This window comes from Roseivivax sp. CAU 1761 (assembly GCF_054482755.1).
Genome location: NZ_JBTLRM010000018.1, coordinates 1 through 54,704 on the forward strand (window position 1 = coordinate 1; position 54,704 = coordinate 54,704).

Genomic DNA, 54,704 nt, shown 5'->3' on the forward strand with positions numbered 1-54,704 from the left:
CGAAGGCGGCCAGCGCCGGATGCCCTTCTTTGTCGGCCGGCACCGCCGCGGTGGCGGCGTGCCGGGCGCCGCGGGCGGCCTCGTAGGCGGCGCGCAGGGCGCCGGCATCGGCGCTGGCGCGGAAGCCGAACCCGGCCACCAGCCGCGCCGCCGGGGCGGCCGCGCCGGCGCGCGCTCCCGGGCCGGGGGTATCGCCGCGGCTCACAGCGTGACGCTCCATTGCGTGACCGGGTAGGCGCTCTGCCAGCCGCGGAGGCGGCCCAGCGGCCGGGCCTCGGAGAGCTGCAGCCGCAGCAGGGCGCCGCCGAGCCGGGCCTGCGCCGCCGTCAGCAGCGCCTCGCTTTCCAGCGTCACGGCGTTGGCGACGATCCGGGTGCCCGGCGCCAGCGCCGCCAGCCGGTCGAGCAGCGGCCCGGAAAGGCCGCCGCCGACGAACACCGCCTGCGGCGCCGGCAGGGCGTCGAGCGCCTCCGGCGCCGCGCCCTCCACCACGTCGAGCCGGTCGCAGCCCAGCCGCGCCGCGTTGGCGCGGATGCGGGCCGCGCGGTCGGGGCGGCGCTCGATGCTGGTGGAGGCCAGGCTCGGATCGGCCAGCAGCCACTCGATCGCCACCGAGCCCGAGCCGCCGCCGATGTCCCAGAGCCGCTCGCCCGGGCGCGGCGCCAGCGCCGACAGGGTGAGGGCGCGGACCGGCCGCTTGGTGATCTGCCCGTCGCTGTCGAAGAGCGCGTCGTCGCGGCCCGCGGCGCAGCCCAGCACCGCCCCGCTGCCGGCCACCTCCAGCGCGGCGCAGAGCGGATGCGCGAGACCGCGGGCATCGAACGCCTCGGCCCGGCCGTCGCGGCGCGCCTGCCGCGGCCCGCCCAGCGCCTGCAGCGCGGTGACCCGGCTGGCGCCGAACCCCTCCGCGGTCAGCCAGGCGCAGAGTTCCGCCACCGCGTCGCCGTCGCGCAGCAGCACCAGCGCCCGCCGCCCCGGCGCCAGCACCGGGCGCAGCCGCGCCAAGGGCGCCGCGTGCAGGCCGGCGCAATGGACCTGCTCGAGCCGCCAGCCCATCTCCGCCGCCGCCAGCCCGAAGGTCGAGGGCGCCGGCAGGGCGCGCCATTCGCCGCGGCCGTAGCGGTCGGCCAGCACGGCGCCGGCGCCGAACCAGAACGGATCGCCCGAGGCCAGCACCGCCACCCTGCGGCCGCGCAGCGCGTCGAGCCGCGCGAGGCCCTCGGCGAAAGGCACCGGCCAAGGGACGCGCCGGGCCGCGAGGCCGAGCGGCGCGAGAAGTTCGAGGTGGCGCGGCGGCCCCATGACGATTTCCGCCTGCCGGAGGGCCTCATGGCTTGCGGCGGCCAGTCCCTCGGGGCCATCCTCGCCCAGCCCCACGATGGTCAGCCACGGAGCCTCAGACATGCAGCCCAACCCCCTGATCCTCGGCGGCACTACCGAGGCCACGGCGCTGTGCCGGGCGCTGGCCGAGCGCGGGCTCGGCGGCACCATCTCCTTTGCCGGCCGGGTGGAGCGCCCGGTGCGCCAGCCGCTGCCGCAGCGCGTCGGCGGCTTCGGCGGGGCCGCGGGGCTCGCGGCCTGGCTGCGCGCGCATCGCGCGAGCCACGTCATCGACGCCACCCATCCCTTCGCCGCGCAGATGAGCGCCAACGCGGTCGCCGCCTGCGCCGAGGCCGGGGTGCCGCTGCTGGCGCTGACCCGGCCGCCCTGGCGTCCCGGGCCGGGCGACGACTGGCTCTGCGTGCCCGACATCGCCGGCGCGGTGGCGGCGCTCGACCGGCCGGCCACCGAGGTCATGCTGGCGGTCGGCCGGATGCACCTGGCGGAATTCGCGCCGAACCCGCAGCACCGCTACCTGCTGCGGCTGGTCGACCCGCCGGCAGCGCCGCTGCCGCTGCCGCGCACCGAGGTGGTGGTCGATCGCGGTCCCTTCACCGAGGCCGGCGACCGCGCGCTGATGGAGCGCCACGGCATCCGGCTGGTGGTGTCGAAGAATGCCGGCGGCAGCGGCGCCGTGGCCAAGCTGCAGGCCGCCCGCGCGCTCGGCCTGCCGGTGATCATGATCGACCGCCCGGCGCTGCCCGACCGCGCCGAGGTGCACGCCGTCGCAGAGGCGCTTGCCTGGCTGGGCGTGGCGGAGGCCGCCGAGGACCGCGCGGGCTGAGCGCACCAGACGGGCGATCGCCGCCCCGGCCCGCCCTGGCCGCCCGGTCTCGAGGGCGGCGCCCCCTCGCGGCGGGGCGCCGAGCGCCGCCCCGGGGGGGCGGGTCGGTGCGGCCCGGCCCTGCTTCCGGGCGGGAGGGCGGGGCAGGTGCGCCGGGCCGGGCACAAGGACAGAAGGGTCGCTGCCCGGAGCAACAGGGGCGCAGGGAAGGGTCCAAATCCAGTTCCCGGTAAGGCCGCGCAACCGGGCGGGAAGGCGGGACGGCGCGCTCCCCGCGAGACGGCCCGGCGGACGGGCGGCGCCGCTCGCGCCTGCGCGCTGGCGCGCGTCGGCACCGTGCAATGCCGGGCCGCACGGCGGCAGGGCGCCTGTTGCGCCTGCGCGCGGGCGCGCGTCCGGTGCCACGGCGTCGCGGCGCCTCATGCCGGCACCGAGCGCGGCGTGTAGACCCAGGGGCCGCCGGCGCGCTCGATCACCCGGGTGCGCGAGGAGCCGACCAGCACCATGGTGCGCATGTCGGCCATCTCGGGCCGGGCCTCGGTCAGCGGCACCACCGAGAGCCGCTCTTCCGGGGTCGAGACGGCGCGGGCGAAGATCACCGGGCGGGCATCCATGCAGGCCTCGCGCAGCACCTCGAGCGTCCGGGCGAAGCCCTCGGGGCGGGATTTCGAGCGCGGGTTGTAGAAGGCCATGGCGAAATCCGCCTCCGCGGCGAGCCGCAGCCGGCGCTCGATCAGGTCCCAGGGCTTGAGGTTGTCGCTCAGGTTGATGGCGCAGAAATCGTGGCCCAGAGGCGCCCCGGCGCGGGCCGCGGCGGCCAGCATCGCGGTGATCCCCGGCAGCACGCGGATGTCGAGGTCGCGCCAGGCGGCGGGACCGTCCTCCACCGCCTCGAAGATCGCCGCGGCCATGGCGAAGACCCCGGGATCGCCGGAACTCGCCACCACCACGCGGGCCCCCGAAGCCGCCAGCGCCAGCGCGTGGCGGGCGCGGTCGATCTCGACCCGGTTGTCGGAGGCGTGCTTGGTCAGGCCCGGGCGGTCGGGAATGCGCGCGACATAGGGAATGTAGCCCACCGCGTCGGTGGCCTCGGCCAGCGCGGTCGACACCTCGGGCGTGACCAGCGCCTCGGCGCCGGGGCCGAGCCCGGCAATCGCCAGCCAGCCGCTCATGCCGGCCTCCCGGGAGCCACGCCAGGGCCGCCTGCAGCACCGGAGGCCATGGCCAAGACGGGCCGCCGCGGCCCGCGCGCCGCGGCGCCGCGCCCGCCGACGCCGCGCCGGCTCACGGCCGCCGCCCCTGGCCGTGGACCACGAGGATGGAGAAATAGGGCAGGTCCTCGCCCAGCGCCTCGGCCATCGGGCGCACCCGCTGGTCGGCCATGGCGGCGTATTCCACCAGCCAGGCGCGGTCGGCCTTGCCGGCCTGCTCCAGCGCCCGGGCGACCTTGGCGAAGTTGCGCCCCAGCTTCATCACCACCAGCGCGTCGGCGTCGAGCATGCCGCGCACCAGCTCGGCCTCGGGCAGGGTGCCCATCAGCACCGTCAGCACGTCGTCGCCCCAGGTGATCGGGGCGCCGGTGGCGGTCCAGGCCGCCGACATGCCGGTGATCGCCGGCACCACCTGCACCGGCACGACGCCCTCGAGCCGGGTGTAGAGATGCATGAAGGAGCCGTAGAAGAACGGGTCGCCCTCGCAGAGCACCACCACGTCCTCGCCGGCCTCGGCCAGCGCCGCGAGCCGCGCCCGGCACTCGGCGTAGAAGGCCGAGAGCACCGCGTTGTAGCGCGGATCGTCGAGCGGGATCTCGGTGGTGACCGGGTATTCCATGGCGTGCTCGACGACGTCCGGGGCCAGCATGCCCTCGACGATGCGGCGGGCCTGCCCGGCGCGGCCCTTCTTGCGGAAGAACGCGACGTGGCGGGCGCTGCGGACCAGACGGTCGGCGCGCACGCTCATCAGCTCGGGATCGCCGGGTCCGAGGCCGACGCCGTGCACGGTGCCGACGGCCTGCGCGGTCTCGCGGGCGGGGAGGGTCTCGGGCCGGGTCATTCGGCGCGGCTCGCGATGGCGTTGATCGCCGCGACGGTGATGGCGCTGCCGCCGAGCCGTCCCGCGACGATGCAGCAGGGCGCCGGCTGCGCCGCCCAGAGCGCGGCCTTCGATTCGGCGGCGCCGACGAAGCCCACCGGGCAGCCGATGATCGCCGCCGGCCGCGGGCAGGACGGGTCCTCGAGCATGTTCAGCAGGTGGAAGAGCGCCGTCGGCGCGTTGCCGATCGCCACCAGCGCGCCCTCGAGATGCGGCCGCCAGAGCTCCAGCGCCGCGGCCGAGCGGGTGTTCTCCATCGCCGCCGCCATCTCCGGCACGCGGGGATGCTGGAGCGTGCAGATCACCTCGTTCTGTGCCGGCAGGCGCGGCCGGGTCACGCCCTCGCTGACCATGCGGGCGTCGCAGAGGATCGGCGCGCCGGCCTCGAGCGCAGCGCGGGCCGCGGCGACGAAGCCCGGGGAGAAGCGGATGTCGCGCTCCAGCCCGACCAGGCCGGCGGCGTGGATCATCCGCACCGCGACCTGTTCCTCGTCGCGCGCGAAGCCCGAGAGCGCGGCCTCGGCGCGGATCGTGGCGAAGGATTCGGCGTAGATCGCGGCGCCGTCGGTTTCGTAGTGATAGGGCATCAGAGCGTCATCCGGCTGAGGGCGTCCGGGTCGAGGCCGGTCGCGGCGGGCTCATCCCACGCGCAGCCGTCCCGGACAAGATCGACGAGACCGCCGCGGCCCACCAGGGTGCGCGCGGCGGGGCGGGGCCGGGCGCAGCCCTTGGCGCAGCCCGACACGTGGAGATCGGCACATCCGCGCGCCGCCAGCGCCTCGGCCAGCGGGCGCGTGGCGATTTCGGCGCTGGCGCAGAACGGCGCGCCGGGGCAGGCATCTATTGTGAGCCGCGGATCGCCGGGGCGGACGATCAGGCCGGGGGCGTCGGTGCCGCGGACGCCGTCCAGCCGCAGCATCCGCCAGGGCGAGACGCGGATCTCGCCGTCCCGGCCGTCGAGCGCCGCGCGCAGCTCGCCCGCCGCGACCATGCCGAAGGGCAGGGCGCACCACAGGCCCCCGGGAGCCGGTCCCGGCGCGGGCCGGGGGCGCGGCGCGGCGGGCGGCTCGGCGGTCCAGCCGGGGGGCAGGGCGTGGCGCGCCACCACCCCGCGCATCCGCCGCGCGTCGCCGTCGCGGCGGCGGTCGAACCAGCCGAGCATCTCGGCCAGCGCCGCCGCGACCTCGCTTTCGTCCACCGGCCGGCCGCGCGCCGCGCCCTCGGCGCGCAGGATCAGCCCGCCCGCGGCGCCGCGCTCCAGCCGAAGGTCGGCCGGGTCGTCCGCCAGCACCGGCGCCGGGCCGCAATCCACCGCGATGCCCAGCTTGGCCGGCAGCTCGGGCAGGTCCGGCAGCGCCGCCGCCAGCGCCCGGGCCAGCCGATGGGTAACGTCGCCTGCGCGCCAGTCCGGCGCCAGCATCAGCCCCGGCCGCGCCTCGGCGGCGGCGTCCAGCGGCAGCAGGCCCAGCGCGTCGAGCCCGTCGAGCGCCGCGCCGTGATCCGGCTCGGCCAGCCCGCGCAACTGCAGGTTGCCGCGGTTGGTGGCCTGCACCATGCCGCTGCCCAGCCGCTCCGCCAGATCGCAGAGCCCGCGCGCCTGCGCCGCGGTGAGCCGCGCGAGATCCGGCCGCACCCGCAGGATCAGCCCGTCGCCGGAGCGCATCGGGCGGAAGGCGCCCGGGCACCAGCCGCGCACCCGGCTCTGCGCCGGCCCGCTCATCGCGCTGCCTCCGCACGGATCGGCGCGGGCAGGGCCTGCACCGCCGGCGTGGCCCCGGCCCGCACAGCCAGACCGACGCGCCCCACGGCGCCCGGGCCCCATGCGCGCGCCCCGCTCACCGCGCCAGCTCCGCATGGATGGAGTTGCGCCGGCTCTGCCACAGCCCGGCCTCGAGCAGCGCGGCAAAGCGCGCCCGCATCGCCGCCAGCGCCTCCGGGTTGGCCTCCGCCAGGAAGGCCGCGACCTCCGGGTCGCCCAAAGTGGCGTCGTGGTAGAGGTCGAAGAGGTGCGGCGAGACCGCCCCGGCGAGATGCGCGAAGGCCGCCATGTGCTCCAGCGTGGCGGCGATCTCGGCGGCGCCGCGGAAGCCGTGCCGGCGCATCCCGGCGATCCAGCCGGGATGGGCGGCGCGGGCCTGCACCACCCGGGCGATCTCCTCGTTCAGGGCGCGGGTGCGCGGGCGGCCTGGATCGGTGTTGTCGAGATGCCAGAGCCGCGCCCGCCCGCCGGTGACCTTCTGTGCGGCGGCGAAGCCCGCCTCGTGGGCGGCGTAATCCTCGGCCAGCAGCAGGTCGCTTTCCGGCAGGTCCTGGGCGTGCACGAAGCCCTCGGCCGCCGCCACCCGGGCGCGGATGCCGGCGGCGTCCTCGGCGACATGCTCGCCGTCGAAGGCCCAGGACGAGGCGGCGAGCCAGGCCTCGCCCGCGGCCTGCCGCGCGGCCTCGGTATAGACGTCGAGATGCCCGCCCATGCCGGCGCCGTAGGATCCCGGCGCCGGGCCGTAGACCCGGGCCTCCGCGGCGCCGCCGGCATAGGGGTTCCAGTCCGCCGCCTCGTCGCGCGCCGCCAGCGCCCGCACCGCCTGCTGGTAGAGCGCCGAGAGTTGCGGGAAGACGTCGCGAAAGAGCCCCGAGACCCGCAAGGTGACGTCGAGCCGCGGCCGGTCGAGCTCGGCAATGGGCAGCACCTCGATGCCCGAGACCCGCTCCGAGCCTTCGTCCCAGACCGGCCGCACGCCGAGGAGCGCCAGCGCCATGGCAAAATCCTCGCCGGCGGTGCGCATGGTCGAGGAGCCCCAGAGATCGACCACCAGCCCGCGCGGCCAGTCGCCCTCGTCCTGCAGGTGGCGCCGCACCAGGTCGTCGGCGAGCCGCACGCCCTGCGCCCAGGCCGCCCGGGTCGGCACGGCGCGCGGATCGGTGGTGTAGAGGTTGCGCCCGGTCGGCAGCACGTCGCGCCGCCCGCGCGCCGGCGAGCCCGAGGGCCCGGCCGCCACCCGCCGCCCGGCCAGCGCGTCGAGCAGCGCAGCGCGCTCGGCGGCGCAGGAGGCCGGCTCGGCGGCCTCCCCGGGCGTGCCGCGGCCCCAGACATGCAGCCCGGCGCCGAACTGGCTTTCCTTGACGTCGCAGACGAAGCGGTCGATGCGGGTCAGCGCCTCGCCGGCATCCATGGCGGCGTCGAGGCCGAGGTCGTCCTCCACCCCCTGCGCCCGCGCCTCGGCGCGGATGTCGCCCACCAGCCGGTCGCGGCGCCGCGGGTCGAGCCCGTCGGCATTGGAGAACTCGTCGAGCAGCGCCTCCAGCCGGGCCAGCCGCTCCGGCGTGCCCGAGGCCTTCAGCGGCGGCGGCAGGTGGCCCAGCGTCACCGCGCCGATGCGCCGCTTGGCCTGCGCCGCCTCGCCGGGATCGTTGACGATGAACGGGTAGATCACCGGCAGGGCGCCGGTCAGCGCCTCGGGCCAGCAGGTCTCCGACAGCGCCACCGCCTTGCCTGGCAGCCATTCCAGCGTGCCATGGGCGCCCATATGCACCAGCGCGTCGGCCTGGTCGCGGAGCCAGAGGTAGAAGGCGACATAGCCGTGCCGCGGCACCCGGGAGAGGTCGTGATATTCGTCGCCGCGGCGCGCGGCGTCGCCGCGCTCCGGCTGCAGCGCCACCAGCGCCCTGCCGCGGCGGAGCGCGGCGAAGGCGAAGCCCTCCGGCCCCGCCGCGGGGTCGTCCTCGGGCGCCCCCCAGGCGGCCTCGAGATCGGCCCACAGCCGCTCCGGCAGCCGCGCCAAGGCCGCGCGGTACTCCGCCATCGGCCAATGCAGCCGGTCGACCGCCAGCGCCGCGGCCAGCCCGCGCCCGGGCACCGCGTCGTAGCCCGCCTCGGCCAGGTCGGCCAGCACCGCCTCGGCCGAGGCCGGCGCGTCCATCCCCACCGCATGGGCGGCGTTCCAGTCCCTGCCGGGATAGGTCGAGAGCACCAGCGCCACCCGCCGCGCCGCGGGCGGCAGCGCCGCCAGCCGGTGCCAGCCGGCCACCCGGTCGGCGATCGCCGCCACCCGGTCGGGCGCGGCGCGGTGCACGGTGCGGGCAAATTGCAGGTCCGGGTCGCGCGCCTCGGGAGTCTTGAACGAGGCCACGCCGCCGAGGATCCGCCCGTCGACCTCGGGCAGCACCACGTGCATGGCCAGATCCGCCGGCGACAGCCCGCGCTCGGCCCCGGCCCAGGCCTCCCGCCCGGAGGTCGCCAGCGCCGCCTGGAACACCGGCACGCCGCCGGCATCGAGCGGCGAGGTCCCGTCCGCCCCCTTGCCGGAAAACGCCGTCAGGTTGACCACCGCGGCGGGCTTCAGCGCCCGGATCTGCCGCGCCAGCCAGCCCGCCGCCTCCGGGGCCTTGAGCGACGGCGCGAACAGCCCGACGGCGGCAAAGCCCCGCGCCTCCAGCGCCGCGATCAGCGCCGCCACCGGCTCCAGGTCGGCGGCCGCCAGGTAGGCGCGGTAGAACACCACCGGCACCACCGGCCGCGCCCCGCCCGCGCCGCACGCCGATGCCCCCCCGGGCTTCTTCTGAGCCGAAATATCCTCGGGGGGAGCGGGGCTTCCAGCCCCGCGGGGGGCAGACAGCCCCCCTCCGCCGCCGGCCGCCAGCGCCGCCGGGCAGCACACCCCGTGCCCCGGAACCCAGGCCCCCACCGCCGGCAGGCTCTTCACCCCCCGGACCGGCCCGGCATAGAGCCCCGCCGCCAGCGCCATCTGCTGCAGCGCCGCCTGCGCCGCCACCGGCCCGCCGCTGTCCATCAGCGCGGCCAGACGGTGCAGGGTCGAGCCCGGCAGGGTCGAGACCGCGTCGAGCGCCGGGTCGGGCCGGCCATCCGCCGGCAGCACCGCCAGCGCGATGCCCCGGGCCTGGGCCAGCGCCGCCACCTGCGCGAGCCCGTATTCCCAGTAGGGCCGGCCGCCGATCAGCCGGATCAGGATGCCGCTGGCCCCGGCGAGGGTCTGCTCGACATAGGTGTCGACCGAGAGCGGGTGGGTCAGCTGCGCGAGGTTCGCCAGCCGCAGCGACGGCATCGCGTCGCGCCCGCCGCCGCGGTGCCAGCCCGCCGCGAGCGCGCCGAGGTCGGAATCGGAGAACGACAGCGCCACCAGCTCGGCCGTGTCCTGGCCGAGATCGGTGGGCGTGGCGCTCTCCTCCAGCCCGTGGCTCTCGCGGAAGACGACGTGCACCGGGTTATTCCGCCGGGGTGGTCTCGGGGGCGAGCACGGCGCGGATCGCGGCGGCATCTATGTCGTCGTGCTCGGCGATCACCACCAGCCGGCCGCGGCGCGCCTCGTCCGCGCCCCAGGGCCGGTCGTATTGATGGCGCACCCGCGCCCCCACCGCCTGCACCAGCAGCCGCATCGGCTTGCCGGCCACCGCGGCGTAGCCCTTGACCCGCAGGATGTTGCGCTCGCGCGCCAGCCGCTCGATGCGCGCCACCAGATCGGCCGGCGTGGCCAGGTCCGGCAGCTCGACGACCACCGAATCGAAATCCTCGTGGTCGTGCTCGGGGGCGCCGTCATGGTGCGAGGGGCGGGCGTCGATGTCGTCCTCGGCGGCGGCGCCGAGGCCCAGGATGACCCGCGGATCGACCGCGCCCTCGGCGACCTCGACCACCGGCAGCGGCCGCGGCGCATGGGCGGCGATGGTCTCCTTCGCCCGCGCCACGCCTTCGGGCCCGGCGAGGTCGGGCTTGGTCAGCAGCACGATGTCGGCGCAGGCGATCTGGTCCTCGAAGACCTCCGACAGCGGGGTCTCGTGGTCGAGGCTGTCATCGGCTTCGCGCTGGGCATCGACGCGGGCCACGTCGGGGGCGAAGCGGCCGGCGGCCACCGCCTCGGCATCGGCCAGCGCGATGACGCCGTCGACGGTGATCTTCGAGCGGATATCGGGCCAGTCGAAGGCCTTCAGGAGCGGCTTCGGCAGGGCCAGCCCCGAGGTCTCGATCAGGATGTGGTCGGGGCGCGGCTCGAGCGCCATCAGCGCCTCGATGGTGGGGATGAAATCGTCCGCCACGGTGCAGCAGATGCAGCCATTGGCGAGTTCCATGATGTTTTCCTCCGGGCAGTCCGGGATGGCGCAGCCCTTGAGGATCTCGCCGTCGACGCCGACATCGCCGAACTCGTTGACCACCACGGCGAGCCGGCGGCCGCCCGGGTTCTGCATCAGGTGGCGGATCAGCGTGGTCTTGCCGGCGCCGAGAAAGCCGGTGACGACGGTGACGGGCAGTTTGGCGAGATCAGGCATGGTCGGGCTCCGGGAGCAGCAGGGGAGGAATGCGGGCGATGCAGTTCTTGCGGAAATGGACCGGGCGCTCGCGCCAGGGCACCAGGCCGTCCGGCGTGGCGGCATAGGCGGCAGCACCCTCGCGCAGGATGTCGGCGAGGTCGGGGGCGAGGTTGCCGTAGACATAGGTCCAGCGCGATGGCCCGCCGCGCAGCGCCACCGAGCAGCCGCGGTCGCAGTTCGACAGGCACTCGACGGCGTGCAGGGTGACGCCCTCGGGCAGGGTGCCGTCGAGCGCGTCGTGGAGCAGCGCGCCGGGGCGGCTGCCGTCCTCGGCGACCTCGGAGCCGGCGCGGCACTTGACGCAGACCAAGAGCTCGACCGGCGCCGGCGGGGCGGTGTCGGATTCGCGGTCGGGGCCGGGGCGGGCCGCGGTCGCCGCGTCGCGGTGCGGCGCGGCGTCGATGGCGGCGCCGGGGCCGGCCGGGCCGGCGGGCGCGGGGGAATCGGCGGTGTCTCTCATGCGGCCTCGTCGTCCTCAAGGGGCTGGGCGGAGCGGGCCGGATGGCGGGCGGACGCGGCGCGCGGGTCCTCCCGACACCGGAACACCCCGTCCGGGTCTCACGTCCTGCGCGGGCAGGTCTCCCGGCTTGCGGATGTCGGGGCCCGGGGGCCCCGGCGGGTGGCCGGCCTTCCCAGCCCGGGCGGGGCCAGTGGCGTTCGGCGACCCTCTCCGGTCACGGTCGCGGGGGCGGCTGCGCTTGACCCCGGCTTCGGCCGGAGCTGGCGCATTCCCTTTTCACCCGAGACGCGCGCCCCGGGCACCAGCGCATGCGGTTCTGTGCGGGCTGGCGCGGGTTCTGTCAAGGCCGCGCACTGGCCAGCGGCGCCAGGTCGCGACGGGGCGCCTGTCGCGCGGGCCCGGTGTCCACGAGCGCCGCGCTCCGCTACGCTGCCCCGCGCGGCGGGCCCCGCCGGGCAGCGCCCGACCCGCCTCCTCGGGTCGGGCGCTTCGCTGCCCACCCCGCGGGCCGGACGCCGCCCTCCGCGCACCGGATCGGAGATCGGTTACCTTGAGGCGCGGGCGGTTCCGGCCGTCGTGCGGTGTTTATGAGCGCCGCGCTCCGTTCCGCTGCCCGGCCCGGCGGATACCGCCGGGCAGCGCCCGTCCCGCTCCCACGGGGCGGGCGCTGCCCTCTGCATGCAATTCCGACCACATTCCCCCGAGCGCTCCGCCCGAGCCGCGCCCAGCCCCGCCCGTTGACCCGGCGGGGCGGCGGTGCCAGACCTTCGGCACCCAGACCGGAGCCCGCCGATGAGTGACGACGCCGCCCGCCACGCCGCCAAGATGCAGAAGATCAAGGCCGCCCGCGACCGCATCATGGCCACCAAGACCGAGGAAAAGGGCCTGATCGTCGTCCATACCGGCAAGGGCAAGGGCAAGTCCTCCTCGGGCTTCGGCATGGTGCTGCGCTGCGTCGCCCACGGCATCCCGGTCGCCGTGGTGCAGTTCATCAAGGGCAATTGGCAGACCGGCGAGCGGCAGCTTCTCGAGGAGCGCTTCCGCGACGAGGTCCGGCTCTTCGTCTCCGGCGAGGGCTTCACCTGGGAGACCCAGGACCGCGACCGCGACATCGCCGCCGCCCGCCGCGGCTGGGAGATCGCCAAGGACCAGATCCGCGACCCGGCGATCGGCTTCGTGCTGCTCGACGAGATCAACATCGCGCTGCGCTACGATTATCTCGACATCGACGAGGTGGTGGACTTCCTGCTCACCGAGAAGCCGCCGATGACCCATGTCGTGCTGACCGGCCGCAACGCCAAGCCGGAGCTGATCGAGGCCGCCGACCTCGTCACCGAGATGGAGCTGGTCAAGCACCCGTTCCGCGACGGGGTGAAGGCGCAGAAGGGCATCGAGTTCTGATGCCCCAGCGCCGCCTGATCCTCGAGTTCGGCATGGGAACCTCGCTGCGGCGGCAGGATTACACCGCTGCCGCGCGCCGCGCGGTGGAGAACGCGCTGTGGCGCAACTCGATCACCCTCGCCGAGCTGTTTGGCCGCGACCCGGCGGAGATGCGGATCGAGGTCGAGATCGGCGTCGCCGCGCCCAACCGGGTCGACACCGCGCAGGTCGCCGCGGCCTTTCCCTACGGCGCGGTGAGCGTGCGCGCGGTGCCGGGCGGGCTCGACCTGCCGCGGCCGGGCGGCGGTGCGCCGAGGGTGATGGCCAACGCGGTGATCGCGGTGTCGCTCGACCTCGGGGGCGCGGCATGAGCGACCGGCGGGTGATCCTCGAGATGGGCATGGGCACCGATCTGCACGGGCGGGACTACACCAAGGCCGCGCGGCGGGCGATCGAGGACGCGCTGCGGCATTCCTCGTTGCCGATCCTCGGCGCGCTGGGGCTCGACCACAGCGCGATGCGGGTGGCGGTCACGGTGGCGGTGCAGCAGCCCGACCGGGTCGACACCGCGGCGCTGACGGCCGTCCTGCCGCGCGGCCGGGCCGAGGTGCGGGCGGTGTTCGGCGGGCTCGACACCACCGACCCGGTCACCGGCGAGGTTTCGGTCATCGCGCAGGCGGCGGTCGAGGCCTTCCTGCCGCCGCAGGCGCCGGGCGCGGCATGAGGCCGGGCCCGGGGGGCGCGCCGTGACCGCGCTGATGATCCAGGGCACCGGCTCCAACGTGGGCAAGTCGCTGCTGGTGGCGGGGCTGGCGCGTGCGCTGACGCGCCGCGGCCTGTCGGTGGCGCCGTTCAAGCCGCAGAACATGTCCAACAACGCCGCGGTGACCGCCGATGGCGGCGAGATCGGCCGCGCCCAGGCGCTGCAGGCGCAGGCCGCGGGGCTTGCGCCCCATACCGACATGAACCCGGTCCTCTTGAAGCCCGAGAGCGAGACCGGCGCCCAAGTGGTGGTTCAGGGCAAGCGCCTGACCACGGCGCGGGCGCGCGACTACGCCCGGCTCAAGCCGCAGCTCATGGGCGCGGTGCTGGAGAGCTTCCGGCGGCTCGAGGCGGCGCATGACATCGTGCTGGTGGAGGGCGCCGGCAGCCCGGCCGAGGTCAATCTGCGCAAGGGCGACATCGCCAATATGGGCTTCGCGCGCGCCGCCGGCGTGCCGGTGATCCTCGCCGGCGACATCGACCGCGGCGGGGTGATCGCGCAGATCGTCGGCACCCGGGCGGTGATCGATGCCGAGGATGCCGGCCTCGTCCGCGGCTTCCTGATCAACCGCTTCCGCGGCGACCCCACGCTCTTCGACGACGGCTACGCGCTGATCGCGGCGCGCACCGGCTGGCCGGGCTTCGGCGTGGTGCCGTGGTTCGACGAGGCCTGGCGGCTGCCGGCCGAGGACGCGCTCGACCTGCGCGCCGGCCGCGGCGCCGGGGGGCTGCACGTGGTCTGTCTGCGCTTCGGCCGGATCGCCAATTTCGACGATCTCGACCCGCTGGCCCAGGAGCCGGGGGTGCGGCTGACCCTGCTGGGCCCCGGCGAGGCGCTGCCGGGCGATGCCGACCTGGTGATCCTGCCGGGGTCGAAATCGACCCGGGCCGATCTCGCCTTCCTGCGCGCCCAGGGCTGGGATCTCGACATCGCGGCGCATCTGCGCCGCGGCGGGCACGTGCTGGGGCTCTGCGGGGGCTACCAGATGCTGGGGCGGCGGATCGCCGATCCCCTGGGGCTCGAGGGCAGCCCGGGCGAGACCGCGGGCCTGGCGCTGCTCGACGTGACCACGGTGATGGAAGGCGACAAACGCACCGTGGAGGTCGCGGCGGTGCACGCGGCCAGCGGCCGGCCCTTCGCGGGCTACGAAATCCACATCGGCGCCACCACCGGACCGGATCGCGCGCGGCCCTTCGCGGAGGTCGACGGGGAGCCCGAGGGCGCGGTCAGCGCGGATGGCCGGATCGCCGGCAGCTACCTGCACGGCATGTTCCGCGACGACGGCTTCCGCGCCGCCTGGCTGGCCGGGTTCGGCGTCGCGGCCTCGGAGACGCGCTACGGCGCCACGGTGGAGGCGACGCTCGACGCGCTCGCGGCGCATCTGGAGCACCATCTCGACATCGACGGATTGCTCGCCGTGGCGCGGGGCGGTCTCGGCTGACGGCCCCGTCCGGACGGCCGCGCGGCCGCATTCGGTCCGCGGACCGAAGACGCTAACGTCGGTGTTTCCAAAGCGACGCGGCGGGCCGGGCGCGGCCTCAGCTGGCGCGCATGCGCTCCACGTAGGAGCGCATTTCCTCGGCCTCGTGGCGGGCCTCGCGCAGACCTTCCATGGCCGCCGAAAGCTCGGCCTCGGTCTGGGCCAGCTGGTTGGTCAGCTCGGCCTCGCGCTGCTGCAGGTAGGTGATGGCCTGGTCGCGGGTTTCCTCGGCCTCGTGCAGCTCCTGGCTCATGCGCTCGAGCTCGTTGACGTCGGCCTGGCTGACCCGGGTGAAGCGGTGCACCAGCCAGTTTGCGAACCAGCCAAGGCAGAAGGCGATGAACAGGATGATCGCGGTGGCGAAGATAAACTCAATCCTGTTCATCCGCTGGTTCTTGCTCCGCCACCTCGGGTGCTTCGTTTCCTTCCTGCAACGTCGCGGCGGAATCTTCAACGCTTTCCGTGTCGTTTTCGGCGGTTTCCTCGCCTTCCGCGCGAATCAGGTGGAACTCGATTCGCCGGTTGGCCTCGCGGCCTTCCTCGCTGCCATTGTCGGCGATGGGATTTTCCTCGCCGTAGCCGCGGGCCCGGTAGGAGCCGGTGAGCACCCGGCGCTTGCGCAGCGCCTCGAGCACCGATTCGGCGCGCTTCTGGCTCAGCTGCTGGTTCATCACCTCGCGGCCCTGGCTGTCGGTGTGGCCCTGGATCTCCAGCGGGATGTCGCCGCAGAGCCGCAGCAGCTCGCCGATCTCGTCCAGGACGTCCTTGGCCGAGGCGTCGAGCGTGGCGCTGCCGGGCTCGAAGGTGATCTTGCGCACGCCGGTGATGGTGCCGATCCGCGCCACGCATTCCTCGGGGCTCGGAATGCCGAGCGTCGGGTCGAGCTTTTCCTGATAGGTGACTTCGATCGCCGCCTGGTCGTCGCCGATCTTCTCGGCCACCAGCGCGGCGATCTCGCTCGCCGCCGCCTTGTTGCCGGTGTCGCCGGTGATGGCGAACCGGTCCGGGGACACGCTGACTGAGCCGTTGGCGAGCTGCGACAGCGCCTCGAGCGCCACCAGCACCCGGGCCTGCCAGATCTCGGGCAGGCTGTCATCGACCCGCAGCCCGGTGCGCACCTGCTCGGAGCCGAAGGCGGCGCGGGCGAAGCTGTCGACGGTGGTGCGCGCGGTTTCCGAGGCGACCTGGCCGCGCAGCTGCACCAGCCCCTCGGGGCTCTGGGTGGCGACGAACTCGGTCGGGCCGGTGCCCTCCTCGGGGGTCTCGGGCAGCACCGCGTCGAGCACGAAGCCCGAGGGCAGGGCGCTGGTCAGGTCGCCCACGGTCTTGTCGAACCGCGCCGGGTCGGTGCCCTCCACCGCGACCAGCGCGATGTCGGAATTGGTGAAGGTGACGGAACCGCCCTCGAGCTCGGAGACCGCGGCGATCGCCGCCGCGGCGGCATCGCCCCAGCCCTCGGCGGGAACGCCAAGGCCGATGACGCAGCCCGGGCTGCCCTCGAAGCCGGCATCGCGCGCCGCCTCGAGGATGCGCTCGCGCGCGGTCTCGCTGTCGGCCGAACAGGAATCGAAGCGCGCGCCCTCGGCATCGGCGACGAAGCGCAGGGTAAAGGGCGCGATCACCGGCCGCGGCGCCGACAGGTCGAGCTCGAGGTCGAGCCCGTCGGGGGCCGCCGATTCCAGCCGCCGCGCCACGCGGTCGCGGCTCTCGGCATCGCTGGCCATCGCCTTGACCGCGAGCCGGCCGGCCTCGACCGAGATCTTCGAGCGTTCGAGATTGTCGAGCGCCAGGGTGGCCAGCCGCATCGACGGCGCCCAGGCCTCGGGCGTCGGGTAATCCGCGCTGTCGAGCAGGTCGGTCACGCCCTCGGTGCCGCCGACCATGCGGCCGACCAGCTCCACCAGCGCGGCGCGGTCATACTCCGCCGGCACCAGCCCGATCAGCTGCACCTCCGCCCCGTTGCGCAGGATCTCCACCGAGAAGCGCGGCGCTTCCAGCCCGTCGGCCTCGGCCACCTGGGTCTCGTCTATCACCCGGGCATCGTCGACCACCTTGCCGGCCACCGACAGCGCCTTGAAGCGCGCCGATTCGCTGGGCGCGGTGCCGATCAGGAAGACCTGCAGGCCGTTGGCGTCGACCTGCGCCCAGTCGATCCCCTCCTCCTCGAGCGAGCGCTCGATCTCCTCGATCGAGCTTTTCTCGATCATGTCGACGGAGAAGACCGCGGCCACCGCGGACAGCGCCGCGGCGCCCGAGAAGGTGGCGAAGAGGATGGCCAGCGCAGACAGTCTCATGGCAGATCCGAGGTTCGTTGCGGGACGAGTCGTGATACGCGGGACCCCCACGGCACGCAATCAGACGAGCGCGGCGGCGGCGAAAAACAGCACGGGCAGGAGCCCGGCATCGCGGTTCGAGCGGAACAGCATCAGCAGCCGCGGGTGATCCTCCATGTCGAAGCGGGTGAGCTGCCAGAGCAGGTGCGCGCCCAGCGCCCAGGCGCCGCAGATCGCCAGCAGCAGGCCCGCCACCGCGCCCTGGGGCGCCGCCGCGATCACCGCCGCGCCCATCAGCGCCACCGACAGGCAGAGAAACAGGGCCAGCATCCGCGGCGTGCGGGCGCCGAACAGGCGCGCGGTGGACTTCACCCCGATCAGCGCGTCGTCCTCCTTGTCCTGGTGGGCGTAGATGGTGTCGTAGAACAGCGTCCAGGCCATGCCGGCGACATAGAGCAGCAATGCCGGCCAGCCCAGCGACCCGGTATGCGCGGTCCAGGCCAGCAGCGCGCCCCAGTTGAAGGCCAGCCCGAGAAAGATCTGCGGCCACCAGGTGAAGCGCTTGGCGAAGGGGTAGATGGCCACCGGCAGGAGCGACAGGATGCCGAGCGCGATGGCGGCGCCGTTGAAGGTCAAGAGCAGCGCGAAGGCCAGGAGCGCCTGCGCGCAGGCCCAACCGAAGGCCTGCCGGGCGGTGACCTGCCCGGCCGGGATCGGCCGCAGCGCGGTGCGCGCCACCCGGCCGTCGATATGGCGGTCGGTGATGTCGTTCCAGGTGCAGCCGGCGCCGCGCATCAGGATCGCGCCGAGCCCGCAGGCGGTGAAGATCCAGGCATCCTCCCAGCGCGGCGCGCGGGTCGCGAAGATCGCCAGGAACAGCCCCCACCAGCACGGCAGCAGCAGCAGCCAGGTGCCGATCGGGCGGTCGAGCCGCGACAGCCGCAGATAAGGTTTCAGCGCGTCCGGGGCGCGCCGGTCCACCCAGTTGCCGCGGTAGGCATCGGCGATCTGGCCCTCTGGCGCTGGCGCATTCTCGGGCATATGGTCCGCTCCATGTCCGTGGTCAGGCTGTTTGTAGAGCACCCGCTCGGGGCGGGACAACAGGTGCGGCTCGAACGCGAGGCGGCGCATTACCTGTTTTCGGTGATGCGGCTCGCCGTGGGCGCCGAGCTGCTGCTGTTCAACGGGCAGGACGGCGAATGGCGCGCCGAGGTCGCCGAGGCCGGCAAGAAGTCCGGTCGGCTGGCCTGCCTGGCGCAGACCCGGCCGCAGGTCCTGCCGCCGGATGTCTGGCTGCTCTTCGCCCCGGTGAAGAAGGCGCGCACCGATTTCATCGTCGAGAAGGCGGCCGAGATGGGGGCGCGGCGGATCGTCCCGGTGGCCACCGACTTCACCAATTCCGAGCGCATCCGCCAGGACCGGCTGCAGGCCCATGCCCGCGAGGCCGCCGAGCAATGCGGCGGCGTCTTCGTGCCCGAGGTGGCGGAGCTGGCGCGGCTGGACCGGCTGCTCGCCGACTGGCCCGGGGGGCGGCGGCTGATGTTCTGCGACGAGACCGAGGCGGCGGAGGGCTTCGGCGGCGTGGCGGGCGCCGCGCCGGAGGCTGCCGGGCGCTTTGCCGAGGCCCGGGGCGAGGGGCCCTGGGCGGTGCTGATCGGGCCCGAGGGCGGGTTCTCGCCGGCCGAGCGCCAGAGGCTCTATGCCGCACCCTTCGCCCATGTCGCGAGCCTCGGGCCGCGCATCCTGCGCGCCGACACCGCGGCGGTCGCGGCGCTGACCCTGTGGCAGCTGCGCTTCGGGGATTGGCGGTGAGCTTCCTGCGGCCCGCGGCGGAGGCCGCGCTGCGCCGCTGGGGCGAGGCGCTGGCCGGGCTCGGCGTCGCGGCGCTCGGGCTCTGGGCGGCGCTGGCGAGCTGGGGGCTCCTGGCCTGGATGGGCTGGGCGCTGGCGGCGGCGGGGGCGGCCCTGGCCGTGGCGGGCTGGCAGCGCGGGCGCTTCGCGCGCGGCGGCGGCGGGCCCGGCGTGGTCACCCTGACGGAGGGGCGGATCGCCTATTTCGGCCCGCTCTCCGGCGGTGTCGTCGACCTCGACACGCTGGAGGCGCTGGGGCTCGATCCGACCGGACGGCCGCTGCACTGGGTGCTGACCCCGCGCGACGGCCCGGCGCTTCACGTGCCGGTCAATGCCGAGGGCGCCGACGCGCTCTTCGACGCCTTTGCGGCGCTGCCCGGACTGGGCACCGAACGCGTGCTGCGGGCCCTCGACCGGCCGGGCCGTGCGCCCCTCACGCTGTGGCGCCGCAGCGCCGTCCACACATCGCTTCGGCTGCATTGACACCCGGCGCGTTTGCGCACATGCCTGATGCCCCGAGACGGCCCGAAACCAACGGAGCAGGGTGACCCCATGTCCATTCCTCAATCCGGCGGCGGGCCGATCGAGTCCGCGGCGCAGCTTGCGCAGTATCTCGAGGCCGGCTGCAAGCCGAAGGCCGATTGGCGCATCGGCACCGAGCACGAGAAGTTCGGCTATCTCAAGGACACCCGGGCGCCGCTGCCCTACGAGGGGCCGACCTCGGTGCGCGCGGTGCTCGAGGGGCTGCGCGACCGCCACGGCTGGGCGCCGGTCATGGAGCAGGGCCAGCTCATCGGGCTGGAGAAGGACGGCGCCAATGTCAGCCTCGAACCCGGCGGGCAGCTGGAACTGTCGGGCGCGCCGCTGGAGAACATCCACCAGACCTGCGACGAGGTGAACCGCCACCTGGCCGAGGTCCGCGACGTCGCCGACCGGGTCGGCGCGGGGTATATCGGGCTCGGCGCGGCGCCGAACTGGACCCATGACGAAATGCCGATGATGCCCAAGGGGCGCTACCGGCTGATGACCGATTACATGGACCGCGTCGGCACCATGGGGAAGACGATGATGTACCGCACCTGCACGGTGCAGGTGAATCTCGACTTCGCCTCCGAGGCCGACATGGTGCGCAAGCTGCGCGTCGGGCTGGCGCTGCAGCCGGTGGCGACCGCCCTGTTCGCCAATTCGCCGTTCTTCGAGGGCCGCGAGAACGGCCACAAATCCTGGCGCAGCCGGGTCTGGCGCGATCTCGACGCCGACCGCACCGGCATGCTGCCCTTCGTCTTCGAGGACGGCTTCGGCTTCGAGGCCTGGGTGCAATACGCGCTCGACGTGCCGATGTACTTCGTCTACCGCGACGGCCGCTACATCGACGCGCTGGGCCAGTCCTTCCGCGACTTCCTCAACGGCCGGCTGCCGGCGCTGCCGGGCGAGGTGCCGACGCTGTCGGACTGGGCCGATCACCTGACCACGATCTTCCCCGAGGCGCGGATCAAGAAGTTCATCGAGATGCGCGGCGCCGATGGCGGGCCGTGGCGCCGGCTCTGCGCGCTGCCGGCCTTCTGGGTCGGGCTGCTCTACGAGGACGGCCCGCTCGACGCCGCCTGGGACCTCGCCAAGGACTGGGATGCCGAGACCCGCGAGGCCTGGCGCGTGGCGGCCTCGGTGGACGGGCTCTCGGCCGAGGTCGGCGGCCGGCGGATGCGCGACCTGGCCGAGGAGGTGCTCGTGCTGTCGGAGGCCGGGCTGAAGGCGCGGGCCCGCGAGGGCGCCGGCGGCCTGCTGCCCGACGAGACGCATTTCCTCAACGCGCTGAAGGACAGCGTGGCCAGCGGCGAGACCCCGGCCGACGAGCTTCTGGCGAAGTATCGCGGCGAATGGCAGGGCGATCTCGACCGGGTCTTCGCGGAATACAGCTACTGAACCGCGGCCCCGGCGCCGGCCGCAAAGCCGGGCGGACTACCGGCCCGCCCGGGTGCGGCCCTCAGATCCACTTGGCCAGCGGCGGCAGGCTCATCAGCACGGCATTGGCGTCGTGCCCGGTCTCGAGCCCGAACTTGGTGCCGCGGTCATAGACCAGGTTGTATTCGGCGTAGAGCCCGCGATGGACGAGCTGCGCCTCGCGCTCGGCCGGGCCGAATTCCTGCGCCCGCCGCGCCTCGGCCAGCGGCAGCCAGGCCGGCAGGAAGGCGCGGCCGATATCCTGCACCAGCGCGAAATCGGCCTCCCAGTCGCCGGAGCAATGGTCGTCGAGGAAGATGCCGCCGACGCCGCGCGCCCGGCCGCGATGCGGGATGTAGAAATACTCGTCCGCCCAGGCCTTTAGGCGGGGATAGAGATCGGCCCCGTGCGGGTCGAGATGGGCCTTCTGGGTGGCGTGGAAATGCGCCGTGTCCTCGGCATATTCGATGCAGGGATTGAGGTCGGAGCCGCCGCCGAACCACCAGGCATGCGGGGTCCAGAACATCCGCGTGTTCATGTGCACGGCCGGGGCATGCGGGTTCTGCATATGCGCGACGAGGCTGATGCCCGAGGCCCAGAAGCGCGGATCCTCGGCCATGCCGGGAATGCCCTTGCGCGCCGCCATCGCCGCCTGGGCGCGGGCCCCCAGCGTGCCGTAGACCTCGGAGACGTTGACGCCGACCTTCTCGAACACCCGGCCGCCGCGCATCACGCTCATCAGCCCGCCGCCGGCATCCGAACCGTCATCGGAGCGCCGGGTGGTGCGGGTGACCTCGAAGCGGCCGGCCGGGGCCGCCGCGCCGGGGCCCTCGGCATGGCTGTCCTCGAGCCCCTCGAAGGCGGCGACGATGGTGTCGCGCAACGCGCGGAACCAGGCGCTGGCGCGGGCGCGTTCGGGGCCGAGTTCGTCGCTCATCTGCTGTCTCCTGGCTGCCTGGGCCGGGCTTAGCGCCGCGGCCCGCGGCGGCGCAACCGGGCAGGGCGCCGCAGCGGCGCAAATGGGCAGGGCGCCGCAGCGCCGCGATCAGTGCGCCGGCGCCGCCACCGGGTCGAGCAGGGTGCGCCCGCCATCCACGGTCATGATCTGGCCGGTGACGAAGCGCGCCGAATCCGAGACCAGGAACTGCACGCTCTCGGTCAACTCGTCGGGTGCGGCGATGCGGCCAAGCGGCGTGTGGTCCTCGATGTCGCCGCGGTATTCGCGGTGCTCCTTCAGCGTGTCCTTGAGCGAGGCCGACATCACCGAGCCGAAGGCCACGGCATTGACCCGGATGCGGTGCGGCGCCAGCGCCACCGCCATCGACCGGGTCATCTGGTCGAGCGCGGCGCAGGACACCGAGTAGCCCAGCAGCGACGGATGGGTGCGCCGCGCGGCGATCGAGGACAGGTTGACGATGGCGCCGGCCTGACCCTCTTCCTGGCCCTCGGCCTGCTTGATCATGCGCTTGGCGATCACCTGCGACACCCGGAGCGAGGTCATCAGGTTCTGCTCGATCAGCGCCTCCACCGAGGTGTCGTCGAGATCGAGCGGGTCCGAGGGCATCATCTGCCGGCTGGCATTGATCAGGATGTCCACCCGCTCGAAGGCGTCGAGCGTCGCCGAGAGCAGGTTGGCCACGGTCAGCCGCTCGCGCAGGTCGCCGGCGAAGTAGCGGCGGCGATCCTCGTCGCCGGGCTCGCCGCATTCGCGCGACAGCCGGCCTTCGTCCATGTCGGTGAACATGACGTTGGCGCCCTTCTGGACGAAGTGGCGGCCGATGGCGAGGCCGACGCCGTTGGCGGCGCCGGTCACGATGGCGGTCTTGCCTTCGATGGAAAAGCTCATGCGGGCTCCGATCTGGCGCTTCGGCGCGGCGGGGTCAGCGGCGGCCCGGGACGGGCCGGCCGGCCGCGAGAATCTTGAAGCGGGCATCGCCGCCGATCTCGGCGACCTCCCGGAACAGGGTGTCGAGCACCGCCTCATAGGGCAGGTGCCGGTTGGCGACAAGCCAGAGCCGCCCGGCGGGCTTGAGCGCCCGCGCCGCGGTGACGAGGAAGGCCTGGCCAAGCGACGGATCGCCCTTGCGTCCGGCATGGAAGGGCGGGTTGGTGATCACCGCGTCGAGCGCCGCCTCGGGCTTCCAGCGCGTCGCGTCGGCCCAGTGGAAGGCGATGCGCGGATCGTCGAGATTGGCGCGCGCGCAGTCCAGCGCCACGCGGTCGGCCTCCACCAGATCGACGCGCTCGACGCGGTCGCTTTCGAGGATGCGGGCGCTGAGATAGCCCCAGCCGCCGCCCAGATCGGCGACCCGGCCGGCCAGCGTGTCGGGCAGCGCCTCGGCCAACAGTCGCGAGCCCGGATCGACGCCATCGGCCGAGAACACGCCCGACGCCGTCAGCCATTCCCCGGCGATGCGCGACGGCGGGTGGGCCCAGTCAGCGAAATGGCCGCCGGCCTCGAACCAGAAGATCTTGCCGTGATGCTTGGCCACCGGCCCGCCGACCGCGACCCGGCGCCGCACCGCCTTGAGCAGCGCGTCGGCGCCGTCGGTCTTGGCGCCGTCCACCACCACCAGCCCGCCGGGGGCGGCGGCGCGTTCGGCGGCGGCGATCCAGTCCTCGGCCCGGGCCCGTTCGCGCGGCAGCAGCACCACGGCGAGCGCCGCGCCCTCGGGCGCGGTCTCGGTCAGCGCGATGCCGCGCGCCGCCAGCGCATCGGCCTCGGGCTTCAGCGGCTGCACCACGCGCAGATCGGTGTCGGGGAGGGCGGCAAGATCGGCGTCGCCCGGCGCGCCGAAGACCACGACGGGGCCGGTCCCGGGCAGATCCAGCCCGGCCTCGACGGCATGCGAAAGCCGGGTCGAGCCGCGCCGCGGGGCAGGGGCGAGCGTGGCGCTCACTCCTTCTCCATCGTGCATTGCAGCGGGTGCTGGTGGCGGCGGGCGAAGTCCATCACCTGGCCGACCTTGGTCTCGGCGATCTCGTGGCTGAACACCCCGACGACCGCGACGCCCTTCTTGTGCACCGTCAGCATGATCTCGAAGGCCTGGGCGTGGGTCATGCCGAAGAAGCGTTCCAGCACGTGCACCACGAATTCCATCGGCGTGTAGTCGTCGTTCAGCAGCAGCACCTTGTAGAGCGGCGGCCGCTTGGTGCGCGGTTTCGTCTCGACCACGACGCCGCTGTCCGGCGCGCCGCCGGGACCGCGGCCGGGGTCGGTCATCTGGGGCTCAATCGCTCTCCGGTAGGTCATATGGGCCGGGACATGTCCGTTTTGCATGGGAGGGTCGAGCGCAGTATATAATCCGGCACCCCTTGCGAGAAAAGGGCGCAGACTGGCTGGCGAGGTGGCAGATGACGACAAGGCTGGAAACCGTGGCCTTCGATGCGGACGACACGCTGTGGCACAACGAGCGGTTCTTTCAGCTCACCCAGGAACGATTCGCGGAGCTGCTGGCGCCGCATTGCGATCACCCCGATCTCGGTGAGCGCCTGATGGCCGCGGAGGAGCGCAACCTGGGCCAGTACGGCTTCGGCGTGAAGGGTTTCGTGCTGTCGATGATCGAGACCGCCGTGGAGGTGACCGAGGGGGAGGTGCCCGGGCAGGTCATCTCGCAGCTGCTTCAGGTCGGCCGCGACATGCTGGCGCATCCGATCGAGCTTCTGCCGCATGTCGAGGAGACCGTGGCGCGGCTCGCCGAGAGCCATCACCTCGTGGTCATCACCAAGGGCGACCTGCTGCATCAGGAGCGCAAGCTGGCGCAGTCCGGCCTGGGCGAGTTCTTCGACCGGGTGGAGATCGTGTCGGACAAGACGCCGGGGGTCTATGCCCGGATCTTCGCCTCCACCCCGGGCGGGGCGCCGGGCGCGATGATGGTGGGCAATTCGATGAAGTCCGACGTCCGCCCGGCGATCGAGGCCGGCGCCTGGGGCGTCTTCGTGCCGCAGCCGCTGGCCTGGTCCTTCGAGCATGCCGAGGCCCCCGAGGCGCCACGATTCCGCGAACTGGCCGATCTCGCGCCGCTGCCCGACCTTGTGGCGGAACTGTCCTAGTCCGGATCGCGCCCGGGTTTCGCCTTAGTTTCGCCGCATTCACATCCCTAGTGGCCCGACTCGGCCGACGCCCCCCATATCTCGTTGCAACCATCCCGGGTGCAGCGGAATTCTTCCATGCAAATGAGGACTTTGCGGCGAGTTCTTGCCGTGCTAACCTGCCCGTTAAACGCATGTGCAGAAAGTACGGCGACAATAAGCCCGGCAGAAAAGTCAGGGTATTGAGGCAGAAAGGCGGGCAACGTGACGGGACGGCGCAGGCGGCCGGGCCATACCGGTCTATTCATCGCAACGGCATTCTGGTTCCTCGTGCTCATTCCGCTGAGCGCGCTGGCAGCGCCCTATGCCGGCATGGTCATGGATGCCCGGTCGGGTGAGGTCTATTACAGCGAGAATGCCGATACCCGGCTGCATCCGGCCTCGCTGACCAAGATGATGACGCTCTACATCGCCTTCGAGGCGGTCGAGCACGGCGAGATCTCGATGGATACCGAGGTCCGCATCTCCCGCAACGCCGCGGCCGAGCCGCCCTCCAAGCTGGGCCTGCGCTCCGGGCAGACGATCAAGCTGCGCTACCTCGTGCGGGCCGCCGCGGTGAAGTCGGCCAACGACGCCGCGACCGCCATCGGGGAGGCCATCTCGGGCTCCGAGGCGGCCTTTGCCCGGCGCATGAACCGCACCGCCAAGGCGCTCGGCATGACCCGGACGACCTTCAAGAACGCCCATGGCCTGACCGCCGAAGGTCACCTGTCCACCGCCCGGGACATGACCCTGCTCGGCCGGCACATGATCTACGACTATCCGGAATATTATAACCTCTTCAGCCGGGTGACCGCGGATGCCGGGATCCGGCACGTGTCGCACACCAACCGCCGCATGCTCGAAAGCTATCCCGGCGCCGACGGCATCAAAACCGGCTACACCCAGGCCGCGGGCTTCAACCTCGTGGCCTCCGCCGACCGCGGCGGCGAGCGGGTGATCGCCACGGTCTTCGGCGGCCGCTCCACCGCCTCGCGCAATGCGCAGGTCGCCAAGCTGCTCGATCTGGGCTTCCAGAAGGCGCCGCAGCGGGTGGCGCTGCAGCTGCCAGGCCGCCCGGCCTATCACGGCAATTCCGGCATCAATGTCGAGGTGGCGCGCGATGCCGACCCGACCGCCGGGCGCACCGGCCGGGCGATCCGCCAGGCCGTCGCGGCGGTGCCGCGCAGCCTGCGTCCGATGCCGCGCCCGGGCGCCGAGCCGGCGCCGCTGGTGGCCTCGCTCAAGGACGACATCGAATCGGTCCTGGCCGAGGCCCAGTCCGCGCCGGTGGGCTCCACCGCGGCGGTCGCGGTGGCGGCCGCTCCGGCGCGGCCGCTGATCGCGGAGCCCGCCACGGCCCGCGGCTCGCCGGTGGCTGCGGCGCTAGAATCGGTGGTCGCCCAGACCGCCGCCGCGACCGGCAACGCCGCGCCCGAGGCCGCCTCCGACGCTGCCGCGACCGTCACCGCGGCGGCCGAGGCGCCGGCCCCCGAGGCGGCGCCCGCCGCCTCCACCGCGGCGGTGATCGCGGCGGTCGCCGCCGCGCAGGCCGCCCCCGGCGCCTCGGTGAAGCCACGCGGCCGCCCGGCCGGGATCGTGCTGGCCTCGGTGACCGCGGACGCGCCCGCCCCGGCCGCCGCGGCGGCCCCCGAGCCGGTGGCCCTGGCCGCGGCCGGTGCCGAGGACGGCACCGAGGTGATCAGCCGCGTCTCGACCTCCGGCGGACGGCATTGGGGCATCAATGTCGGCCGCTACCCCAGCCGCTACGCCGCCGAGAAGGTGCTGCTGCAGACCGCGCTGCAGGAAATGCAGACGCTCGACGGCACGCTGCGCAAGGTGGTGCACCGCCCGGCGGGCTTCGACGCCAACTTCATGGGCATGAGCCGCGACGCCGCCGATCTGGCCTGCCGCAAGTTGCAGGCCCGCCAGGTCACCTGCTTCATGATCGGGCCGAGCTGAGGCCCCGGCGCGTCCCGGACCCGTGCCAGGGCGCAGCGCGCTGTCGGGCCGAACCCGCCGGCCCGCCGGCCTAGCGCCGCGTCTCGCGGCGCAGCCAGGCGGCGAAGGCGCGCAGCGGCGGGCGCGCCACGCCCGGCGCCATCACCAGGTGATAGCCGCTGCCGCCGCCCTCCTCGAACAAGAGCCGCAGCCGCCCCTGGCGGACATCCTCGGCCACGGCGATCGGCGTCGTCACCACCACGCCCTGGCCGTTGCGGGCGCCGTCGATCACCAGATCGCCCGGCACGTGGATCAGCCCGCGCGCCCGGCCCTCGGTGACGCCGCGCCCGGCGAACCAGTCCGAGGCCTCGCTGGTGCCCAGCTCCTGCAGCCAGGGAAAGCGCAGGAGGTCCTCGGGCCGCTCGGGCACCAGATCGCCCACCAGCGACGGCGCCGCCACCACCCAGAGCGGCGCGTCGAGCAGGCGCTCGACGGCAAGCCCGGGCCAGGCCCCGGCGCCGTAGCGGATGGCGAGATCGACCCCGCCGGGCGCCGGATCGACCAGCCGCGGCGTCGGGCTGATCATGATGTCGATCTCGGGATTACGCTGGCGGAACCCGGCCAGCCGCGGCATCAGCCAGTTGGCGGCGAAGCTCGGCGTGGTCGAGACGTGCAGCGGGCGCAGCGCGTCGGCCCCGGTCAGCGCCTCGACGGTCTGCGCGATGCGCGCGAACCCCGCCGCCAGCGCATCGGCAAGCTGCCGGCCCTCGGCGGTCAGGGCGAGGCTGCGGCCGCTGCGGTCGAGAAGCGCCACCTGCATGTGGGTCTCGAGCTGGCGCAGCTGCTGGCTGATCGCCGCGTGGCTGACATTGAGGGCGGCGCCGGCGGCCCGGACCGATCCGGTCTCGGCAAAGGCCGAAAACGCCCGCAGCGCCGCCAGAGGGGGCAGGTCGCGCCAGTTCATGTGTAAGCCAGACTTACCATATGCAAGCCGTTCCGGACTCCCGTCTGCGCCTATCATGACCATACTCAGGGCACACAAGCAGGATAACGGAGGCTGGAGATGTTAGGAATATTTGCCAGAAGCTTCTTCGTCGCCACCACCGGGGAGACGCCCCGGGGCGCGGCGCACGCCGCCGACGAACGGCGCCACATGCGCGCGGCGCGGCGCCTGGGGGAGAGCCGCCGCTGGCTCTGACCCCGGGCGCGGGAACCGGGGGGACCTCCCCCCGGTTTGTCGCCTGATGGCCCGCCCCTCCTTCGTCCCTTCGCCGCCCCAGATGCCGCCCGGCCCGGAGATCATCCGCGGCCGGGTTTCGCCGTCCGGCCGGCGGCAGAGCCGGGCGGCCTTGATCCCCTGCCGAACACTGCCTTTATCCCATGGCCTAGGCCCGATATCGCCTAACAGCCGCGGATCTGGCATCCGATGCCCAGGACGCCGTCCCGCAAGACAGGAGTGACCTCATGCGATTCGCCTCCCTACTCGCCGCCCTGGTGCTGGCCCTCGCCGCCGCGCTGCCGGCCAGCGCGGCCCAGTTGTCGCTGAACCAGATCTCGGCCTATCTGAACCAGCTGAAATCGGCCCAGGGCTCGTTCACCCAGGTCAACAATGACGGCACGATGTCGACCGGCACGGTCTACATCCAGCGCCCCGGCAAGGTGCGCTTCGACTACAACCCGCCCGAACAGGCGCTGGTGATGGCCAACCGCGGCACCGTGGTGGTCTTCGACCGCAAGGTGAACGCCACGCCGGAGACCTATCCGCTCAGCCAGACGCCGCTGTCGATCATCCTCGACGCCAACGTCAATCTCGGCCGCGCCGGCATGGTCACCGGCCATCAATACGACGGCACCGCGACGATCGTCACCGCGCAGGATCCGCGCCACCCGGAATACGGCAGCATCCAGATGAAGTTCACCGACAACCCGGTGGAGCTGCGGCAATGGGTGATCCGCGACAAGAACGGCCAGGCCACCACCGTGGTGCTGGGCGGGCTGGAGCAGAAGCAGATCCCGTTCCGCTACTTCAACATCGACGCCGAGATCGCCAACCGCGACTGATCGGCATGCCATGACGCGGAAAGGCCGGGCGCAGCGCCCGGCCTTTCTCGTTCCGGACCGCGGTCCGTCGCAGGCTCAGCCCAAGAGCCGCCGGGCGATGACCTGGGCCTGGATCTCGGCCGCGCCCTCGAAGATGTTGAGGATGCGCGCGTCGCAGAGGATGCGGCTGATCGTGTATTCCAGCGCGAAGCCGTTGCCGCCGTGGATCTGCAGCGCGTTGTCGGCCGCGGCCCAGGCGACGCGGGCGCCCAGCAGCTTGGCCATGCCGGCCTCGAGATCGCAGCGCCGGCCCTCGTCCTTCTCGCGCGCCGAGTGGTAGGTCAGCTGGCGCGCCACCATGATCTCCACCGCCATCATGGCGAGCTTGCCCGAGACCCGCGGGAAGGCGATCAGCGGCTTGCCGAACTGGCGCCGCTCCTGGGCGTAGCGCATGCCGACATCGAGCGCCGCCTGGGCCACCCCGATGGCACGCGCCGCGGTCTGGATGCGGGCGCTCTCGAAGGTCTCCATGAGCTGCTTGAAGCCCTTGCCCTCTTCGCCGCCGAGCAGGTTCTCGCCCTTGACCTTGAAGCCGTCGAAGCCGAGCTCGTATTCCTTCATGCCGCGGTAGCCCAGCACCTCGATCTCGCCGCCGGTCATGCCGGGGGTCGGGAACGGGTCGTCGTCGGTGCCCGGGGTCTTCTCGGCCAGGAACATCGACAGGCCGCGGTAATCCGAGGTGTTGGGATCGGTGCGGGCCAGCAGCGTCATCACATGGGTGCGCGCCGCGTGGGTGATCCAGGTCTTGTTGCCGGTGATGGTGTAATCGCCGTCCGGCCCCTTGACCGCCCGGGTGCGGAGCGCGCCGAGATCGGAGCCGGTATTGGGCTCGGTGAAGACCGCGGTGGGCAGGGTCTCGCCCGAGGCCAGGCGCGGCAGCCAGTGCTGCTTCTGCGCCTCCGTACCGCCGGCCAGGATCAGCTCGGCGGCGATCTCCGACCGGGTGCCGAGCGAGCCCACGCCGATATAGCCGCGGCTCAGCTCCTCGGAGACCACGCACATCGACGCCTTCGACAGGCCGAGCCCGCCGTATTCCTCGGGGATGGTGAGGCCGAAGACACCCATCTCGGCGAGCTCCTCGATCACCTCCATGGGGATCAGCTCGTCCTTCAGGTGCCAGTCATGGGCGTGGGGCTCGACCTTCTCGACGGCGTAGCGGCGGAACTGCTCGCGGATCATCTCGAGCTCGTCCTCGAGCCCGGTGCGGCCCACCGTCACCTCGGCCGAGCGCTCGGCCATCAGCTCCACCAGGCGGCGCCGCGCGGCCTGCGAATTGCCGGCGCGGATCAGCGTCTCGACGGCGTCGCCGGAGAGCTTGGCGCATTCCTCGGCGTCGAGGCCGAGATCGGCGAGCCGCACCACCTCGCCCTGGTTCATCGCGATGCCGCCGCGGATCTGGGCCAGGTATTCGCCGAAGGCGATCTGGTGCAGCAGCGCCTCGACCTCCCCGAAGCCGCCCTCGGCATCGAGCCGCTCGGCCCAGCCCTGCATCTGGCGCAGCGATTCGACATAGGTGGCGAGCCAGGCCAGGCCGTGCGCGGCACTCTGCTGGGCCTCGATCAGGGCGCCCGAGATGCGGCCGTTCTCGCTCACCGCGCCGCGCAGCCGCTCGGTCGCGGCCGCAAGCACCGCCTCGGCCGGCGCCACGGCGGCGCCGGTGAGTGCCAAGAGGTCGGGCAGCCGCACGCTGCCGGAAAGCGCCAGATCCTGACCGTCATGTGCCATGTTCGCGTCCTTTTCCAGATGTCCCGTGGGATCTAGGATCTTCGCAGGCGCAGCGCAACAAAAATACCCAAGCCTGCGTCGATGAGACCGATTGTTGCCTCGTGCCTTTCCGGTTGGCCGCCGCCTCCGCTCTGGTAAGAGGCTGGCATGGAGTGGTTATTTCCCGAACTCGGCGGCGGCGTCCTGGTCCTCTGCCTGATCATCGCCTTCACCGCCGGCGTGGTAAAGGGGATGGTCGGCTTCGCCATGCCGATGATCATGATCTCGGGGCTGGGATCGTTGCTGGCGCCGGAGCTGGCGCTGGCCGGGCTGATCCTGCCGACGCTGATCACCAACGGCGTGCAGGCGCTGCGCCAGGGCCCCGGGGCAGCCTGGAGCTCGGTGCGGCGGTTCCGGGTCTTCCTGATCGTCGGCGGCGTGATGCTGCTGTTCTCGGCGCAGCTGGTGGCGGTGTTGCCGGTGGGGCCGATGCTGGCCCTGATCGGGGTGCCGATCACCGCCTTCGCGGTGGCCCAGCTCTGCGGCTGGAAGGGCGACCTGCCGGGCGGCGGCGGCCGCGCGACCGAGATTGGTGTGGCAGGTTTTGCCGGCTTCATCGGCGGGCTGTCCGGGGTCTGGGGGCCGCCAACGGTGGCCTACCTGACCATGCTGGGCACCGAGAAGCGCGACCAGATGCGGGTTCAGGGGGTGATCTACGGGCTCGGCGCGGTGGCGCTGACCGGGGCGCATCTCGGCTCCGGCGTGCTCAACGCGGCGACGCTGCCCTTCTCGGCGCTGCTGATCATGCCGGCGCTGGCCGGAATGTGGGTCGGCGGGCAGGTGCAGGACCGGATCGACCAGCAGGCCTTCCGGCGCGCCACGCTGGCGGTGCTGCTGGTGGCCGGGCTCAACCTCGTGCGGCGGGCGCTCTTGGCCTGAGCGCCGGGCGGCTTCGGCGCGGCTCAGCTCAGCGGCATGCCGCCGCAGGCCGCGGCGATGCGCGGCTCGGCGGCCGGCGGCACGACCTCGAACTGGGCATGGTAGAGCACCTCGTCGCCATGCCGCGCGGTGAAGGTCCAGATGCCGAGGGCCAGCTCTTCGGCGGTGTCGAAGGTATAGGCGTTGATCGACACCCCGGCCCCGCCCAGCGAGGTCACGTAGCTCTGTTCGGTGGCGCCGGAGCGGCGGAAGGCCGGATGGGTCAGGCGCATGGTGACGCCGGAATAGATGCGGGCGTCGCGGGCCTCGGTGCGGACCCCGAAGCTGATTCCCGGCACCGCGGGAACCCGGGCGCCGAGCCACTGGAAGTCCGGGATCTCGCTGAACAGCTCGATCTCGCCGGCGACGGTGTCGGGCGCCGGGGCGCGGCCATCGGTGCGCACCTCGCAGAAAATGCCCTGCTGGAGGTCGAAGCGCAGCGGGTCGAACTCCGCCGAGCCGGCCGCGGCCCGACCGGTCGCCGCCAGAAGCAGCAGCATAGGGGCAAGCGCGGGGAGGGGCATGCGGAAGGCCATGTCCCAGCATGACCCTGCCGGCGCGGCGCGGCAAGCGCGCTGCGCGTCTCAGGCCCAGTCGTCGAAGCCGAAGGCCAGGTAATCGCGCTGGTAGGCGTCGCGGGCCAGCGCCTCGAGCGCCTCGTCGTAGATCAGCGCCAAACCGAAGGGCGCGCGGATCGGCCGCGTCTCGGGCTCGGGCGGCGCGGCATGGCCGACCTGCTGGGCCAGCGCCGGCAGGTAGGCGGCCATCTCGGCCTCGCGCACGATCATGTCGGGCAGGGCGAATTCTGCCATGCCCTGCAGGATCTGCGCCTGGCTGGCCCATGCCGGATCGGTCCTGAGCCCGGTCTGGCCGGCGAGGTTGGCGCGCACGAAGCGCAGGAACGCATCGAAGGCGCGGCGATGGTCCCCGGCATCGTAGCCCGCCTCCGATGGGTCATCCGGCAGGTCCACCTCGAAGGTGCGCATGAAGGTGCGCCGGATGGCGTGGAAGCTCTGCGGCCCGTTGGGCAGGATGCGCGTGCAGAAGGCCTCGTGGGCGCGCGCCAGCGGGTGGCGGATCACCGTGAAGCTGCGGAAGCCCGGGCGGTCGCGCATCCAGTGCCGCAGCGTCTTCTGGCTGAACCCGGTGACCAGCGCCGCGCGGTCGGCGCCGTCGAGCGCGGCGAGCCAGTCGAGCACGCTGTCCTCGGGTCCCGCGCGCACCGGCTGGTAGAGCAGGGGGCTTCGGGCGGCGGCCACGTAGCTCGGCACGACCGGGCCGCGGCGCGGTTCGAAATTCGGCGTCCGGGCCAGGTTGAAGCGGTCGAGCCGGGCCAGCGCGGCGGCCATCTCCTCGGGATTCGCGACCTTCTCGGTGACCGGCCGCGGGTTCTGCCGCTTCAGCGCGGTGTCGAGCTTCTCGAGCCGCGACGGCACGCCGAGCCAGGCCGCCAGCCCGTTCATCACCTCGAGATCCTGCAGATCCTCGTAGGCCAGGTAGAAGGCGGTCTGGCCGCTGGTCTGGAGCGCCCGCTGCAGCCGGATCTGGAAGTCCTGAAGCCGCGCCACGTGGTCCTCGAACTCGCGGCCGTCGAACTGCGCCCGGACCTCCTTGCGGCGCTTGACGTTGGTGAGCTTCCACTGCCCGGTGCCCTGGGCGATCTTCCAGCTGACATAGGATTCCACCGGGTTGCGGGTCAGCACGATCTTGGCGCAGCGCCGGTCGGCGAGCAGCGCGTCGAGCACCCGGGGGTCGTGGTCGTGGAAGTAGCGGAAGCCGCCCAGGCGCGGCGCCTCCGCGGCGATCCGGCGCAGCAGCCGCTCGGGCCGGGCGTCGCGCTCCGCGCGGGTGATGCCGAGGATGTCCTCGCGGTCGGGATAGCCGATGAAATGCGGATTGAAGGCCTCGCCGTGGCAGACCACCCCGTCGAGCGCGTTCAGATTGGCCTCGAGGAAGTTGGAGCCGGTGCGCATCTCGGCGAAGACCACGAAACTGCCGAAGACGTCGCTCATCTAGCCCTGCTTCGTGTAGAGGTAGGGGCGTCCCGAGGCGCGGCCGCCGCGCGGCGCCGCCTCGACCGGGAAATCGCCCATCAGGTAGGGGTGCATGCCCTCGTTCTTGAGGTTCTGCAGGAACTGCCCGAAGCCGTCGAGCGACTGCATGCGCGGCGCCTCGGTGAGCCGGCGGTCGCTCCTGTGGCCGACCTCGTCGAGCAGGACCTGCAGGATCTCGATCGGCGCCTCGAGGAATTCGGCCAGCGACCAGATGCGGATCCGGGCCTTGGCGCCGGGGGCGCGGTAGGCGTCGAGCATCTTCGCCTCGGCCTTCTGCAGCGCCGCCGCCTCGCGGCGCAGGGTGGCGAAGTCGCGGCCCGAGCGGAACAGCGGCACCGCCCAGGCGCCCGAGATCACCGAGACCTGGGCGTTCGGATCGCGCGCCAGGTGCCCGGCCATCGCCGGCGTGTCGGGCGGCCCGTACTGGAAGCATTGCCGCTGGCCGCGGGTGTTCCAGACGAGGTTGGTGAGGAAGGCCATCGGGTTGGCGTCGCGCGCCGCGGCGGTGGCGGGCAGGGCCCCCGGCGCCAGCGTCTGGCCGTCTGCGAAGGCGGCGCCGTCGGGGCCGTAGAGATGGCCGTGCACCACCGCGCCGGTGCTCCGGGAGAGCCAGTCCTCGAAGCCCTCGAAGAGCTCGGCAAAGCCCTGGAACACCGAATAGCGCGCTGCGGTGACGCCGTTCTCCCAGTTCGGGTTGGGAAACCGGCTCTGCATGTAGAGCCCGGCGCGGCCGCGGGTCCGCCGGGTCACGGCGCGGGCGAAGATGCGGTCGATCTTGCCGGGATTGGGCTCGGCCTGGTAGGGCGCCGCGTCGCGGGTGCCGAGAAAGGCGTCGTAGAGCCGCCGCGCATGCGGCCAGATCTTGCGCGCCACGAAGCTGTCCGAACGGCGCAGCAATTGCAGGTGGTCGTCGTAGAAGATGTGCGGCTTGCCCTGGAAATCGAACTTCGACAGCGTCAGCGACCGGCTTTCGACGGTCCGGGAATGGAGCCGCGCGAGGCTCTGGAAGTAGCTCTCGTCGGGGATCCAGACGCTGCGGAAGTAGCGGTCGTATTCGCCCCGGCGCGGATACGTCAGGATCGCGGAGAGGGTGCTCCGGGTCAGGCACCACCATTGGCTGCCCATATGCGGCACCAGCCCGTCGGGCAGCCTGCGGCGGTAGTTCAGCCGGCGCTGCAGCGCCACCGCCCGGTCGAAGAGGTGACGCTGGCGCCGCCACGAGAAGGGAAAGCGCAGGGTGAAGCGCTCGGCATCGAGGCCGCCCATGGTCCAGGGCACCTCGGCGGTGGTGGCGCTTTCGATGAAATCGGCCGCCGGGCGCGCCGCGAGATAGGCCTGCAGCTCGGTCACCGGGCGCAGCGGCAGGCAGGCGCCGGAGGCGAGGTAGACATGGCCGAGATCGGGAAAGGCGCCGAGCATCTCCTCGGCGGCGTCCTGGGTCGCCGCGACCAGCCCCCAGGTGCCCCAATCGCAGCGGTGGCGGCGCGAGAAGCGGATCAGCGGGTCGTTGGACAACGCCTCGCGGAAGGCGGCACAGGTCGCCCGCGGCACCTTGCCGTCGACATGGATGACCACCGGGCAGCCGAACCGCGTCCAGTGCCGCGCCACCTGCTCGGCGCGGCCCAGGGCGGTGTGGACCAGCATCACGATGCCGACCCGGCTCATGCCCAGTTGCCCTTCGACATCAGGCCGAGGATCTCGAGCTGGCGCCAGTTCATGTAGCGTTCGGAGAAGCTGCACCAGAGGTCGGGATCGTCGCGCAGCCGCGCCGCGTAGGCCAGGTATTCGCGCGAGGCGCCGTAATGCTCGCGCCGGCCGAGCTCCTCCTCGGCCTTGCCGGTGAAGGTGTCGAGGAACTTGGTGTGCAGCAGCAGCCCCGAGGCCTTCTCGCCGCCCCATTCGTCGTAGACATGGTTGAGCCCGCGCGGCAGCAGCATGTGGGTGGAGCTGACATAGGTGTAGCGCCGGTCCCACTTCACCAGCGGGATCTTGTTCAGCGCCGGGGCGTGCTCGGGCGCGTCGGCGAAGAACACCCGCGCCCGCGGCCCGCCCTGGATCCACAGGTTGCCGTAGCGCCAGTTGCGGCTGATGCGGTAATTGCCGGCATCGAACCACTGCGCGATCTCCAGCGGGTCCTGGCCCGGCCGGTAGGGCTGCGCGTCGATCCGGCCCTTGGGATACATGTCGAGCAGCATCGCCGAGAACGACTTGATCGACGAGGCGTCGAGCCAGTCGGTCAGCGCGCGCAGCGGCCGGGTGTCGCAGAACGGGTAGAGGAACAGCTCGTCGGGATCGACGGTCAGGCACCAATGACCGTGGCCGTAGCGCCGGGCCAGCCAGTTCAGCCAGTCGACGCCGAAGCGCGACCGCTTGTAGCTGGCGCGGCTGTGCCAGACCGAGACGTCGGGCTGGCTGGCGAGGTAGTCGAGCGAGCCGTCGGTGCTGTCGTTGTCGACGATCAGGAAGTGGTCGACGCCGAGTTCGCGGTAGTAGCGCAGGAAAAAGGGCAGGCGCACGCCCTCGTTGCGCTGGGTCGAGAAGACCAGCAGGTCGGAGGGGCGGATGGCCTCGGTGCGGTTGGCGACGATGCGCAGCTCGCGCCGCTTGCGGAAGGCCCGGATGCGCCAGCGCTTGCGCTCAAGTCTCAGCCGGTATGACTGCCAGGCGCCCAATCCGTGCTCGTCCCATCCCTCATGCGCGGGTCGCGGATCTGTCTCAGATGCGCGTTAAGACGGCATTGAAATGCGCCGCCCATCCCGGTGGCGTGATCCCGGGTCGGAGGCGCCGCTCTGCCGCGTCCCGCGCCGCCGCCTGCCGCGCCAGCGTCTCTATCCTGTCCTGCCACAGATACGGCGCGTCGACGGGTGCGTAAATCGGAAAGGCGCCGCCGACTTCCCGGAACACCGGCAGATCGTTGCACAAAACCGGCACCCCGAGGGCGGCGGCCTCGAGCAGCGGCAGGCCGTAGCCCTCGGCGAGGCTGGGAAAGAGCAGCCCGGCGCTTTCGGCCAGCAGGCCGAAGATCTCGGCATCGCCAAGCCCCGGCAATTCGTGCACCCCGGCCGGGCCGGCATCGAGCCGCGCGAAGGTCGCGTGGTTCTCCCAGCCGCGGCTGCCGCAGATCAGCAGCGCCGGCGCGCCCGGCCCGAACCGGTCCCAGAGATCGAGCAGGAAGCCGTGGTTCTTGCGCGGCTCGATGGTGCCCAGGGTGACGAAATAGGGCCGGTGCGACCAAGGCCCCGCGGGCGCCTTGCCCGGCCGCGGGCGGGGCACGCCGAGCGGCGCCACCACGATTTCCGGCCGCGGCGCGGGCAGGTGGCGGGCGAGGTCGGCGGCGGTGATCGCGGAATTGGCGATCAGCAGGTCGGCATGGCGCCCGGCGCGGTCGAGCATCGCGGCGAAGCGTGCCGGCGTGCCGGGGCGCTGGTGCGCCGGCAGATCGAGCGGGATGGTGTCGTGGATCAGCACGCCGATGCGCGCGCCGGGAACCGCCGCGAGGCCGCGCAGCACCGCGGGGGTGAAGTTGGCATGGCCGACATTGAGGTAATGGCAGCCCGCCGGCAGGTGCCGCCGCAGCATCCGCCCCAGCCCCGAGGGCAGGGCGCGGGCCCGCGCGCAGCCGCGCAGCCGCTCCTCGAGCGCGGTGCGCTCCGGGGCGTTGCAGCGGGCCAGCCGTGCCAGCAGCCCGGGCCGGCCCGGCGGCGCGTCGAGCGCCGCCGCCAGCGCCGCGGCGCCGGCCCGGTCGAGCAGCAGGAAGCCCAGCGCCGTGCGCAGCAGCGCGAAACAGGGGACCGGGTCGGCGAGCAGGCGGTCGAGATAGGCCCGCTCCACCCGGTCGATGCCGGTCGGACGCCGCCCGGCGCGGCTGACCAGCCGGGTGACGTCGAGCAGCCGCGCCGCGGGGTCAGGAATCGTAATGCCCCGCCTGCTGCCAGCGCCAGGCATCGGCGATCATGCGCTCCATGGTGGAGCGCTCGGGCCGCCAGCCCAGCTCCTCGCCGGCCCGGGTCGAGCCCGAGACCAGCTTGGTGGCATCGCCGCCGCGGCGCGGCCCCTCGCCGTGGGGCACGGCGCGATTGGTCACCGCGCGGCTCGCCTCGATCACCTCGCGGACCGAGAAGCCGCGCCCGGTGCCGAGGTTGAAGACCCGGCTGTCGCCGCCGTCCAGCAGCCGCCGCAGGCCCAGGAGATGCGCGTCGACGAGGTCGCAGACATGCACGTAGTCGCGGATGCAGGTGCCGTCGGGCGTGTCGTAATCGGTGCCGTGGATGGTCAGCGCGTCGCGCCGGCCCTGGATCGCCTCCAGCATCACCGGGATGAGGTGGGTCTCGGGGCGGTGATGCTCGCCGATCTCGGCCTCCGGGTCGGCGCCGGCGACGTTGAAGTAGCGGAAGATCACGTGCCGCAGCCCGTGCGAGGCCTGGAAGTCGCGCAGCATGTCCTCGATCGCCCGCTTCGAGGCGCCGTAGGCGTTGAGCGGCAGCTGCGGCGTGCTCTCGTCGAGGACCACGTTGTCGTGTTCGCCATAGGTCGCGCAGGTCGAGGAGAAGACGAAGGCGCCGCAGCCCGCCGCCGCCGCCGCCTCGATCAGGTTGAGCGAGCCCGCGACGTTGTTGCGCCAGTACTTGCCGGGATCGCTCATCGCCTCGCCGACGAGGCTCAGCGCGGCGAAATGCATCACCGCCACCGGGCGGTGCTCGGCGAAGGCGCGGTCGAGCGCCGCCCGGTCGAGCAGGTCGCCCTCGACCAGCGGCCCGAACTTCACCGCGTCGCGCCAGCCGGTGACGAAATTGTCGAAGGTGACCGGCGCGAACCCGGCCGCCTTCAGCGCCTTGCAGGCATGGCTGCCGATATAGCCGGCCCCGCCGGTGACCAGGACCCGTTGCGCGTCGCTCACTGGGCGGCCTTCTCGGCGGCGACCACGTCCCGGATATAGGCGTAGAGATCGTCGCGCAGCTCGTCGCGTTCCAGGCCGAAGGCCACGGTGGCCTGCAGGAAGCCGGATTTCGAGCCGCAATCGAAGCGCTGGCCGCGGAAGCGCAGCCCGTAGACGCCGCTGCCGCCGATCTCCTGCGCGATGGCGTCGGTGAGCTGAATCTCGCCCCCGGCGCCGGATTTCATGCCGTTGAGGTTCTTCAGCACCTGCGGCGACAGGATGTAGCGCCCGATCACGGCGAGGTTCGACGGCGCCTTGTCGGCGCTGGGCTTCTCGACCATGCCCTTGACGGTCACCAGGTTGCCGCGGTCGGATTCGACGTCGAGGATGCCGTAGGACGAGGTGCGGTCGCGGGGCACCTCCATCGCCGCCACCATGTTGCCGCCGGTCTCGCCATAGACCTCGACCATCTGTTGCAGGCACGGGGTCTCGGCGGCGATGACGTCATCGGGCAGCATGACCGCGAAGGGTTCGTTGCCGATCAGTCGGCGCGCGCACCAGACCGCGTGGCCGAGCCCCAGCGCCTTGTGCTGGCGGATATAGGCGATCTCGCCCGAATCCATGTTGGTGGATTTCAGCACCGCGAGGAGGTCGTGCTTCTCCTTGCGGCGCAGCTCCTGTTCGAGCTGCGGCGCGTGGTCGAAGTAATCCTCGAGCGCGCCCTTGCCCCGCGAGGTGACGAAGATGAATTCCTTGATGCCGGCGGCGCGCGCCTCGTCGATGGCGTATTGCACCAGCGGGCGGTCGACGAGGGTCATGATCTCCTTCGGAACCGACTTGGTGGCGGGAAGGAACCGGGTTCCAAGACCGGCGACCGGAAAGATCGCCTTCGTGACCCTGTGTTTCATAGTCTGCTCCTGCTGAAATGAGCTGGGACGCCGTGCGGAGGGGCCACAGCCGTGCTTACAATATCGAAGGTTGATCGCCAATTGTGAACTTCTTGTCGCGGTCAGCGGCGCGCCCGGGCGGCGGGTCGGCGAAGCCGCGCAGCGGCGCCAGGCGCGCCGCCTCCTCGGCAAAGCGCCGGGCACGGGTGGCGGCGCGCAGCCGCGGTTCGGAGCGGCGCGCCGGCCCCAACGCGCCGCCCCGCTGTTCCCAGTAGCCGTCCGGGCGGAAGGCCATGCGGTGCGGTCGCGCGCCGGGGCCGAAGGCGAGGACGGTGGCCAGCTGGCCGGCCGCGACGGCGCCGGCCGCGGCGCGGGCGAGGGCGGCGCGGCGCCGGGCGGGTCCGCAGAACAGGTGGTGCGGGGCCCCGGGCCGGGCCGGGCAGGGGCGGAAATCCTCCTCCGGCTCGGCCAGCTGCGGATGGTGCCCGGCCGGGCGCGCCTGGCCCTCGGCGATGCCGGCCTCGAGCCCGGCCAGCAGGCGCCGCATGTCGAGCGGGTCGAGCGGCCCGCGCTGCATCGCCCGGAGCAGCCGGCGGCGCTGCTCGGCGCGCAGCCGGTCGAGCGCCGCGCTCTGGGCGGCGGGCTCGGCGAGGTGCTTGCGCAGGAACAGCGCGGTGGAGGCGCCGATCTCGGTCAGGTCGCGCGGGGTGCGGTCGGCGGCGCGGCGCGGGCTGGCGGCGAAGCCGTGATGGACCAGGGCGCGGGGCACCAGCGCCGTCGCCCGGCGCGCCGCGGCGAGCCGCAGATTGAGGTCGGTCTCGTCGAGATAGAAGCGGAAGCCCGGGTCGAAGCCGCCCAGGGCCACCAGCTCGGCCCGGCGCAGCGCCATGTTGGTGCCCTCGGTCTTGACCGCGCGCCCTGGCGCGGCGGTCAGCACCCAGGGCCCGTCATCGGGCAGGGCGAGGGGCCGCGCCGCGCCGTCCGCCCCGACCCGGCGCGCGCCCCATTGCAGCGATATGCCGTTGCGGCCCAGCACGAAGCCGCCCGCCGCCGCCACGCCGGGATCGGCGAAGGGCGCCACGAGGTGGCGCAGCCAGGACGATTCGGGCACCGCGTCGTCGTCGAGAAAGGCCACGATCTCGCCCGCCGCCGCGGCGATGCCGCGGTTGCGCGCCGCCGAGACGTTGGCGAGGTCGTAGTCGCGGATCTTCAGATGCGTTGCCAGCGGATGCGCCCGCGCCGCCGCGGCGCCGGCCGGGCAGGCCACCACCACCACCTCGAGCGCCGGCCAGTCGAGCTGGCCGACCCCGGTCAGGGTCAGCGACAGGCTCTCCGGGCGGTCGCGCGAGACGATCACCACCGAGACGCGGGGCGGCGTCACCGGGTTCAGCCCTCCTTCAGCTCCACCCCCGGGGCATGGGCGATGAAGAACGGATTGGCGAAGCCCGGCTTGCCGTAGGTCAGCGGCGTGTGGTCGTCGAAGCGCACCACCCGGCCGCCGGCCCCGGCCAGCACCGCGTGGCCCGCCGCGGTGTCCCATTCCATGGTCCGGCCGAGCCGGGGATAGAGGTCGGCCTCGCCGGTCGCCACGAGGCAGAATTTCAGCGAGGATCCGGCGCTGGTCATGTCGCGCACGCCGTACTTGCCGATGTAGTCGTCGGTGTCGGCGTCGCGGTGCGACTTGGAGGCCACCACCATCAGCGCGGCATTGTCGGGGTCGGAGACCTTGAGCGGGCGGGTCTCGCCGGGCGTCTCGCGGTCGAACGGGCCCTGCTCCTCGACCGCGGCGCCGGTGGCGCCGGTGTAGAACAGCCGGTCCTTGGCCGGGGCATAGACCACGCCGCGGGTCGGCAGGCCGTCCTCGACATAGGCGATGTTGACGGTGAAATCGCCGCGGCGCTGGACGAATTCCTTGGTGCCGTCGAGCGGGTCGACGATCAGGAAGGTGCTGACCGACTGGTCGTGGCTCTGCGACTGTTCCTCGGTCACCAGCGGGGTGTCGGGGAAGGCGGCGCGCAGGCCGTCCGAGATCAGCCGGTCGGCGGCCTCGTCGGCCTCGGTCACCGGGCTTTCGTCGGACTTGGTCTTCACCTCGAAATCGTCGGAGTTGTAGATCTCCATGATCCGGTCGCCGGCCTCGAGCGCCAGCCGGCGCATCACGCGGGTCAATTCGCTGTAATTCAAACTCTGGCCCTTCCTTCGGCACAATTCCGGGGTTTATGGTCCTTAAAGCTAGGGCCGTTATGCTGCCCGCGGACGGCGACGGCAAGGTCGCGCACCGGCGCGGCGCGTCCCGCGCGACGATTGACCATTGGCGAGGCAGAATGTTTCAGGTCCGGCAGCCCCGCACGCGGATCGGCGCGGCCTTGAACCTGGCCGAGGTGGTCTACCACAATGCCGTGCGTTCGGTGCGCAAGACCCACGGCAACGCCTTCGTCGCCATCTTCATGAACATCCTGCAGGCGGCGGTCTTCGTCTGCGTGTTCTACGTGATGTTCCGGATCCTTGGCCTGCGCGGCGTGTCGCTGCGCGGCGATTTCCTGCTCTACATCATGACCGGGGTGTTCCTCTACCTCACCCATTCCAAGACGCTGGGCGCGGTGGCCGGGGCGGAGGGGCCGACCAGCCCGATGATGCAGCACGCCCCGATGAACACCGCGGTGGCGATCCTGTCGGCGATGCTGTCGACGCTCTACGTCCAGGTGCTCAGCCTCTTCGTCATCCTCTTCGTCTACGACACCATGCTCAATCCCGGCGCCATCGCCGGGATCCACGACCCCCTCGCGGCCTTCGGCATGCTGCTCCTGGCGTGGTTCTCGGGCGCCGGCATCGGCATGGTGTTCCTGGCCGCCAAGCCGTGGTTTCCGGTGCCGGTGGGGATCGCCGCGACGATCTACCAGCGCGCCAACATGATCGCTTCCGGCAAGATGTTCGTGGCCAACGCGCTGACGCCCTCGATGCTGGTGCTGTTCGACTGGAACCCGCTCTTCCACGCCATCGACCAGGCCCGCGGCTACACCTTCGTCAATTACTTCCCGCGCAATTCCAGCTGGGAATACGCCTTCTGGGTCGGGCTGATCTGCTTCATGGTCGGGCTGATGGGGGAGTTCTACACCCGCCAGCACGCCTCGGCCTCCTGGGGGGCGCGGCGGTGATCCGGGCGCTGGCGCTGCTCTGCTGCGCGGCCGGTCCGGCGCTGGGCCAGGACCTGCCGGCACTCTACGACGTCGCGCGCGTTCCGCCGGGCGACGTGCTGAACGTGCGCGCCGCGCCCGATCCCGCGGCCGCGCGGCTCGGCGCGCTGGCCCGCGATGCCACCGCCATCGAGGTCACCGCCGCCACGGCGCCGGACGGCTGGGGGCGGATCAATCACGAGGGTCGCGCGGGCTGGGTGTCGCTCGACTTCCTCGACCGCCGCGCCGGCCTGCCCGAGGCGGCGGCCTTCCGCTGCTTCGGCACCGAGCCGTTCTGGGCCTTCGAGGCGGTGCCCGGGGGGATCTCGACCTTCCGCACGCCGGAGGAGGCGGCGCCCTTCGTCACCGGGCCGCTGCGCGCCGCCGAGGGCATGATCGGCCGACACGGGCTGTCGGGCGGCGGCCGCGGCCGTGCCGCGGCGCTCTGGATCGAAGGCGCCGAATGCTCCGACGGCATGTCCGACCAGCTCTTCGGTCTGACGGCGGCGCTGATCCTGTCGGGACAGGAGCCGCGGGTCCTGGCCGGGTGCTGCAGCCTCGCCGACTAGGCTCAGGTCACCACCCGCAGCGTCAGATTGATGCGCCCGCCCGCCGGCAGCAGGGTGGAGGAGCCGAAGCGGATGCGGTCGACGCCGTGATGGCGCAGCCGCGCCGCGCCGCCCATCACCACCACGTCGCCGGAGCGCAGCCAGCGCGATTCCGTGCGCCCGCCGCGGTCGCGGTTGCCCATCCGGAACAGCGCCTCGTCGCCGAGCGAGATCGACACCACCGGCTGGTCGAAATCGGCCTCGTCGCGGTCCTGGTGCAGGCCCATCCGCGCGCCTTCGCCGTACCAGTTGATGAGACAGCATTCCGGCGCCCGCGCCGCCGGCACCACGGCGTCCCAGACCGCCCGCACGCTGGCGGGGATCGGCGGCCAGGGCTGGCCATCGGGATGGGTCTCGCTGTAGCGGTAGCCGCGGCGGTCGGTGATCCAGCCGTAGCGCCCGGCGGCCGACATCCGCACCGACATCGGCTGGCCGCGTGGCGTCACCGGGCGCACCAGCGGCGCCTGCGCCAGCACCGCGCGCAGATCGGCCACCATGGCCTCCTGCGCGGCGCGGTCGAGCAGGCCGGGATGGAAGGTGAAGTCGCGCAGGGTGATCGCCGTCATCGCCGACAGGATAGGGCCGGGCGCCGGCGCGGCGAGGGCGGGAGCGCCGTGCCGCCCCCTGACCGGCCCGGCCCGGTGCGATCCGCGGCGCGGCGGCGGTTCCGGGCCGGCCGCGCCAAGGGCCGGGCGGGGCGGGCAAATCCGCCGCATCCGGCCGATTTGGCGCCCGCGGGCCGCTTGCAGGGCCAAAACCCGCTCCTTATATACCGTCCGAACGCGGAACCGGGGCTCCCCGGGCACCGCATCCATCACCGGGGCAGGATGCCGGAACGGGTCCCCGTGCCTCGGAGAATCGCCTTGAAGTCAAGAAGGGATCGAAACGTCATGGGCAAAGTCATCGGTATTGACCTCGGCACCACCAACAGCTGCGTCGCCATCATGGACGGCAGCCAGGCGCGTGTCATCGAGAACGCCGAAGGCGCCCGCACGACCCCCTCCATCGTCGCCTTCACCGAGGACGAGCGGCTGGTCGGGCAGTCGGCGAAGCGTCAGGCCGTCACCAACCCCACCAACACCATCTTCGGCGTCAAGCGCCTGATCGGTCGCCGCACCGACGACGCGCACCTCGCCAAGGACAACAAGAACATGCCGTTCGAGATCGTCGACGGCGGCAATGGCGATGCCTGGGTCAAGGCGCGCGGCGAGAAGTATTCGCCCAGCCAGATTTCGGCCTTCATCCTGCAGAAGATGAAGGAAACCGCCGAGAGCTACCTCGGCGAGGAAGTCAGCCAGGCGGTGATCACCGTCCCGGCCTACTTCAACGACGCCCAGCGCCAGGCCACCAAGGATGCCGGCAAGATCGCCGGTCTCGAGGTGCTGCGCATCATCAACGAGCCCACCGCGGCGGCGCTGGCCTATGGCCTCGACAAGAAGGACAGCAAGACGATCGCGGTCTACGACCTCGGCGGCGGCACCTTCGACGTGACCATCCTCGAGATCGATGACGGCCTGTTCGAGGTGAAGTCGACCAACGGCGACACCTTCCTCGGCGGCGAAGACTTCGACATGCGGATCGTCAACTACCTCGCCGACGAGTTCAAGAAAGAGAACCAGGTCGACCTGACCAAGGACAAGATGGCCCTGCAGCGTCTGAAAGAGGCGGCGGAGAAGGCCAAGATCGAACTCAGCTCGGCCAGCCAGACCGAGATCAACCAGCCGTTCATCTCGATGAGCTCCAACGGCCAGCCGCTGCACATGGTGATGAAGCTCACCCGCGCCAAGCTGGAAAGCCTCGTCGGCGACCTGATCAAGGCCTCGATCAAGCCCTGCCAGGCGGCGCTGAAGGATGCCGGGCTGTCGACCGACGACATCGACGAGGTGGTGCTCGTCGGCGGCCAGACCCGCATGCCGAAGGTCATCGAGGAGGTCACCAAGTTCTTCGGCAAGGAGCCGCACAAGGGCGTCAACCCGGACGAGGTCGTGGCCATGGGCGCGGCGATCCAGGCCGGCGTGCTGCAGGGCGACGTCAAGGACGTGGTGCTGCTCGACGTGACCCCGCTGAGCCTCGGCATCGAGACGCTGGGCGGCGTGTTCACCCGGCTGATCGACCGCAACACCACCATCCCGACCAAGAAGAGCCAGATCTTCTCGACCGCCGAGGACAACCAGAACGCCGTGACCATCCGGGTCTTCCAGGGCGAGCGCGAGATGGCGGCCGACAACAAGATGCTCGGCCAGTTCAACCTCGAGGACATTCCGCCGGCGCCCCGCGGCATGCCGCAGATCGAGGTGACCTTCGACATCGACGCCAACGGCATCGTCTCCGTGTCGGCCAAGGACAAGGGCACGAACAAGGAGCAGAAGATCACCATCCAGGCCTCGGGCGGTCTCTCCGACGAGGATATCGAGAAGATGGTCAAGGATGCCGAGGCCAATGCCGAGGCCGACAAGAAGCGGCGTGAGCTGGTGGAGGCCAAGAACCAGGCCGAGAGCCTGATCCACGCCACCGAGAAGTCGGTCGAGGAGCATGGCGACAAGGTCGACCCCTCCACCGTGGAGGCGATCGAGCTGGCGGTTGCGGCGCTCAAGGACGAGCTGGACAGCGAGAACCCGGAGAAGATCCGGGCCGGCATCCAGAACGTCACCGAAGCGTCGATGCGGCTCGGTGAGGCGATCTACAAGGCGCAGCAATCCGAAGGCTCCGACGAGCCGGAGGCCGAGCCCGCCGATCAACAGGCCTCGCGGTCGGATGACGACGATATCGTCGATGCCGATTTCGAGGACCTCGATGACAGCAAGCGGGCCTGAGGCCATCGTCTGCGGAACCTTTGACGGGGGGCCGGTCCGGATGCCGGGCCGGCCTCCTGCCGTTCCGCGAGCCAAGGAGGGCATGAATGTCCAAGCGTGACTATTACGATGTTCTCGGCGTCGCGAAGGGGGCCTCGGCGGACGAGATCAAGAAGGCGTACCGCCGCAAGGCGAAGGAACTGCACCCGGACCGCAATGCCGACAACCCCGAGGCCGAGGGCAAGTTCAAGGAGGCCAACGAGGCCTACGAGGTGCTCAAGGACGCCGAGAAAAAGGCGGCCTATGACCGCTTCGGCCACGCCGCCTTCGACGGCGGCATGGGCGGCGGGGCTGCCCGCGGCGGCCGCGGCGGCCCCGGCTTCGGTGCCCAGGGCGATTTCGCCTCGGCCTTCTCCGACGTGTTCGACGACCTGTTCGGCGACTTCATGGGCGGCGGCCGCGGCGGCCGGTCGCGGGCCGCGCGCGGCTCCGACCTGCGCTACAATCTCCGGGTGACGCTCGAGGAAGCCTACGAGGGCATGCAGAAGACCCTCAACGTGCCGACCTCGGTGCAATGCGGCTCCTGCTCGGGCTCGGGCTCCGAGGGCGGCGCCGAGCCCACCACCTGCCCGACCTGTTCGGGCATGGGCAAGGTGCGCGCGACGCAGGGCTTCTTCACCGTGGAGCGGACCTGCCCGACCTGTTCGGGGCTGGGCCAGATCATCAAGAACCCGTGCTCGAAATGCGGCGGCAACGGCCGCGTGCAGAAGGAGCGCGCGCTCAACGTCAACATCCCCGCCGGGGTGGAGACCGGCACCCGCATCCGGCTCGCCGGCGAGGGCGAGGCCGGGCTGCGCGGCGGACCGCCGGGCGATCTCTACATCTTCGTGGAGGTGGCGCCGCACGACATCTTCCAGCGCGACAGCGTCAACCTGCATTGCCGCGTGCCGGTCTCGATGATTGCCGCGGCGCTTGGCGGCGACATCGAGGTGCCGACCATCGATGGCGGCCGCAGCCGGGTGAAGATCCCCGCCGGCTCGCAATCGGGCCGGCAGATGCGCCTGCGCGGCAAGGGCATGCCGGCGCTGCGCGGCGGCGGCCAGGGCGACATGTTCATCGAGCTCGCCGTCGAGACGCCGGTCAACCTGACCGGCCGCCAGAAGGAGCTGCTGCGCGAATTCGAGGCGCTGTCCGAGGACAACAACCCCGAATCCAAGAGCTTCTTCAAGAGCGTGAAGGGCTTCTGGGACGCCATGAAGGGCTGAGCCGCGCCGCCTTTGGCGCCCGCCGCCCCGGGCTGACGACACGTCACCCCCGGCCCCCAGGGCCGGGGGTGTTTGCTGTCCGGGGCGGGGCTCCGCCCTACCGTTACCGACGGCTCGCGATCCGGCCCGTTCGGAACCCAATTTGGGCGCTTTCGTTGCAACCGCGTGAGGCCGCGCACCGGACCATGCGCGATCCTCCGCCGGTTCCCCCAAGAGACTGAAAATTATCGCCTTCGTGGCGCCGAGGCCGCCACGCTTACGTGAACGGCCGGGGCTGGAACGCGGGCCCCGTCTCGCCCATTTCCCCTGCAGTCACGGAGGCCACGCCTTCGAACGACAGAATATGGAGATACGGAACATGAAACGCATTCTCGTCCTCGGTACCGCCCTCGTCGCCACCGCAGCCCCGGTGGCCTATGCCGGCGGCCTCGAAGTGACCCCCGCCGAACCCGTCGTCGCACAGCCGGCCCCGGCGCTGACCGCGCCGGTCGAGCCGCTCTACAGCTTCGACGGGCTGTCGCTGGGTATCCAGGGCGGCAAGGCCTGGGTCGACACCGAGAACCCGGAAGCCGACGGCGAAGGCGGCACCTACGGCCTGCGCGCCTATTATGACCGCGACCTCGGCAACGTCATCGTCGGCGGCGGTCTGCAATACGACCGCGCCAACATCGATCTCGACGGCGCCGCAGAGGTCGAGAGCGTGCTGCGCGTCGGTCCCCGCGTCGGTCTCGACCTGAACCGCAACATGGTCTACGGCACCGCCGGCTACGCCAAGGCGTTCACCGAGGACGGCGCGCTGAGCGTCGGCGATTCGGGCGGCTACTTCGCCGGCATCGGCTACGAGGTCTTCCTCACCGAGGACGTGACCGCCGGCACCGAGGTCGTCTACCACAAGTTCGACGATTTCGACGGTGGCCTCGAAGCCGAGGCGACCACCGCCAACGTCTCGCTGAACTACCGCTTCTGATCCTGTCTGAACGCGGCACGGACGGGCGGCCCCGCGGGGCCGCCCCTTTTCCGTTGCGGCGCCGGCCCCGGCCCCTTGGCTTCGAGGTCCGGGCCGGATATACGCCCGCCCTGACGTCACAGAGGGGCCGGCGGAATGCAGGGCAGCGCCAATCTCAACATCATGATGAAGGCCGCCCGGAAGGCCGGGCGCTCGCTCGTGAAGGACTTCCGCGAGGTCGAGAACCTGCAGGTCTCCGCCAAGGGGGCGGGCGACTTCGTCAGCCGGGCCGACCTCGCCTCCGAGAAGATCCTCAAGGAAGAGCTGATGACGGCGCGGCCGAATTACGGCTGGCTGGCCGAGGAAGGCGGCGAGGCCGAGGGCACCGACCCGACCCGGCGCTGGATCGTCGACCCGCTCGACGGGACCACCAACTTCCTGCACGGCATGCCGCACTGGGCGATCTCCATCGCGCTCGAGCACAAGGGCCAGATCGTCTCGGCCGTGGTCTACGACCCGGCCAAGGACGAGATGTTCTACGCCGAGAAGGGCTCGGGCGCCTGGCTCAACGATTCCAAGCGCCTGCGCGTCTCGGGCCGCAGCCGCATGCACGAGGCGCTGTTCGCCACCGGGGTGCCGTTCGGCGCCAAGCGGACGCTGCCCGCCACGCTCAAGGACTTCGCGCGGCTGATGCCGCAATGCGCCGGCATCCGCCGCTGGGGCGCCGCCTCGCTCGACCTCGCCTGGGTCGCGGCGGGCCGCTACGACGGCTATTGGGAGCGCGAGCTGCAGATCTGGGACCTCGCCGCGGGCAGCCTGATCGCGCTCGAGGCCGGGGCCCTGGTGGGCGCCGTGCGCGAGGCGCAGACGCCGCTCGAGAGCGGCTCCATCCTCTGCGCCAACGGCCAGATCTACGACGCCTTCGCGCGGGCCATCCGCGCCGAGTGAGCGCGGCCTGTCCGCGCCGGGCGATCCGCGCCGGGTGCGGCTCAGCGGTCGGACGGGTGGTTGACCCCGTCGGTCCAGCGGATCGGCTCCAGATCGCGCGGATTGACGCCCTCCAGCGCCCCCAGATTCACGCCGCAGGCCGAGGGATCGGAGCGGCGGTTGTGGTACATGTAGATGCCGCAGGTGGCGCAGAAGTAATGCTTCGCCACGCGGGTGTTCCACTGGTAGAGCGTCAGGTTCTCGGCGCCCCGCAGGATCTCCACACCCTCCTTCGGCGCCATCACCGCGGCAGCGCCGCGGCGCCGACAATAGGAGCAGTCGCAGCGGCTGGCGCTGGCCAGGCCCTCGGGCAGGGTCACGCGCAGTTCCACGGCGCCGCAATGGCAGGTGGCGTGTCGGGTCTCGCTCATCGGCGTCTCCTCGGGATGCGGGGAATCTCGGTCAGGCTGCGCGGCGCGGGCGGATGCGGCGGGCGGCCGTGGCGCCGCGCCCAGGCCTTCGGACCGCCGCGGCGCAGCCAGAGCGGCAGGGCGAAGACGATGCCCGCCGCGAAGCCGCCGACATGCGCCCAATAGGCGACGCCGCCGGAATCGGCGGGGCTGCCGATGCCGCCGAAGGTCTGCAGCGCCAGCCACAGCACCAGCAGGATCCAGGCCGGCAGGGTGATCACCTTGAAGATCACCACGAGGATCACGAGGATGTCGACCCGCGCCTTGGGAAACATCAGCAGATAGGCCCCCATCACCCCGGCGATCGCCCCCGAGGCGCCGACCATCGGCACCGGGCTGAGCGGCGCCGCGACGACCTGCGCCGCCGCCGCCGCCAGCCCCGAGGCGAGGTAGAAGGCGAGGTAGCCCAGATGGCCCATCTCGTCCTCGACATTGTCGCCGAAGATGAACAGGAACAGCATGTTGCCGGCGAGGTGCAGCAGGCCGCCATGCAGGAACATCGAGGTGAGAAGCCCGCCATAGCCCTCGCCCACCGAAAGCCGCGCCGGGATCAGCGCCCAGTCCCAGAAGAACCGGTTGAGCGCCATGTCGTTGTCGAACAGCGACCAGTAGTTCAGGAACACGAAGATGTTGGCCGCGATCAGCGCGTAGGTGACGACGGGCCGTCGTCCGGAGGGGTTGTGATCGCGGATCGGGAACATGGCGCTCAAGCTGTGCCGCGCCGGGGGTGGCGTCAAGATGCGCGGGGCGCGCCGGGGCGCCGCCTCAGCCGTTCCGGCCGGGCAGCGCGTCGAGATAGGCCCGCACCGCGCTCTGGACGTGGCGGAAGCGGTCGCCGCCGAGATGCTTGCCGCCGAACCAGCGGGTGACCACCACGACGTGGTTCTCCAGCCCCTCGCGCTCCAGCATGCGCAGGATCACCGCGCCGGCGCCGGCCTCGCCGTCATCGGCCTTGACCGGGCCCTCGGGCAGCAGCGCGGCCCAGCTGTTATGCGTGGCCTTGGCGAACTTCTTGCGGCGCTTGAGGTCCTTGACCAGCGCCTCGGCGGCGGCGCGGTCGGCCGCCGGGCCGCCGGCGACCGCGTATTTCGAGCCGCGGTCGCTGAACAGGTTGTCGAGCACCAGAAGCGTCATGGCCGGGGCGATGCCGCGCCCGGGCGCCGCCGTCAAGTCACCCCTTGAGCGCCAGCCCCGGCGAGGTCACGTCGATGCCGAGCGCCCGGCCGACCGCGTAATTGGTCAGCTTGCCGGCATGGACGTTGAGCCCGGCCAAGAGGTTGGGGTCGTCGTGGCAGGCTTGGCGCCAGCCCTTCGCCGCCAGCGCCAGCATGTGCGGCATGGTGGCGTTGCCGAGCGCCAGGGTCGAGGTGCGCGGCACCGCGCCGGGCATATTGGCGACGCAGTAATGCATGATGCCGTCGACCTCGTAGACCGGGTCCTGGTGGGTGGTGGGCTTCGAGGTCTCGAAGCAGCCGCCCTGGTCGATGGCGACGTCGACCAGCACCGCGCCGGGCTTCATCTCGGAGAGCTGCGCGCGGCTCACCAGCTTGGGCGCGGCGGCGCCGGGGATCAGCACCGCGCCGATCACCATGTCGGCATCGGCCACCAGCTCGGCGGTGGCGGCGGCGCTGGAATAGAGCGTCTTGAACTCGCCGCGGAAGGCGTCGTCGAGATAGCGCAGCCGCGGCAGCGAGCGGTCGAGCACGGTGACGTCGGCGCCCATCCCGGCGGCCACCCGCGCCGCCTGGGTGCCGACCACGCCGCCGCCGATCACCAGCACCCGCGCCGGGCGCACGCCGGGCACCCCGCCCATCAGCACGCCGCGCCCGCCATTGGCCTTCTGCAGCGTCCAGGCGCCCATCTGCGGCGCCAGCTTGCCGGCGACCTCGGACATCGGCGCCAGGAGCGGCAGGCCGCCGCGCTCGTCGGTCACCGTCTCGTAGGCGATGCAGGTCGCGCCCGAGGTCATCAGGTCGCGGGTCTGGTCCGGATCGGGGGCGAGGTGCAGGTAGGTGAAGAGGATCTGGCCCTCGCGCAGCATCGCCCGCTCGCCGGCCTGCGGCTCCTTCACCTTCACCACCATCTCGGCCTCGGCGAAGATCTCCGCGGCGCTGCCCAGGATGCGCGCGCCCTGGGCCTCGTAATCTTCATCCTCGAAGCCCGCGCCGTGGCCGGCCCCGGACTGGATCAGCACCTCGTGGCCCTGCGCCACCGCCTCGCCGGCGGCGCTCGGGGTGACGCCGACGCGGAATTCCTGCGGCTTGATCTCGGTCGGGCATCCGATCTTCATGGCGGTCTCCTCTCTCTCCTTGGCTTGAAGATGGCGCGTCGCGGGTGCAATGTCAGACGCGATCTGCGGCGCCCGGGGCGCATTTATCGAAAGGATCTTCGACACTTTGGCCGAACTGCGACAGAAAGCGCCCATCGCCGAACTCGACGAGACCGACCGCCGCATCCTCCGCGTGCTGCAACGCCGCGGCCGCATCTCCAACGCCGAGCTGGCCGAGGAGGCCAATCTCTCGGCCTCGTCCTGCCACCGCCGGGTGGCGCGTCTGGAGCGCTCGGGCCTGATCTCGGATTACGTGGCGCTGCTCGACCCGCGCCGGCTGGGCCTGCCCGCCACGGTCTTCGTGGAGATCACCCTGGCGGCGCAATCCGACGAGATCCTCGATGCCTTCGAGACCGCGGTGCGGCGCGTGCCGGACGTGCTGGAATGCCACCTGATGGCGGGCTCGGCGGATTACCTGCTGAAGCTGGTGGCCGAGGACACCGAGGATTTCGCCCGCATCCACCGGCAATACCTGACCCGGCTGCCGCATGTCACGCAGATGCAATCCTCCTTCGCGCTGCGCACCGTCTGCCGCACCACCGCGCTGCCGGTCTGAGCGCGGGCCGCTCAGGCCTTCGGCGCCGCGCGGATGCGCCGGTCCGGGCCCGGCGGGTCGGTCAGCCAGGAGACGAAGCGGCCCTTGACCAGCCAGCTTGCGCCGAAGGCCCAGAGCGCCGCGGTCTCGGCCCAGAAGGTGAGGTTGCGGCGGTCCCAGCCGGCGCGCAGATCCTCGGGCAGCAGCGCCTTCAGCGCCAGCGCCAGCACCGCCGCGAAAATCACCGCGCCAGAGACTCGGTAAACGGCGTTGCGCAGCCGCTTGCGCCGGGTGAGCCGGACCGCCCGGGGCCGCACGCCCGCCGGGTCCGTGGGCGCCTGCCCGTCCTCGGCGAGCGCGTCGGGCGACTGTACCCGGGTGAAGACGGTCCAGGCGAAATGGCCGAGGATCAGGAACATCACCCCCGCGGCGAGGTGGTGGATGGCGGCCACCAGATGCGCGAAGCCGCCCGGCGCGAGCGCGAAGGCCGCGCCGAAATCGAAGAACAGCCGCGTCTCCACCGCCAGGCCCGGATCGCGGTCGGGGTCGAGAAAGCCCGCCGGCGTCTCGGCGAAGGCGCGCATCATGTCGCCGGTCTCCGGGCAGCCGGTGCCGGCGGTGGGAAAGATCGCGATGGCGAAGGCGGCGAGCCCCGCGACCTTGGCGAGCCGGATGTCGGTGCCGGTATGGCTCATGTAGCCGTCGATCCGCACCATGCGGCCGGCCTCGGCGCTGCCGGCCGGGGCCCGCGCGGTGTAGAAGATCGCGAGCAGCGCGCCGATGATCCAGAGCGCGCCGACGAAGACCTCTGAGCCGAGCCGGCTGTAATAATGGTGGCTGAGCGAATCGAGTCCGCCCGCCGCCGCGCAGGTGCCGGTGAGCCGGCCCAGCGCCCAGAGCGCCACCGGCAGCGCCACCGCGATGGCGCCCACGGTCAGGTTCACCCGCCGCAGGTTGACCGCGAAGGGCAGGTCCTCGGCGATGGCGGCCGGGGTTATCGGGGGTATCGGGGTGGTCTGGGTCTCGATCATGCGGGTCTCTCCCTGCCGGGCCGGGCACTTGCCGCCCCGGAGGCTAGCACGGGGGCCCGCCGGGGCTCAAAGCGCGCGGCGCGCCGCGGGGCGCGGCGGCGCCGTTGCGGCAACGTCGTGCTGGCCTTTGCGGCGCCGAGCGATTATCCCGCCGGCAACCAGACAGACGGATGCGCCATGACCCAATACGAGAGCCCCGGACAGGTCGAGCAGGACTGGAGCGACGCGATCTCCTCGGTCGAGGAGATCCTCGAGGATGCCCGCAACGGCCACATGTTCATCCTCGTCGACCACGAGGACCGCGAGAACGAGGGCGACCTGGTGATCCCGGCGCAATGGGCGACGCCGGACGCGATCAACTTCATGGCCACCCATGGCCGCGGCCTGATCTGCCTGTCGATGACCTCCGAGCGCATCGCCGAGCTCGGCCTGCAGCTGATGTCGTCGAACAACTCGTCGCGCCACGAGACCGCCTTCACGGTCTCCATCGAGGCCCGCGAGGGGGTGACCACGGGGATCTCGGCGGCCGACCGGGCGCGCACCGTGCAGGTCGCCATCGACGCCTCCAAGGGGCCCGGCGACATCGCCACGCCGGGCCATGTCTTCCCGCTCCGGGCCAAGGATGGCGGCGTGCTGGTGCGCGCCGGCCATACCGAGGCGGCGGTCGACATCGCGCGTCTCGCCGGCCTCAACGCCGCCGGGGTGATCTGCGAGATCATGAACGAGGACGGCACCATGGCGCGGCTGCCCGAGCTGGTGGCCTTCGCGCAGCGCCACGGCCTGAAGATCGGCACCATCTCCGACCTGATCGCCTACCGCCGGCGCCACGACAACCTCGTCCGGGTGCAGAAGGAGGAGGTGGTGACCTCGGAATTCGGCGGCGAGTGGACGATGCGGATTTATTCCGACACCACCCATGGCGACGAGCACGTGGTGCTGATCAAGGGCGACATCGCCGGGCCCGACCCGGTGCTGGTGCGGATGCACGCGATGGACCCGATGCTCGACGTGGTGGGGACCGGGCCGCGCGGCCGCGCCGACGAGTTCCGCGACGCCATGCGCGAGGTCGATGCCGAGGGCCGCGGCGTGGTGGTGCTGCTGCGCGACACCGCGATGAAGCTCGACCACCCCGACGCGGCGAGCCCGCGCACCCTGCGGCAATACGGGCTGGGGGCGCAGATCCTGTCCTCGCTGGGGCTGTCGAAGCTCGTCCTGCTGACCAATTCGCCGATCCCCAGGGTGGTGGGGCTCGACGCCTACGGGCTCGAGATCGTCGGCACCCGCAAGATCACGGAGC

Annotated in this window: 52 protein-coding genes, 1 pseudogene and 1 riboswitch (1 of these 54 running past the window's edge); of the genes and pseudogenes, 20 read left to right on the plus strand and 33 right to left on the minus strand. The window is 72.3% G+C overall.

Annotated elements, in window-relative coordinates:
• A pseudogene (locus ACXYMW_RS12050) lies at window positions 1–205 on the minus strand (hypothetical protein); the annotation flags it as partial.
• Window positions 202–1,404 (minus strand): precorrin-6y C5,15-methyltransferase (decarboxylating) subunit CbiE, encoded by a 1,203-nt coding sequence (gene cbiE / locus ACXYMW_RS12055; protein WP_459035575.1) that lies wholly within the window; start codon window positions 1,402–1,404, stop codon window positions 202–204. The pseudogene ACXYMW_RS12050 and the gene cbiE, both read right to left, overlap by 4 nt.
• Here cbiE and ACXYMW_RS12060 point away from each other — a divergent pair.
• Window positions 1,403–2,164, plus strand: a complete 762-nt coding sequence (locus tag ACXYMW_RS12060) for a cobalt-precorrin-6A reductase (RefSeq protein WP_459035576.1) — start codon at window positions 1,403–1,405, stop codon at window positions 2,162–2,164. The genes cbiE and ACXYMW_RS12060 overlap by 2 nt on opposite strands.
• A 419-nt stretch (window positions 2,165–2,583) precedes the next feature.
• Here the strand turns inward: ACXYMW_RS12060 and cobJ are convergent, their stop codons facing one another.
• The 7 genes from cobJ to ACXYMW_RS12095 all read right to left on the minus strand — a co-directional run bounded on the left by cobJ (window position 2,584) and on the right by ACXYMW_RS12095 (window position 10,883).
• Complete coding sequence (gene cobJ, locus ACXYMW_RS12065) at window positions 2,584–3,336, minus strand: precorrin-3B C(17)-methyltransferase (protein ID WP_459035577.1); 753 nt, start codon at window positions 3,334–3,336, stop codon at window positions 2,584–2,586.
• A gap of 112 nt (window positions 3,337–3,448) precedes the next feature.
• Entirely contained in the window at window positions 3,449–4,216 is a 768-nt protein-coding gene (locus ACXYMW_RS12070; protein ID WP_459035578.1) for a precorrin-2 C(20)-methyltransferase, read from the minus strand.
• Entirely contained in the window at window positions 4,213–4,842 is a 630-nt protein-coding gene (locus ACXYMW_RS12075; RefSeq protein WP_459035579.1) for a precorrin-8X methylmutase, read from the minus strand. Before ACXYMW_RS12075 ends, ACXYMW_RS12070 begins: the two co-directional genes overlap by 4 nt.
• Window positions 4,842–5,975, minus strand: coding sequence for a cobalamin biosynthesis protein CobG (locus tag ACXYMW_RS12080; RefSeq protein ID WP_459035580.1), 1,134 nt, complete (start codon window positions 5,973–5,975; stop codon window positions 4,842–4,844). The genes ACXYMW_RS12075 and ACXYMW_RS12080 overlap by 1 nt, the downstream gene beginning before the upstream one ends.
• 115 nt (window positions 5,976–6,090) lie before the next feature.
• On the minus strand, window positions 6,091–9,471 hold the full coding sequence (gene cobN / locus ACXYMW_RS12085) for a cobaltochelatase subunit CobN (protein WP_459035581.1): 3,381 nt from the start codon (window positions 9,469–9,471) through the stop codon (window positions 6,091–6,093).
• A gap of 4 nt (window positions 9,472–9,475) precedes the next feature.
• The gene (cobW, locus tag ACXYMW_RS12090; RefSeq protein WP_459035582.1) at window positions 9,476–10,531 is read right to left on the minus strand and encodes a cobalamin biosynthesis protein CobW; all 1,056 of its coding nucleotides are present in this window, start codon (window positions 10,529–10,531) and stop codon (window positions 9,476–9,478) included.
• A complete protein-coding gene (locus ACXYMW_RS12095; RefSeq protein WP_459035651.1) occupies window positions 10,524–10,883 on the minus strand; it encodes a DUF1636 family protein in 360 nt (119 codons plus the stop codon). Before ACXYMW_RS12095 ends, cobW begins: the two co-directional genes overlap by 8 nt.
• Before the next feature lie 245 nt (window positions 10,884–11,128).
• Window positions 11,129–11,354, minus strand: a riboswitch (cobalamin riboswitch).
• A 471-nt stretch (window positions 11,355–11,825) separates the two neighbouring features.
• Here ACXYMW_RS12095 and cobO point away from each other — a divergent pair.
• Genes cobO through ACXYMW_RS12115 form a run of 4 tightly spaced genes read left to right on the plus strand, consistent with a single transcriptional unit; the run spans window position 11,826 to window position 14,617 of the window.
• The gene (gene cobO / locus ACXYMW_RS12100) at window positions 11,826–12,434 is read left to right on the plus strand and encodes a cob(I)yrinic acid a,c-diamide adenosyltransferase (protein WP_459035583.1); all 609 of its coding nucleotides are present in this window, start codon (window positions 11,826–11,828) and stop codon (window positions 12,432–12,434) included.
• Window positions 12,434–12,784: a Lin0512 family protein gene (locus tag ACXYMW_RS12105; protein ID WP_459035584.1), complete on the plus strand. Its 351-nt coding sequence runs from the start codon at window positions 12,434–12,436 to the stop codon at window positions 12,782–12,784. Before cobO ends, ACXYMW_RS12105 begins: the two co-directional genes overlap by 1 nt.
• Window positions 12,781–13,137, plus strand: coding sequence for a Lin0512 family protein (locus ACXYMW_RS12110; RefSeq protein WP_459035585.1), 357 nt, complete (start codon window positions 12,781–12,783; stop codon window positions 13,135–13,137). Before ACXYMW_RS12105 ends, ACXYMW_RS12110 begins: the two co-directional genes overlap by 4 nt.
• 22 nt (window positions 13,138–13,159) lie before the next feature.
• Entirely contained in the window at window positions 13,160–14,617 is a 1,458-nt protein-coding gene (locus ACXYMW_RS12115) for a cobyric acid synthase (protein WP_459035586.1), read from the plus strand.
• 97 nt (window positions 14,618–14,714) lie between these two features.
• On the opposite strand, the gene ACXYMW_RS12120 is transcribed toward ACXYMW_RS12115, so the two are convergent.
• Genes ACXYMW_RS12120 through ubiA form a run of 3 tightly spaced genes read right to left on the minus strand, consistent with a single transcriptional unit; the run spans window position 14,715 to window position 17,970 of the window.
• On the minus strand, window positions 14,715–15,041 hold the full coding sequence (locus ACXYMW_RS12120) for a hypothetical protein (RefSeq protein ID WP_459035587.1): 327 nt from the start codon (window positions 15,039–15,041) through the stop codon (window positions 14,715–14,717).
• Window positions 15,028–16,950, minus strand: a complete 1,923-nt coding sequence (locus tag ACXYMW_RS12125; RefSeq protein WP_459035588.1) for an OmpA family protein — start codon at window positions 16,948–16,950, stop codon at window positions 15,028–15,030. Before ACXYMW_RS12125 ends, ACXYMW_RS12120 begins: the two co-directional genes overlap by 14 nt.
• A 60-nt stretch (window positions 16,951–17,010) precedes the next feature.
• On the minus strand, window positions 17,011–17,970 hold the full coding sequence (ubiA, locus tag ACXYMW_RS12130) for a 4-hydroxybenzoate octaprenyltransferase (RefSeq protein ID WP_459035589.1): 960 nt from the start codon (window positions 17,968–17,970) through the stop codon (window positions 17,011–17,013).
• Between the two features lie 12 nt (window positions 17,971–17,982).
• On the opposite strand from ubiA, the gene ACXYMW_RS12135 reads away from it, so the two are divergent.
• The 3 genes from ACXYMW_RS12135 to ACXYMW_RS12145 all read left to right on the plus strand — a co-directional run bounded on the left by ACXYMW_RS12135 (window position 17,983) and on the right by ACXYMW_RS12145 (window position 20,702).
• Window positions 17,983–18,741, plus strand: coding sequence for a 16S rRNA (uracil(1498)-N(3))-methyltransferase (locus ACXYMW_RS12135; protein ID WP_459035590.1), 759 nt, complete (start codon window positions 17,983–17,985; stop codon window positions 18,739–18,741).
• Entirely contained in the window at window positions 18,738–19,262 is a 525-nt protein-coding gene (locus tag ACXYMW_RS12140) for a hypothetical protein (RefSeq protein ID WP_459035591.1), read from the plus strand. The genes ACXYMW_RS12135 and ACXYMW_RS12140 overlap by 4 nt, the downstream gene beginning before the upstream one ends.
• Window positions 19,263–19,331: 69 nt before the next feature.
• Window positions 19,332–20,702, plus strand: a complete 1,371-nt coding sequence (locus ACXYMW_RS12145) for a glutamate--cysteine ligase (RefSeq protein WP_459035592.1) — start codon at window positions 19,332–19,334, stop codon at window positions 20,700–20,702.
• 61 nt (window positions 20,703–20,763) lie between these two features.
• Here ACXYMW_RS12145 and hemF read toward each other — a convergent pair whose 3' ends face one another.
• The 4 genes from hemF to clpS all read right to left on the minus strand — a co-directional run bounded on the left by hemF (window position 20,764) and on the right by clpS (window position 23,943).
• A complete protein-coding gene (gene hemF, locus ACXYMW_RS12150; RefSeq protein WP_459035593.1) occupies window positions 20,764–21,657 on the minus strand; it encodes an oxygen-dependent coproporphyrinogen oxidase in 894 nt (297 codons plus the stop codon).
• A gap of 108 nt (window positions 21,658–21,765) precedes the next feature.
• Window positions 21,766–22,566, minus strand: coding sequence for an SDR family NAD(P)-dependent oxidoreductase (locus tag ACXYMW_RS12155; RefSeq protein ID WP_459035594.1), 801 nt, complete (start codon window positions 22,564–22,566; stop codon window positions 21,766–21,768).
• Window positions 22,567–22,600: 34 nt separating this feature from the next.
• Window positions 22,601–23,620, minus strand: a complete 1,020-nt coding sequence (locus ACXYMW_RS12160; protein WP_459035595.1) for a class I SAM-dependent methyltransferase — start codon at window positions 23,618–23,620, stop codon at window positions 22,601–22,603.
• A complete protein-coding gene (gene clpS, locus ACXYMW_RS12165; RefSeq protein ID WP_459035596.1) occupies window positions 23,617–23,943 on the minus strand; it encodes an ATP-dependent Clp protease adapter ClpS in 327 nt (108 codons plus the stop codon). Before clpS ends, ACXYMW_RS12160 begins: the two co-directional genes overlap by 4 nt.
• Before the next feature lie 131 nt (window positions 23,944–24,074).
• Here clpS and ACXYMW_RS12170 point away from each other — a divergent pair, with 131 nt between their 5' ends.
• Complete coding sequence (locus ACXYMW_RS12170) at window positions 24,075–24,773, plus strand: HAD family hydrolase (protein ID WP_459035597.1); 699 nt, start codon at window positions 24,075–24,077, stop codon at window positions 24,771–24,773.
• Between the two features lie 351 nt (window positions 24,774–25,124).
• The gene (locus ACXYMW_RS12175) at window positions 25,125–26,753 is read left to right on the plus strand and encodes a D-alanyl-D-alanine carboxypeptidase family protein (RefSeq protein WP_459035652.1); all 1,629 of its coding nucleotides are present in this window, start codon (window positions 25,125–25,127) and stop codon (window positions 26,751–26,753) included.
• A 70-nt stretch (window positions 26,754–26,823) separates the two neighbouring features.
• On the opposite strand, the gene ACXYMW_RS12180 is transcribed toward ACXYMW_RS12175, so the two are convergent.
• Window positions 26,824–27,696: a LysR family transcriptional regulator gene (locus ACXYMW_RS12180; protein WP_459035598.1), complete on the minus strand. Its 873-nt coding sequence runs from the start codon at window positions 27,694–27,696 to the stop codon at window positions 26,824–26,826.
• A 500-nt stretch (window positions 27,697–28,196) separates the two neighbouring features.
• Here ACXYMW_RS12180 and ACXYMW_RS12185 point away from each other — a divergent pair, with 500 nt between their 5' ends.
• Window positions 28,197–28,793, plus strand: coding sequence for a LolA family protein (locus tag ACXYMW_RS12185; RefSeq protein WP_459035599.1), 597 nt, complete (start codon window positions 28,197–28,199; stop codon window positions 28,791–28,793).
• Between the two features lie 75 nt (window positions 28,794–28,868).
• Here ACXYMW_RS12185 and ACXYMW_RS12190 read toward each other — a convergent pair whose 3' ends face one another.
• On the minus strand, window positions 28,869–30,557 hold the full coding sequence (locus ACXYMW_RS12190) for an acyl-CoA dehydrogenase family protein (protein ID WP_459035600.1): 1,689 nt from the start codon (window positions 30,555–30,557) through the stop codon (window positions 28,869–28,871).
• Window positions 30,558–30,704: 147 nt separating this feature from the next.
• Between ACXYMW_RS12190 and ACXYMW_RS12195 the strand changes: the two genes are divergently transcribed.
• The gene (locus ACXYMW_RS12195) at window positions 30,705–31,475 is read left to right on the plus strand and encodes a sulfite exporter TauE/SafE family protein (RefSeq protein ID WP_459035601.1); all 771 of its coding nucleotides are present in this window, start codon (window positions 30,705–30,707) and stop codon (window positions 31,473–31,475) included.
• A 23-nt stretch (window positions 31,476–31,498) separates the two neighbouring features.
• Here ACXYMW_RS12195 and ACXYMW_RS12200 read toward each other — a convergent pair whose 3' ends face one another.
• The 9 genes from ACXYMW_RS12200 to cysQ all read right to left on the minus strand — a co-directional run bounded on the left by ACXYMW_RS12200 (window position 31,499) and on the right by cysQ (window position 41,515).
• The gene (locus tag ACXYMW_RS12200) at window positions 31,499–32,014 is read right to left on the minus strand and encodes a DUF3859 domain-containing protein (protein ID WP_459035602.1); all 516 of its coding nucleotides are present in this window, start codon (window positions 32,012–32,014) and stop codon (window positions 31,499–31,501) included.
• Window positions 32,015–32,098: 84 nt separating this feature from the next.
• Entirely contained in the window at window positions 32,099–33,526 is a 1,428-nt protein-coding gene (locus ACXYMW_RS12205; RefSeq protein WP_459035603.1) for a nodulation protein NodH, read from the minus strand.
• The gene (locus tag ACXYMW_RS12210) at window positions 33,527–35,233 is read right to left on the minus strand and encodes a DUF5927 domain-containing protein (protein ID WP_459035604.1); all 1,707 of its coding nucleotides are present in this window, start codon (window positions 35,231–35,233) and stop codon (window positions 33,527–33,529) included. It abuts the gene before it with no gap.
• Window positions 35,230–36,240, minus strand: coding sequence for a glycosyltransferase family 2 protein (locus tag ACXYMW_RS12215; protein ID WP_459035605.1), 1,011 nt, complete (start codon window positions 36,238–36,240; stop codon window positions 35,230–35,232). Before ACXYMW_RS12215 ends, ACXYMW_RS12210 begins: the two co-directional genes overlap by 4 nt.
• 43 nt (window positions 36,241–36,283) lie before the next feature.
• Window positions 36,284–37,513 carry a glycosyltransferase family 4 protein gene (locus ACXYMW_RS12220; RefSeq protein ID WP_459035606.1) on the minus strand — a complete coding sequence of 410 codons (1,230 nt, stop codon included), beginning with the start codon at window positions 37,511–37,513 and terminating at the stop codon, window positions 36,284–36,286.
• The gene (galE, locus tag ACXYMW_RS12225; RefSeq protein WP_459035607.1) at window positions 37,473–38,465 is read right to left on the minus strand and encodes a UDP-glucose 4-epimerase GalE; all 993 of its coding nucleotides are present in this window, start codon (window positions 38,463–38,465) and stop codon (window positions 37,473–37,475) included. The genes ACXYMW_RS12220 and galE overlap by 41 nt, the downstream gene beginning before the upstream one ends.
• Complete coding sequence (galU, locus tag ACXYMW_RS12230) at window positions 38,462–39,352, minus strand: UTP--glucose-1-phosphate uridylyltransferase GalU (RefSeq protein ID WP_459035608.1); 891 nt, start codon at window positions 39,350–39,352, stop codon at window positions 38,462–38,464. Before galU ends, galE begins: the two co-directional genes overlap by 4 nt.
• Window positions 39,353–39,407: 55 nt before the next feature.
• Entirely contained in the window at window positions 39,408–40,712 is a 1,305-nt protein-coding gene (locus ACXYMW_RS12235; RefSeq protein ID WP_459035609.1) for a glycosyltransferase family 2 protein, read from the minus strand.
• 5 nt (window positions 40,713–40,717) lie between these two features.
• Window positions 40,718–41,515: a 3'(2'),5'-bisphosphate nucleotidase CysQ gene (gene cysQ / locus ACXYMW_RS12240; protein WP_459035610.1), complete on the minus strand. Its 798-nt coding sequence runs from the start codon at window positions 41,513–41,515 to the stop codon at window positions 40,718–40,720.
• Between the two features lie 140 nt (window positions 41,516–41,655).
• Here cysQ and ACXYMW_RS12245 point away from each other — a divergent pair, with 140 nt between their 5' ends.
• On the plus strand, window positions 41,656–42,486 hold the full coding sequence (locus ACXYMW_RS12245) for an ABC transporter permease (protein ID WP_459035611.1): 831 nt from the start codon (window positions 41,656–41,658) through the stop codon (window positions 42,484–42,486).
• Entirely contained in the window at window positions 42,483–43,073 is a 591-nt protein-coding gene (locus ACXYMW_RS12250) for an SH3 domain-containing protein (RefSeq protein WP_459035612.1), read from the plus strand. Before ACXYMW_RS12245 ends, ACXYMW_RS12250 begins: the two co-directional genes overlap by 4 nt.
• Before the next feature lie 2 nt (window positions 43,074–43,075).
• On the opposite strand, the gene ACXYMW_RS12255 is transcribed toward ACXYMW_RS12250, so the two are convergent.
• Entirely contained in the window at window positions 43,076–43,678 is a 603-nt protein-coding gene (locus ACXYMW_RS12255) for an alpha-ketoglutarate-dependent dioxygenase AlkB family protein (RefSeq protein WP_459035613.1), read from the minus strand.
• A gap of 324 nt (window positions 43,679–44,002) precedes the next feature.
• On the opposite strand from ACXYMW_RS12255, the gene dnaK reads away from it, so the two are divergent.
• The 4 genes from dnaK (at window position 44,003) to ACXYMW_RS12275 (ending at window position 49,063) form a co-directional block, all read left to right on the plus strand.
• Complete coding sequence (dnaK, locus tag ACXYMW_RS12260; RefSeq protein ID WP_459035614.1) at window positions 44,003–45,925, plus strand: molecular chaperone DnaK; 1,923 nt, start codon at window positions 44,003–44,005, stop codon at window positions 45,923–45,925.
• An 86-nt stretch (window positions 45,926–46,011) separates the two neighbouring features.
• On the plus strand, window positions 46,012–47,169 hold the full coding sequence (gene dnaJ / locus ACXYMW_RS12265; RefSeq protein WP_459035615.1) for a molecular chaperone DnaJ: 1,158 nt from the start codon (window positions 46,012–46,014) through the stop codon (window positions 47,167–47,169).
• Between the two features lie 358 nt (window positions 47,170–47,527).
• A complete protein-coding gene (locus ACXYMW_RS12270) occupies window positions 47,528–48,136 on the plus strand; it encodes an outer membrane protein (protein WP_459035616.1) in 609 nt (202 codons plus the stop codon).
• A gap of 135 nt (window positions 48,137–48,271) precedes the next feature.
• Window positions 48,272–49,063 carry an inositol monophosphatase family protein gene (locus ACXYMW_RS12275; protein ID WP_459035617.1) on the plus strand — a complete coding sequence of 264 codons (792 nt, stop codon included), beginning with the start codon at window positions 48,272–48,274 and terminating at the stop codon, window positions 49,061–49,063.
• A 41-nt stretch (window positions 49,064–49,104) separates the two neighbouring features.
• Here ACXYMW_RS12275 and ACXYMW_RS12280 read toward each other — a convergent pair whose 3' ends face one another.
• The 4 genes from ACXYMW_RS12280 to ald form a co-directional block, all read right to left on the minus strand.
• A complete protein-coding gene (locus ACXYMW_RS12280; protein ID WP_459035618.1) occupies window positions 49,105–49,473 on the minus strand; it encodes a GFA family protein in 369 nt (122 codons plus the stop codon).
• Complete coding sequence (locus ACXYMW_RS12285; protein ID WP_459035619.1) at window positions 49,470–50,213, minus strand: rhomboid family intramembrane serine protease; 744 nt, start codon at window positions 50,211–50,213, stop codon at window positions 49,470–49,472. The genes ACXYMW_RS12280 and ACXYMW_RS12285 overlap by 4 nt, the downstream gene beginning before the upstream one ends.
• 64 nt (window positions 50,214–50,277) lie before the next feature.
• Window positions 50,278–50,646: a YigZ family protein gene (locus tag ACXYMW_RS12290; protein ID WP_459035620.1), complete on the minus strand. Its 369-nt coding sequence runs from the start codon at window positions 50,644–50,646 to the stop codon at window positions 50,278–50,280.
• Between the two features lie 37 nt (window positions 50,647–50,683).
• Complete coding sequence (ald, locus tag ACXYMW_RS12295; protein ID WP_459035621.1) at window positions 50,684–51,802, minus strand: alanine dehydrogenase; 1,119 nt, start codon at window positions 51,800–51,802, stop codon at window positions 50,684–50,686.
• A 106-nt stretch (window positions 51,803–51,908) separates the two neighbouring features.
• Between ald and ACXYMW_RS12300 the strand changes: the two genes are divergently transcribed.
• A complete protein-coding gene (locus ACXYMW_RS12300; RefSeq protein WP_459035622.1) occupies window positions 51,909–52,397 on the plus strand; it encodes an Lrp/AsnC family transcriptional regulator in 489 nt (162 codons plus the stop codon).
• A gap of 11 nt (window positions 52,398–52,408) precedes the next feature.
• On the opposite strand, the gene ACXYMW_RS12305 is transcribed toward ACXYMW_RS12300, so the two are convergent.
• Window positions 52,409–53,407 (minus strand): hypothetical protein, encoded by a 999-nt coding sequence (locus ACXYMW_RS12305; RefSeq protein ID WP_459035623.1) that lies wholly within the window; start codon window positions 53,405–53,407, stop codon window positions 52,409–52,411.
• 177 nt (window positions 53,408–53,584) lie between these two features.
• Between ACXYMW_RS12305 and ribB the strand changes: the two genes are divergently transcribed.
• Window positions 53,585–54,704, plus strand: the 5' portion of a protein-coding gene (gene ribB / locus ACXYMW_RS12310; protein WP_459035624.1) for a 3,4-dihydroxy-2-butanone-4-phosphate synthase. The gene runs 8 nt beyond the window's last position; the window shows 1,120 of its 1,128 coding nt (coding positions 1–1,120); the start codon lies at window positions 53,585–53,587; the stop codon falls past the right edge of the window.

Excerpts from the sequence above, each read along its gene's own strand:
- ACXYMW_RS12060 (WP_459035576.1), top strand. The coding sequence starts at position 1,403 with ATGCAGCCCAACCCCCTGATCCTCGGCGGCACTACCGAGGCCACGGCG.
- cbiE (WP_459035575.1), bottom strand. The coding sequence starts at position 1,404 with ATGTCTGAGGCTCCGTGGCTGACCATCGTGGGGCTGGGCGAGGATGGC.
- cobJ (WP_459035577.1), bottom strand. The coding sequence starts at position 3,336 with ATGAGCGGCTGGCTGGCGATTGCCGGGCTCGGCCCCGGCGCCGAGGCG.
- ACXYMW_RS12070 (WP_459035578.1), bottom strand. The coding sequence starts at position 4,216 with ATGACCCGGCCCGAGACCCTCCCCGCCCGCGAGACCGCGCAGGCCGTC.
- ACXYMW_RS12075 (WP_459035579.1), bottom strand. The coding sequence starts at position 4,842 with ATGCCCTATCACTACGAAACCGACGGCGCCGCGATCTACGCCGAATCC.
- ACXYMW_RS12080 (WP_459035580.1), bottom strand. The coding sequence starts at position 5,975 with ATGAGCGGGCCGGCGCAGAGCCGGGTGCGCGGCTGGTGCCCGGGCGCC.
- cobW (WP_459035582.1), bottom strand. The coding sequence starts at position 10,531 with ATGCCTGATCTCGCCAAACTGCCCGTCACCGTCGTCACCGGCTTTCTC.
- cobO (WP_459035583.1), top strand. The coding sequence starts at position 11,826 with ATGAGTGACGACGCCGCCCGCCACGCCGCCAAGATGCAGAAGATCAAG.
- ACXYMW_RS12105 (WP_459035584.1), top strand. The coding sequence starts at position 12,434 with ATGCCCCAGCGCCGCCTGATCCTCGAGTTCGGCATGGGAACCTCGCTG.
- ACXYMW_RS12110 (WP_459035585.1), top strand. The coding sequence starts at position 12,781 with ATGAGCGACCGGCGGGTGATCCTCGAGATGGGCATGGGCACCGATCTG.
- ACXYMW_RS12120 (WP_459035587.1), bottom strand. The coding sequence starts at position 15,041 with ATGAACAGGATTGAGTTTATCTTCGCCACCGCGATCATCCTGTTCATC.
- ACXYMW_RS12125 (WP_459035588.1), bottom strand. The coding sequence starts at position 16,950 with ATGAGACTGTCTGCGCTGGCCATCCTCTTCGCCACCTTCTCGGGCGCC.
- ubiA (WP_459035589.1), bottom strand. The coding sequence starts at position 17,970 with ATGCCCGAGAATGCGCCAGCGCCAGAGGGCCAGATCGCCGATGCCTAC.
- ACXYMW_RS12135 (WP_459035590.1), top strand. The coding sequence starts at position 17,983 with ATGTCCGTGGTCAGGCTGTTTGTAGAGCACCCGCTCGGGGCGGGACAA.
- ACXYMW_RS12145 (WP_459035592.1), top strand. The coding sequence starts at position 19,332 with ATGTCCATTCCTCAATCCGGCGGCGGGCCGATCGAGTCCGCGGCGCAG.
- hemF (WP_459035593.1), bottom strand. The coding sequence starts at position 21,657 with ATGAGCGACGAACTCGGCCCCGAACGCGCCCGCGCCAGCGCCTGGTTC.
- ACXYMW_RS12155 (WP_459035594.1), bottom strand. The coding sequence starts at position 22,566 with ATGAGCTTTTCCATCGAAGGCAAGACCGCCATCGTGACCGGCGCCGCC.
- clpS (WP_459035596.1), bottom strand. The coding sequence starts at position 23,943 with ATGACCGACCCCGGCCGCGGTCCCGGCGGCGCGCCGGACAGCGGCGTC.
- ACXYMW_RS12170 (WP_459035597.1), top strand. The coding sequence starts at position 24,075 with ATGACGACAAGGCTGGAAACCGTGGCCTTCGATGCGGACGACACGCTG.
- ACXYMW_RS12175 (WP_459035652.1), top strand. The coding sequence starts at position 25,125 with ATGGTCATGGATGCCCGGTCGGGTGAGGTCTATTACAGCGAGAATGCC.
- ACXYMW_RS12180 (WP_459035598.1), bottom strand. The coding sequence starts at position 27,696 with ATGAACTGGCGCGACCTGCCCCCTCTGGCGGCGCTGCGGGCGTTTTCG.
- ACXYMW_RS12185 (WP_459035599.1), top strand. The coding sequence starts at position 28,197 with ATGCGATTCGCCTCCCTACTCGCCGCCCTGGTGCTGGCCCTCGCCGCC.
- ACXYMW_RS12190 (WP_459035600.1), bottom strand. The coding sequence starts at position 30,557 with ATGGCACATGACGGTCAGGATCTGGCGCTTTCCGGCAGCGTGCGGCTG.
- ACXYMW_RS12195 (WP_459035601.1), top strand. The coding sequence starts at position 30,705 with ATGGAGTGGTTATTTCCCGAACTCGGCGGCGGCGTCCTGGTCCTCTGC.
- ACXYMW_RS12200 (WP_459035602.1), bottom strand. The coding sequence starts at position 32,014 with ATGCTGCTGCTTCTGGCGGCGACCGGTCGGGCCGCGGCCGGCTCGGCG.
- ACXYMW_RS12205 (WP_459035603.1), bottom strand. The coding sequence starts at position 33,526 with ATGAGCGACGTCTTCGGCAGTTTCGTGGTCTTCGCCGAGATGCGCACC.
- ACXYMW_RS12210 (WP_459035604.1), bottom strand. The coding sequence starts at position 35,233 with ATGAGCCGGGTCGGCATCGTGATGCTGGTCCACACCGCCCTGGGCCGC.
- ACXYMW_RS12220 (WP_459035606.1), bottom strand. The coding sequence starts at position 37,513 with ATGCCTGGCGCTGGCAGCAGGCGGGGCATTACGATTCCTGACCCCGCG.
- galU (WP_459035608.1), bottom strand. The coding sequence starts at position 39,352 with ATGAAACACAGGGTCACGAAGGCGATCTTTCCGGTCGCCGGTCTTGGA.
- ACXYMW_RS12245 (WP_459035611.1), top strand. The coding sequence starts at position 41,656 with ATGTTTCAGGTCCGGCAGCCCCGCACGCGGATCGGCGCGGCCTTGAAC.
- ACXYMW_RS12255 (WP_459035613.1), bottom strand. The coding sequence starts at position 43,678 with ATGACGGCGATCACCCTGCGCGACTTCACCTTCCATCCCGGCCTGCTC.
- dnaK (WP_459035614.1), top strand. The coding sequence starts at position 44,003 with ATGGGCAAAGTCATCGGTATTGACCTCGGCACCACCAACAGCTGCGTC.
- dnaJ (WP_459035615.1), top strand. The coding sequence starts at position 46,012 with ATGTCCAAGCGTGACTATTACGATGTTCTCGGCGTCGCGAAGGGGGCC.
- ACXYMW_RS12270 (WP_459035616.1), top strand. The coding sequence starts at position 47,528 with ATGAAACGCATTCTCGTCCTCGGTACCGCCCTCGTCGCCACCGCAGCC.
- ACXYMW_RS12275 (WP_459035617.1), top strand. The coding sequence starts at position 48,272 with ATGCAGGGCAGCGCCAATCTCAACATCATGATGAAGGCCGCCCGGAAG.
- ACXYMW_RS12280 (WP_459035618.1), bottom strand. The coding sequence starts at position 49,473 with ATGAGCGAGACCCGACACGCCACCTGCCATTGCGGCGCCGTGGAACTG.
- ACXYMW_RS12285 (WP_459035619.1), bottom strand. The coding sequence starts at position 50,213 with ATGTTCCCGATCCGCGATCACAACCCCTCCGGACGACGGCCCGTCGTC.
- ACXYMW_RS12290 (WP_459035620.1), bottom strand. The coding sequence starts at position 50,646 with ATGACGCTTCTGGTGCTCGACAACCTGTTCAGCGACCGCGGCTCGAAA.
- ald (WP_459035621.1), bottom strand. The coding sequence starts at position 51,802 with ATGAAGATCGGATGCCCGACCGAGATCAAGCCGCAGGAATTCCGCGTC.
- ACXYMW_RS12305 (WP_459035623.1), bottom strand. The coding sequence starts at position 53,407 with ATGATCGAGACCCAGACCACCCCGATACCCCCGATAACCCCGGCCGCC.